A 55015-nucleotide genomic window follows, 5' to 3' on the forward strand; every position below is an offset into this window, starting at 1 on the left:
CGCGCCTCCCCCCGCTGGCCGGGGGGGCGGGCGCCCCCCGGCCCGCGCCGCCCGCGGGGGGGGCCCGGGGGGCCCCCCCGCCCCCCCCGCCGTCGTTCCGTCCGGGTCGTGCGTCGGCGGACCGCGCGTCAGCGGACCGCGCGTCAGCGGTCCGCGCGTCAGCGGTCCGCGCGTCAGCGGTCCGCGCGTCAGCGGTCCGCGCGTCAGCGGTCCGCGTCCAGCGGCTCCAGGTCCTCGTCCTCGTCCTCGTCGAGATCGGTGTCGAGTTCGTCCTCGATCACGTCGTCGTCATCGGCCGTGTCGACGTCGTCGTCGAACACCGCGCTGACGTCGAAACGGCAGATCACCCGCTGCTCGTCGACCTGGTCGAACGGGGCCTCCAGCCACTCGCCGGGATCGGCCGGTTCGTCCGCCGCCGTCACCCACAGCGTCGAGTCGCCCTCCTCCAGGCCGAACTCCTTGTGCCGGGAGGCGATCTCGTCCGGCTCGAACTCGCCGAACAGCAGCCCGAGCGCGCCGTGCACCGTGCCGGAGGCGTGCGGTCCCGTGTCCTCGTCGGCCGCCTCGATCCGCTGGGCCTGGGCCAGCAGCCGCTGCGGCTCCGCCACGGCGTAGTCACGGCGGATCAGCACGCTCAGCGCGTTCGGTTCCTCGGGGCCCGTGTACGGCGGCAGCGCGTCCTCCGCTCCGGGGATCTCGAAGGGCGTGACCTCGTCGTAGCGGTCGTAGAGCAGTTCGTCGTACACCTCTGCGGCCGCGGCCAGCTGGTTGAACGCCTCGTAGACGGCCGGGTCGTCCTCACCCGACCTGCGTTCGACCGCGGCCAGGTGGCGGTCGAGCGCGGTCTTGACCGCCTCGGCGGCGGCGCGTACCTCGGCAGCGGTGGGCTGCGCAGCATCAGACATAGTGCAGACGCTATCCGTACCGGGCCCGTGCCCGCACAATAGATGCGATGCCGGAATACGAATTTGTCGACGTGTACGTGCCGCGCGGGGTCTCCCGCAAGGAGGCGACACGTCTGCTGACGGACCATGCAGAGTACGGACACTGGGAGTTGTACCGCCTGAGCCTGCTGCGCGACGGCAGCCGCAGGGTGCGGTTGCGGCGGCGGATCATCCGCCAGGTACGCGCCACGTGGTGAGGTGACACGGACGGAAGCGGACCCCGCCCGGGCGGGGTCCGCTCCGTGTGTCCGGGTCACGTCGTGCCCGTGGCCCGGCCGGCGTCGTGCCCGGGTTCAGGCCGACGCCCGTGCCCTGCGGTACAGGACCGCGCCGGCCAGCAGCGCTCCGGCGCCGACCGGCAGGACCAGACCCATCGGCAGGTCGCTGCCGGTGTGCGCGAGCTGGGCCGCGGCGTCGGGCCGGGTGACGGACGGGACGCCCGGCCGGCTGACGTGCGAGGAGCCGCCCGGCGCCCCGCCGTCCGCGGTGGGCGGCGTGCCCGGGGTGCCGGGGTGGCCGGACTCGGGGCCGCCCGGCTTGCCGGGGGTGCCGGAGTCGCCCGGGCCACCGGGGTTCCCCGGAGTGCCGGGGCCGCCGGGAGTGCCGGGGCCGCCCGGGGTACCGGGCGTCTCGCCGCCCCCGCCCGGCGGGGTGGTGTGCTGTCCGCCGGAGCCGCCGTTCGCGCAGTCGTTGCCGGTGGTGGCGTTGCCGACCCCGATGACGCCGACGGTGTTGCCGCACACGTTCACCGGCACGTGGACGGGTGCCTGGACGTGGTTGCCGGAGCCGACGCCGGGCGAGTCGGTGGCGTGCCCGCCGGCCTCCGAGCCGCCGTGGCCGCCGTGGCCGCCGTGGCCGCCGGTGTCCCCGTACCCCCCTGACGGGGCGCCGCCGTCCTGGTTGGCGCACGCGTTGCCCACCGACGGGTTGAGGACGCCGACGACGTCGACGGTGTTGCCGCACACGTTGACCGGTGCGTGCACCGGCGCCTGCACCGAGTTCCCGGACAGCACTCCGGGAGATCCCGACGCCGTGCCGTGCGCGCCCGAGGACGCGTGCGCGGAACCCCCCGCGGCGGCGATCACACCGGTCGCGGCCGCCACCGTCATCAGGCCCTTGCGGGTGACCTGTCGCATTTGCTGAATCCCTGCCTTCGACCTTCTCGCCGGAATCCCACCCGATTCGAAATTCCGACATCCCGACGTTTAGACGTGTAGACGTTTCGAAAAAGACCGGTCGGCCCCGGAGCGCATGGCACGCGTTCCGGGGCCGACGGGCTCAAACCCACAAGGGCCGGACCCTAGGGGCGAGGCACAACGTCACTTGTTGATGCAGGTGTTGCCGAAGGCGGGGTTCAGCAGCCCGATCACGTTGACCGTGTTGCCGCAGACGTTCACCGGGATGTGCACGGGCACCTGGACAACATTGCCGGACAGCACGCCCGGGGAGTGCACCGCGGCACCCTGGGCGCCCGAGTCGGCGACGGCAAGGCCCGCGCTCGCGAGAACCAGGCCACCCGTGGCAGCCGCGGCGGCGACGACCTTCTTGATCATTATTCCTCCTCGTTGGCAAATGCGATCCCCATCGCGGATCACATGAGCAGTAACGAGGAGGGAGTAATGAGGCTACGAGCGTATGGTCGCATTCACTCTTTATCGGGCCCTCTCGTACGCGCGCCCGATTACCGTGGTGTTTTCGGTGGCCGAGGCGTGGGACGGGTGGGGTTCAGGACGCGTCGAGGAACCGGTCGAGAACGCGTACGCCGAACTTCAGGCCGTCCACCGGCACCCGCTCGTCCACGCCGTGGAACATGCCCGCGAAGTCCAGCTCCGGCGGCAGCTGCAGCGGGGCGAAGCCGAAGCATCGGATGCCGAGGTCGTCGAAGGACTTGGCGTCGGTGCCGCCGGAGAGCATGTAGGGCACGGCCCGGGCGATCGGGTCCTCGGCGACGAGCGCGCTCTGCATGGCGTCGACGAGCCGGCCGTCGAAGGTGGTCTCCAGCGCCTTGTCGGCGTGCACGTCCTCGCGCTTCACGCGCGGGCCGAGGATGCGGTCGAGGTCGGCGAGGAACTCCTCCTCGTAACCGGGCAGGAAGCGCCCGTCGACGTGCGCGGTGGCCTCGCCCGGGATGACGTTGACCTTGTACCCGGCGCCGAGCATGGTGGGCGCGGCGGAGTTGCGCAGGGTGGTGCCGATCATCCGGGCGATGCCGCCGAGCTTGGCGAGGGTCTCGTCCATGTTCTCGGGGTCGAGCTCGGTGCCGAGCGCGTCGGAGAGCTCGTCGAGGAAGGCGCGTACGGTCTTGGTGACCCGGACCGGCCAGGTGTGCCGGCCGAGCCGGGCGACCGCCTCGCAGAGCTCGGTGATGGCGTTGTCGGTGTTGGTCATCGAGCCGTGCCCGGCCGTGCCCTCGACGGTGAGCCGCATCCAGTGCATGCCCTTCTCGGCCGTCTCGACGAGGTAGAGCCGCAGCTTCTCGTTGACGGTGAAGGAGAACCCGCCGACCTCGCCGATCGCCTCGGTGACCCCCTCGAAGAGCTCGGGGTGCTCCCGGACGAGGTACTTGGCGCCGTAGGTGCCGCCGGCCTCCTCGTCGGCCAGGAAGGCCAGCACGATGTCGCGCGGGGGCTTGCGGCCGCTGCGCAGCCGGTCGCGGACGACCGCCAGGGTCATCGCGTCCATGTCCTTCATGTCGACGGCCCCGCGGCCCCACACGCAGCCGTCGGCGACCTCGCCGGAGAAGGGGTGGTGGGTCCAGTCGGCCGCGTTGGCCGGGACGACGTCGGTGTGGCCGTGGATGAGCAGCGCGGGCCGCGACGGGTCCTCGCCCTCGATGCGGGCCACCGTGGAGGCGCGGCCCCGGTGGGACTCGAAGATCTTCGGTTCGAGTCCCACCTCGGCGAGCTTCTCGGCGACGTACTCGGCCGCCCCGCGCTCGCCGGGACCCGAGTGGTCGCCGTAGTTGCTGGTGTCGATCCGGATCAGCTCGCGGCAGAGGTCCACGACCTCGTCCTCACCGGTGACGCTCCTGGCCGTGCCCGTCTCGCTCACGTGCTTCCTCCCGCTGTCACTGCTGTGGGTCCTCCTCATCCTCCCTCCCTCCGCCGCGCACGCCCAAGACCGGTCCCGGCCCGTCACACGCCGTTCACGCGGAGTGCGGCGGGAGGGGGCGGGGACGGGGTGATCAGCCACCCCGGAAAGCCTGGTAATGTTTACGTCGTCGCCGCGAGGAAAACCCGCGCGACAGACACCTTGTCCGGGTGGCGGAATGGCAGACGCGCTAGCTTGAGGTGCTAGTGCCCTTTATCGGGCGTGGGGGTTCAAGTCCCCCCTCGGACACCGGCTGAGACCCCTGGTTCGCCAGGGGTCTTCTGCGTGTCCGGGGCCGGTCGGGCCCGGGGGGCCGACCGGGCACAATGACGGGCATGACCACGCGTTCCTGCCCGTGCGGGCTGCCCGAGGCGTACGAGGCCTGCTGCGGCCGCTTCCACCGCGGGGCCGCGGCCGCGCCGACCGCGCAGGCGCTGATGCGCTCGCGCTACAGCGCCTTCGTGAAGGGCGACGCCGGGTACCTGCTGCGGACCTGGCACCCGCGGACGCGGCCCGAGCGGCTGGAGCTGGATCCCCGGATGCGGTGGACCGGCCTGGAGGTCCTGGAGACCCGCGACGGGTCGGCCTTCCACTCCACCGGGACCGTGACGTTCCGGGCGTCGTACCGGGGCGGCGCGCTGCACGAGCGGAGCCGGTTCGAGCGGGTCGGCGGGGCGTGGGTGTACGTGGACGGCGACTTCCCGGACGGGGAGTGACGCCGTTCTCCGGCCGCCGACGGTCCCGGGCGGGGACCCCGGCGGCTTCCGCGCCGCCCGTCCCGGCCGGAGGAGCGCCAGCCCCCGGAGCCGGGTGAGCGGCCGCCCGGGCTGCCGCCTCAGGGCGCCAGGATGTCGAGTTCCTGGAGGGCGCCCTCGGCGATCTCTCGGGTGAGTTGCTCCGCGCGGACCGCGTCGCCGGCGCGGACCGCCTCGGCGACCCGGACGTGGAGGGTGACGGCGGCCGGGTCGGGGTCGTCGAACATCACGTCGTGGTGGGTGCGGCCGGCCAGGACCTCGGCGACGACGTCGCCGAGGCGGGCGAACATCTCGTTGCCGGAGGCGTCGAGGATCACGCGGTGGAACGCCACGTCGTGGACGAGGTACTGGTCGAGCCGGTGACCGCGGGAGTTGGCGACCATGCCGAGGGCGCACTCGGTGAGTTCGGCGCACTGCTCGGCGGTGGCGTGCTTCGCCGCCAGGGCCGCGGCGACCGGCTCGACCGCCGAGCGCAGCACCGTGAGGGAACGCAGCTGGCGGGGGCGGTCGGCGCCGGCCAGGCGCCAGCGGATGACCTGCGGGTCGTAGACGTTCCACGCGGACTCGGGGCGGACCGTGACGCCGACGCGGCGGCGGGACTCGACCAGGTGCATGGACTCCAGCACGCGGACCGCTTCGCGCATCACCGACCGTGACACGTCGAAACGCTGCGCGAGTTCGTCGGTGCGCAGGACACTGCCGGGCGGGTACTCGCCCGCGGTGATCTCGGGGCCGAGGGTGTCCAGTACGCGGCCGTGCAGCCCCCGGCCCGGTGTGCTCATGCACTCAGCGTACGGGGTGGATCACCGAGCCAAAAAGTCAGACTTATTTGTCACAGCGTCTTGAATTAGTCGTACCTAATGGGTTTCAGTTGCGTCGACATCACGTGTCGACGAAGACAGCGGACAGTGAGGCAGCGATGAAGACCCCCCATGTCGTCGTGGTCATGGGCGTCGCGGGCACCGGGAAGACCACCATCGGTCCCCTGCTCGCCGCCCGGCTGGGCGTTCCCTACGCCGAGGGCGACGACTTCCACCCGCCGGCCAACATCGCCAAGATGTCGGCCGGGACCCCGCTCACCGACGAGGACCGGCTGCCCTGGCTGGACGCCATCGGTGACTGGGCGCACGGCCGGTCCGGGCTCGGCGGGGTGGTCAGCTGCTCGGCGCTGAAGCGGTCGTACCGCGACCGGCTGCGGGCCGCCGCACCGGGTGTGGTCTTCGTGCACCTCTCGGGTGATCGCGCGCTCATCGAGGACCGGATGTCGCACCGGCAGGGGCACTTCATGCCCACGGCGCTGCTCGACTCCCAGTTCGCCACGCTCCAGCCCCTGGAGCCGGACGAGGCGGGGGTCGCCGTGGACGTCGCGGGCGGCCCGGAGGAGATCACCGAGCGGGCGGCGCACGCCCTGGACTCGCTCCCCGAACCGATCCAGTAGCCCACCGCCGTACGGCTCCGGCGCCGCGTCGGTGACGCGCTCCGGGGCCGGTCCGGCGGGCCCTGCCGGCCCTTCCCCTCCCCTCTCCCCAGTCCCCCTCCCCAGTCCCCGTACCGCAAGGGAACCCCACCACCGTGACCAGACTCAGCGTCGAGATGCTGGCAGCGGACACCGTCGAGCCCATCACCTCGGCCGGTCACGCCCAGCTGGGCGTCGCCGTCCTGGCGGGCATCGCCGTCATCGTCCTGCTCATCACCAAGTTCAAGCTCCACGCCTTCCTGGCGCTGACCATCGGGTCACTGGCCCTCGGCGCGTTCGCCGGGGCACCGCTCGACAAGGTCCTCACCAGCTTCAGCACCGGACTCGGCTCCACCGTCGCGGGCGTCGGCGTGCTGATCGCCCTCGGCGCGATCCTCGGCAAGATGCTCTCCGACTCCGGCGGGGCCGACCAGATCGTCGACACCATCCTGGACCGGGCCGGCGGCCGGTCGATGCCCTGGGCGATGGTGCTGATCGCCTCCGTGATCGGTCTGCCGCTGTTCTTCGAGGTCGGCATCGTGCTGCTGATCCCGGTCGTGCTGATGGTCGCCAAGCGCGGCAACTACTCCCTGATGCGCATCGGCATCCCGGCACTGGCGGGTCTGTCCGTGATGCACGGCCTGGTCCCGCCGCACCCCGGTCCGCTCGTCGCGATCGACGCGGTCCAGGCCGACCTCGGGGTGACGCTGGCGCTCGGCGTCCTCGTCGCGATACCGACGGTGATCATCGCCGGTCCGCTGTTCTCCAAGGTCGCGGCCCGCTGGGTGGACGTCCCGGCGCCCGACCGGATGATCCCGCAGCGCGCCTCCGACGAGCTGGAGCGGCGCCCCGGCTTCGGCGCCACGCTGATCACGGTCCTGCTGCCGGTCATCCTGATGCTCGCCAAGGCCCTGGTCGACATCGTCGTGGACGACCCGGAGAACCCGGTGCAGCGCGTCTTCGACGTCGTCGGCGCCCCGATGATCGCCCTGCTCGCCGCGGTGCTGCTCGGCGTCTTCACGCTGCTGCGGCCCGCCGGGTACGGCAAGGAGCGGATCTCGCCGCTCGTCGAGAAGAGCCTCGGGCCCATCGCGGGCATCCTGCTGATCGTCGGCGCGGGCGGCGGCTTCAAGCAGACGCTCATCGACTCGGGCGTGGGCCGGATGATCCTGGAGATCTCCGAGGACTGGTCGATCCCGGCGCTGCTGCTGGCCTGGCTGATCGCGGTGGCGATCCGGCTGGCGACCGGCTCGGCGACCGTGGCGACCGTCTCGGCGGCCGGTCTGGTGGCCCCGCTGGCGGCCGACATGTCGACCACGCACGCCGCCCTGCTGGTCCTGGCGATCGGCGCCGGCTCGCTGTTCTTCAGCCACGTCAACGACGCCGGCTTCTGGCTGGTCAAGGAGTACTTCGGCCTGAACGTCGGCCAGACCGTCAAGACCTGGTCCGTCATGGAGACGATCATCTCGGTCGTCGCCGGTGCCGTGGTCCTGCTCCTGTCGCTGATCCTCTAGGAGTGCGGGCTCCGAGCGGTCCCCCTCGCCTCACCGGCGGGCGGGACCGTTCGGCGTTTCCCCGGGACGGGCGCTCGGTCTTTCCCCGGCGGCCCCCGGCGTTCGCGGCGGCACTCGGCGTTCCCCGGAGTGGTGGGCGTTCCGGGCGAGGCGGGTGCGCGCCCGGCTCACGGGCGCCACAGCGGGTGCCGCCGCCGTGCCCACCGCGGATCGACCTCCCCGGTGCGCATGCCCCGGCGGGCCTCCGGGTCGCCCAGGGCCATGCCGATGTGCCCGGCGAGGACGACGCCGACCGCCAGGGCCAGCCAGTCGTGGACGAAGGTCGCGCCGGTCCGCCACACCAGCGGGGTGAGGCCGGTGGACCACATCATCAGCCCGGTGCCGAGCATCACCAGGGCGGCGCCGGCGATCCAGGCCGCGTAGACCTTCTGCCCCGCGTTGAACTTGCCCGCCGGGCGGGACTCCGACCGCCGGTCGCGGCGCAGGGCGGCCCGCAGCCAGCGCCGGTCGTGCGGGCCGAAGCGGTTCAGGCGGCCCAGGTCGGCGCGCAGGGCTCGGGAGGCGAGTCCGGCCAGGAGGGGGACGGGCAGGGCGAGACCGCTCCACCGGTGCAGGGTGACCACCAGGGCGCGGCGGCCGGCGAGTTCGGCGAGCTGGGGGACGTACAGGCAGGCCGCGGTCAGGACGCACAGGCCCGTCAGGGCGGCCGTGGTGCGGTGCACCCACCGCTCGGCCCGGGTGAAGCGCCGGACGGGCGGGGCGGCGGGCGGGGCGTCAGCTCGTGGGGGCATCGTCGCGTCCGTTCGAACGGCCCACCCAGGCGTCGGTGTCGTAGCCCCGCCGCTCCCAGTACCCGGGCCGGACGTCCTCGGTGACGGTGATGCCGGAGAGCCACTTGGCGGACTTGTAGAAGTACATGGGCGCCACGTAGAGGCGGGCCGGGCCGCCGTGGGCGTGGCTCAGGTCCGCGTCCCGCATCCGCAGGGCGACCAGGACGTCCGGCCGGCGGGCCTGGTCGAGGGTGAGGCTCTCGGTGTACGTGCCGTCGAAGCAGGTGAAGCGCACCGCCCCGGCCGTCGCGCGCACCCCCGCGGCGTCCAGCAGCCGGGACAGCCGCACCCCTTCGAAGGGGGTGCCGGGGACCCGCCAGCCGGTGACGCACTGGACGTCACGGACCAGGCGGGTCTGCGGCAGGGCCCGCAGGTCGGCCAGCGTGTAGGTGGCGGGGCGGTCGACGAGGCCGGTCACGCGGAGGCGGTAGGCGCGGGCGTCCTCGCGCGGGACGGAGGCGGCGACGGAGTAGTAGCGGAAGCCGCCGCCATTGGGCAGGAGCCCGGTCAGGCCGGTGGGGTCCTTGTCGGCGGCGCCGGCCAGGAAGGACTCCAGGCCGCGTTGCAGGGTGGGCGCGGCGAGCACGCCGAGGGCGCCCAGGCCCAGGGTGCCGAGCAGGACCCGGCGGCCGACGGGGGCGCCGCGCTCCGGCGGGAGCGGCCGTGCGGGGCCGGCGCCGGGATGTCCCGGGTCCGCGTCCGGTCGTTCGGGGGCCGGGCGGGGTCGTTCGGGGTCCGCGCCGGGGAGTCCCGGGTCCGTGCCGGGTCGTTCGGAGGTCACGTCCTCATTCGAGCACCCGCGGCCCGGCCGGGCCAGGGCCGGCGGGTGCCCGTCAGCGTTCCGTAAGCCCTTCTCAGTCGGTGCTGCCGGCCGCCTTCTCCAGCTGGAACGCCTCGTTGCCGAGGCCGATGCGGGCGTGCACCTCGGGCTTGCGGGCCCGCAGGACCAGGCCCTGGACGAGTCCGGCGGCCAGCGCGAGGCCGATGACGCCGGGCAGCAGCCGGCTCAGCGCGGAACCGGAGCCCTCGCCGACCAGCACGTGGAAGTCCCTGACCGTGAAGCCGGCGATCACCAGCAGGGCGAGGCCGGCCAGCGCGGAGGTGACCAGCCGGACGGCCTGGGCGCCCGCGGCGCCGCGGCGCGCGAAGAAGACCACGACCGACAGGGACGCCGCGGCCATCAGGACGATCACGCCGAGGGCGCCGATGTTGCCCAGCCAGGTGAACAGGTGCAGCACGGGCGCGGTCGGGTCCCCGGCCGGCTTGTCGTCGGCCACCGCGAAGGCGACCACGACCAGGGCGGCGACGGCGGTCTGGAGCAGCGAGCCGGTGCCGGGGGCCCCGCTGGTGCCGCTGGTGCGGCCGAACGCGGCGGGCAGCAGGCCCTCCCGGCCCATCGCGAAGGCGTACCGGGCGACGACGTTGTGGAAGCTGAGCAGGGCGGCGAACATGCCGGTCACGAACAGGACGTGCACGACGTCCGTGAAGGTGCCGCCGAGCCGGGACTCGGTGAGGGAGAACAGCAGTCCGGCGCTCTGCTCCCGCGCCGTGCCGACGATCGCGGAGGGGCCGGTGGCCACGGTCAGGGCCCAGCTGCTGAGCGCGAAGAAGACGGCGACCCCGCCGACCGCGAGGAACATCACGCGCGGCACCAGGATGTGGGGGCGGCTGGTCTCCTCGGCGTACACGGGCGCCTGCTCGAAGCCGAGGAAGGCGGCGATGCAGAAGCACAGCGCGGTGCCCACGCCGGCGCCGGTGAGCGTGCCCGGGTCGAAGGCGTGCAGGGACACGCCCTCCGTGCCGGGGTCGGCGACGGCCGCGACGTCGAAGACGACGACGAGGAGGACCTCGATGACCAGCAGCACGCCGAGCACGCGCGCGTTGACGTCGATCTTCAGCCAGCCCAGCGTGCCGACGGCGGCCACCGCGGCCAGCGCCGGTATCCACCAGGCGACCTCCAGGCCGGCGTGGGTGGCCAGCAGTCCGGAGACCTCGAAGCCGAAGATGCCGTAGATGCCCGCCTGGAGGGCGTTGTAGGCGACGAGCGCGACCATGGCCGCGCCCGCGCCGGCGGTGCCGCCGAGGCCGCGGGAGATGTAGGCGTAGAAGGCGCCCGCGTTGTGCACGTGGCGGCTCATCTCGGCGTAGCCGACGCTGAACAGGATGAGGACGACGCCGAGGAGGACGAAGAGCAGCGGCTGGCCGACGATGCCCATCACCGCGTATGTGGTGGGCATGACACCGGCGACCACCATGAGGGGGGCGGTCGCGGCGAGGACGGAGAGCAGCAGGCCCCCCGTCCCGAGGCGGTCGGCGCGCAGGGCGCGCTCCTGCCCCTTGAACGTGCTGATGCCGTCGGCGGCGGGTCTGCTCGTGCGCGAACTGCCCAGGGTCATGGGACGAGGTCCTTCTGTCGGGTCCGGGGGTCAGGCCGTGCCGAGCGCGCTGGCGCGGGCGGCACGGAAGGCGGTGCGGGGATCGCGGTCCGGGTACGACCAGGGCGCCTGGGTGGCGTGGTCGCCGATGCGGTGGAAGAGGGCGGCGGCCTCGGCGCCCCGTCCTTCGCAGACCTTGGCGTGGGCGAGGAAGTTCAGGTCGACCAGGCGGCGCGGGTGGCCTTCGAACTCCCACTCCAGCCACCAGTCGAAGGCGGCCTTCATCACCTGCCGGGCCCGGCGGCCGGTCCAGTGCTCGGAGGCGACCGGGTCGGCGGGCTCGTGGCCGGCGGCGGCCAGGACGCGGTAGCGCTCGGCGTGCGCGATGACGGGCAGGATCGCGAGCGGCGAGTCGGCGGGGGCCTGTTCGGCGGCCCAGTTGGCGAAGTCGTAGACCTCGTGCAGCGGGTCCGCGCCGGCGTCGGCGCGGCGCTCGGCGAGCCGGGCCACCACCAGGTGGTGGGCGTGGTGGTGGTCGGCGTAGCGGGCGCGGACCTCGTCGAAGAGCTGGACCACGTCGGCCTCGTCGCCCAGGGCGCACTCCAGCATGAGCAGACCGAGCCAGGGCGTGGGGTCGGCGGGGACGAGCGCGGCGGCGGCCCGGCAGGCCTCGCGGGCCCGGGGCGGCTTCTCCTTGCCGTGCAGGGCGCGCCGGACCTGAGCGAGGGCGAGGAGCACGGTGGCGTCGGCGGACTCGGGTTCGGCGAGCAGCCACTCCCGGGCCCAGGCGGCGCAGTAGGGTTCGCGGGCCAGTACGGTGACGCGGTGTCCGCGGCGGTCCCAGTCGTCCCCGGTGCGCACCAGCAGCGAGCGGGTGGTCTGCCACCGGCCCTGCGCGAGTGCGGCGCGCGCGTCGACGAGGTCGGCGTCGTCGAGCGCCTCGTCGAAGACCGGAGCCGTACGTCTGCGGCCACGGCCGAGGGGAGGCGGGGGTGGGGACACCGCGGGGACTTCCTCACGCGTTCACTTGTGGCACGGTTCACGGCGCTCGTGGGGGGCGGGTGTGCCGACTGCCATGAACTGATCACACACAGCAAACCCGCAGCCAACGCTCGGCGTCAAGTCGCGCCGGCCCGTTACACGCGTCAACTCCTGTTCACCTTGGGAAAGTTGTGACACAGAGGTCCAGACCGGGCCGACCGGAGGGCGGGGCGGGACCCGCGGGAAGTGCGCGGCTCCGCGCCGCACCGGTCGACCACATCCCCGTCGGCCGACACCCCTTCATCCCTTTTCTCCGGTTGTGGCCCGCATTGTGACGTGCGCCATAGCGCGGTCCGCCCCGCCCCCACACCATGGCAGGACGTACGAACGCGCCGGACCCGGGACGCCCCGGACGACCCGCCCCCTCCGGCCTGACGATCGAGGTACGCAGCGTGTCGCTCCTGGTTCTGGTTCTCGCCGTCGGCGCGGCGTGCTGTCTCGGCTTCGGTTTCGTCCTCCAGCAGCAGGCCGCCCAGCGGGCGCCGCTCGACGACTTCCTCTCGCCGCGGCTGTTCCTCGACCTGATGAAGGTGCCGCGCTGGCTCGGCGGCATCGCGCTGATGGTGGCCGGCATGGCGCTCGGCGCGGTCGCGCTGGGCCAGGGCCGGCTGTCCCTGGTGGAGCCGCTGCTGGCCACGAACCTGCTGTTCGCGCTCGCGCTGTCGCGCCGGCAGACCCGGCAGCCGCTGGGCCGCCAGGGCTGGGCGGGGCTCGGGCTGCTGGCCGGCGGCGTCACCGTGTTCATCGTGGCGGGCGAACCGCGCGGCGGCGGCGCCCCGACCGGCCCGCTGCGCCACTGGCTGATCATCGGCGCCGTGCTCGGACTCGCCCTGCTGCTCACCACCTGCGCCCGGCGCGCCCGGCTGACCTCCGGCCCGATGCTGCTGGCACTGGCCGCCGGACTGCTCTACGGCGTGCAGGACGCGCTGACCCGGGTGAGCGGGGAGCGCTTCGCGCAGGGCGGCTTCGCCGGACTGCTGACCGGCTGGCAGCCGTACGCCGTGCTGCTGCTCGGCGTGACCGGGCTGCTCCTCGTGCAGAGCGCCTTCGAGACGGCGCCCCTGCGCACCTCCCTGCCCGCGCTGACCGCCGCCCAGCCCATCGCCGGGATCGTCTGCGGCGTCGGCTTCCTCGGCGACCGGCTGCGCACCGACGCGGGCGCGCTGACGTGGGAGGCGTGCGGACTGCTGGCGGTGATCGGGGGCATCGTGCTGCTGGGCATGCACCCGGCGATGCCGCAGGGCGCGCCGCGGCGGGAACCCGTGCGGGAACTCCAGCCGCAGTGACGGGTGCCCCGCGGACCGGCTCCGCCGCGCTGCTTGGATGGCCCCATGAACACTGCGGACGGGCCCCTGAGGCCCGCTGACGAGATCCTCGACATCGTCGACGAGCACGACCGGGTCGTCGGCCGGTCCCCGCGCGGCGAGGCCTACGCCCGGGGCCTGCGGCACCGCTGCGTCTTCGTCCGGGCCCGGGACGCCGAGGGCCGCGTCTTCGTGCACCGCCGCACCCCCACCAAACTGGTCTTCCCCTCGCTGTACGACATGTTCGTCGGCGGGGTGGTCGGCGCGGGCGAGTCCTACGACGAGGCCGCCCTGCGCGAGGCCGAGGAGGAGCTCGGCGTCGACGGCCTGCCGCGTCCCGCGTACCTGTTCAAGTTCCTGTACGACGACGGGGCCGGCCGGTCCTGGTGGTCGGCCGTGTACGAGGTCCGCTGCGACCCGCCGGTCGCCCCGCAGGCCGAGGAGGTGGCCTGGCACGGCTTCCTGACGGAGGCCGAGCTGGAGCGGCGGCTGACCGAGTGGGAGTGGGTGCCGGACGGGCTGGCGGCGTACGAACGCCTCCGGGCGTACCGGGGGTGAGCGCGCCGCGGGCCGCGCCCGGTGGCCGGATAGGGTCCTGTCCGTGATCGGATTCGCACGGAACGTCCGGTGGTGGTTCGTGCCGGAGGAGGTCCGGCGGGAGGGGGAGACACCCGACTACCGGTTCTCGCTGGCCAACGAGCGCACCTTCCTGGCCTGGCTGCGCACGGCGCTCGCGCTGATCGGCGGCGGCTTCGCCGTGGACCAGTTCCTGCCGGACCTGCGCTGGGGCTGGCGCGTCGGGCTGGCCCTGGCGCTGCTCGGCGCGGGTGTGCTCTGCGCGCTGCGCGCGGTCGACCACTGGATCCGCTGCGAGCGGGCCATGCGGCGCGGCGAGGACCTGCCGGTGTCCCGCTTCCCGGCGCTGCTCAGCGTGGTCGTCGCGGCCGTGGCGGTCGCGATGGTCGTCGTGGTGCTGGTGGGGTGGGAGGGGTGAGCGGCCCCGCCGCCCCGGCCGTCCCGGAGCGCGACCCCGGTCTCCAGCCCGAGCGGACCCGGCTCGCCTGGCGGCGCACCACCCTGTCGGCCACCGTCTGCGCCGTCCTCGCCGTGAGGACCGCGCTGCACGGCGGCCCCGGCACGGCCGGGATCGTCGCGGCCGCCCTGTGCTGCGCCCTGTGGCTCGGCTTCCTGCGCCTCGCCCATCGCCGCATCCGGGCCCTGGCCGCGACGGCGCGGCCCGCGGCGCTCGCCCCGGGGCGGGCGGCCACGGCGGCCCTGTGCACGGCGGCGACGGCGTTGTGCGGGGCGGTGCTGGTCTTCTAGCGGCCCCTGGAGACCCCCTCCTCCCCCTCCTCCTGGGCCACCGTCACCACGATCTTCCCGCGCGTGCGCCCCCGCTGGCTCAGCCGGTGCGCGTCCGCCGCCCGTTCCAGGGGGAACGTCTCGGAGACGTGCACCCTCACCACGCCCGCCTCCGCCAGTTCCGACAGCCGGCGCAGGTCCTCGGGGTCGGGGCGCACGAAGTAGTAGCGGCCGCCGTAGCGCACCACCTCGGGGTCGGCGATCGACACCAGGCGGCCCTCCGGGGCCAGCAGGTTCGCCGAGGTCTTCAGCGTCTCGCCGCCGACGACGTCGAACACCGCGTCCACGCCCTCGGGCGCCAGCCCCCGCACCCGCTCGGCCAGGCCCTCGCCGTACGCCACCGGCTCCCCGCCGAGGTCCCGCACGAAGTCGTGGTTGCGCTCGCTGGCCGTACCGATCACCCGGGCGCCCAGGTACGCGGCGAGCTGGACGGCGACCGAGCCGACGCCGCCGGCCGCGGCGTGCACCAGGACGGTCTCGCCCCGCCTGACCAGGAGGACTTCGGTGAGCACCTGGAAGGCGGTGAGCCCGACGAGCGGCAGGCCGGCCGCCTCCTCGAAGGACAGGTTCCGCGGCTTGCGGGCGAGCGTGCGCACCGGCGCGGCCACGTACTCGGCGAAGGTGCCCCGGGAGAGGAAGTCCTCGCGGACGTACCCGACGACCTCGTCGCCGACGTCGAACTCCGCGACCGAGAGGCCGGGGCGCACCACCACGCCCGAGACGTCCCAGCCGGGGACCACGGGGAAGACCGGTTCGAGCAGGCCGTCGAGGTGTCCCTGGCGGGCCTTCCAGTCGACGGGGTTGACGGCCGCCGCCCGCACCCGGACGAGGACCGCGTCCGGGCCGACCCGCGGGTCCCGCACCTCCCCGAAGGTGAGCACCTCGGGACCGCCGTACCGTGCGTAACTGATGCCCTTCATGGATCCGACCCTCCGGGGTCCCGGCACGGCGCGCAAGCCGGGCGGACCGAACGACACGGGCGGGCCCGCCGCGCCCGGAGGGGCCCTCGTCCTAGGGTGGCTCCGATCACGTTCGCTCCCGCCACTGGACGGCATACCGACCGGTCGGCATCATAAGCGGGTACCGTTTCGCCTGCCCGAGGAGCGCCGATGAGCCCCGACCACCCGCCCGGACTCGACCTCGACCGGTTGCGCGCCCTGCTCGACCGCGAGCGGCCCGGCCTGGTGCAGGGCCCCCTGTCCGGCCGGCTGATCGAGGGCGGACGGTCCAACCTCACCTACGCGGTCTCCGACGGCACCTCGAAGTGGGTCGTGCGCCGGCCGCCGCTCGGCCACGTGCTGGCCACCGCGCACGACATGAAGCGCGAGCACCGGGTGATCAGCGCGCTGCACCCGACGGCCGTGCCGGTGCCCCGGCCGGTGCTGCTGTGCCAGGACGAGGAGGTGATCGGGGCGCCCTTCTACGTCATGGAGTTCGTCGAGGGCACCCCGTACCGCACCGCCGGCCAGCTCGCCCCGCTCGGCGCCGCGCGCACCCGGGACACCGTGCTGAACCTGGTGGACACGCTGGTCGAGCTGCACGCGGTGGACCCGGCCGCGGTGGGGCTGGAGGACTTCGGCCGCCCGGAGGGCTTCCTCGACCGGCAGCTGCGGCGCTGGGGCAAGCAGCTGGCCGCCTCCCGCAACCGCGAGCTGGCCGGCATCGACGAGCTGCACGCCGCCCTCGGCCGGGAGCTGCCCCGCTCCCCCGCCGCGACCGTGGTGCACGGCGACTACCGGCTCGACAACGTCCTGATCGGCGAGGACGACACGATCAGGGCGATCCTCGACTGGGAGATGTCCACCCTCGGCGACCCGCTCACCGACCTGGGTCTGCTGGTGATGTACAGCATGCCGCTGGGCATGCCGGGCTCCCCCGTCTCCACCACCGCCGAGGCCCCCGGCCACCCGGCGCCCGGCGAGCTGATCGAGCGGTACGCCGCGCGCTCGGGGCGCGACGTCTCCGCGGTCTCCTGGTACACGGCGTTCGCCTGGTTCAAGCTCGCCGTGATCCTGGAGGGCATCCACTACCGCTACACGCTGGGCCAGACCGTCGGTCGCGGTTTCGACCGCATCGGCGACCTCGTCCCCGTCTTCATCGAGCACGGCCTGACCACGCTGCACGAGGGCCTCCAGGAGGGCTGACCCATGGACTTCGCGTTCGACGCGCGCACCGAGGAGCTGCGCGCCAAGCTCCTCTCCTTCATGGACGAGTACGTCTACCCGGCCGAGCAGGTCGCGCACGAGCAGCGCGCCGGGCTGGCCTCGCCCTGGGACACCGTCCCGGTCGTCGAGGAACTGAAGGCCGAGGCTCGCCGGCAGGGGCTGTGGAACCTGTTCCTGCCGGACGCCGAGCACGGCGCCGGGCTCACCAACCTCCAGTACGCGCCGCTCGCCGAGATCATGGGGCGCTCCCCGCAGCTGGCGCCCACCGTGACCAACTGCGCGGCCCCGGACACCGGCAACATGGAGGTGCTCGCGCAGTTCGGCGACGAGCGGCAGAAGAAGCAGTGGCTCCAGCCGCTGCTGGCCGGTGAGATCCGCTCCGCGTTCGCGATGACCGAGCCGGACGTGGCCTCCTCGGACGCCACCAACATCACCACGCACATCGAGCGGGACGGCGACGAGTACGTCGTCACCGGCCGCAAGTGGTACATCTCCGGGGCGATGCACCCCGACTGCGCGATCTTCATCGTGATGGGCAAGACCGACCCGGACGGGCCGGACATCCGCCGCCAGCAGTCCATGGTGCTGGTCCCCCGCGACACCCCGGGCGTCACCGTCAAGCGGGCCATGCAGGTCTTCGGGTACCAGGACGAGTACCACGGCGGCCACGCCGAGGTCGTCTTCGACCACGCGCGCGTGCCGGCGGCGAACCTGATCGGCGAGGAGGGCGGCGGCTTCGCCATCGCCCAGGCCCGGCTCGGCCCCGGCCGCATCCACCACTGCATGCGGCTGATCGGCATGGCCGAGCGGGCGATCGAGCTGATGTGCCGCCGGGCGGTGTCCCGCGAGGCGTTCGGCAAGGCGCTGGCCCAGCAGGGCGTGGTCCACAACTGGATCGCGGACGCCCGGGTCGCCGTCGAGCAGCTGCGGCTGCTGGTGCTGAAGACCGCCTGGATGATGGACACCGTCGGCAACCGGGGCGCGCACACCGAGATCCAGGCCATCAAGATCGCCACGCCCCGCACGGTGGTGGGCATCCTCGACAAGGCGATCCAGCTGTACGGCGCGGGCGGGGTGAGCCAGGACTTCCCGCTGGCCGAGCTGTACGCCGGGGCCCGGACGCTGATGATCGCCGACGGCCCGGACGAGGTGCACCAGCGGTCGCTGGCCCGGCGCGAGCTGAAGAAGTACCTCTAGGCGAGGACGTCCCTCCGGGGACACGGGCGAGGGGCGGTCACCGGGGTGACCGCCCCTCGCCCGTGCCGTTCCGGACCCGTGCCCTCAGGGCCGCAGGGCCCGCAGCAGCAGGTCCGCCAGGTGGTCGGCGACCTCCTGCGGGCTGAGCGGGCCGTCGGGGCGGTACCAGGTGGACAGGTGGTGGACGGAGCCGAAGTGGTAGTCGACCACCAGGTCGGCCGGGGTCGCCGTGGAGAAGACGCCGGCCTTCTGGCCTTCCTCGATCAGCGCGCGGAAGCGCTCGTGGTAGCGCCGGCGCTCGGCGCGCACCTGCTTGTTCTTCTCCGGGCTGAGGTGGTGCATGGACCGGAAGAAGATCGACGCGTCGTCGAGGTTCTCGATGGTGGTCACGACGACGTCCGCCGCCGCGTCCCGCACCCGCTTCTCGACGGGCTCGTCGGCGCCCGCGTAGGCGTCGAGGCGCTCCTGCTGGACGCGCAGCACGCGCGCGTACACCTCGTGCAGGAGGTCGTCCTTGGAGCCGAAGTAGTGGTAGAGGGCCCCCTTGGTGACGCCGGCCGCCTCGACGATCTCCTGCACCGAGGTGCGGTCGTAGCCCCGCTCCGCGAAGAGCCGGGTGGCGGCGGCCAGGAGCCGCTGGGGCACGGGCGTGCCGTCTCCGTCCGTCGTCCTGGGCACTGCCGCCACCTGCCTTTCCGTCCTGCTGCTAGTTGTCGTGGGTGCGGGAACGCAGTTCCCGACGGAGGATCTTGCCACTGGCCGTCTTCGGCAAGTCGGGCAGGATCTCGACCTGCCGAGGGTATTTGTACGCGGCCAGTCTCTCCTTGCAGTACGCCGCGAGGGCGCCGGGGTCGGTCTCGGCGCCCGGACGCAGGCTGATGTAGGCCTTGACGGTCTCGCCGCGGTACCCGTCGGGCACGCCGACGACGGCCGCCTCGCGCACCGCCGGGTGCGTGTACAGCACGTCCTCGACCTCGCGCGGCCACACCTTGAAGCCGGACGCGTTGATCATGTCCTTCTTGCGGTCGACGACGTACAGCCAGCCCTGCTCGTCCATGAAGCCGATGTCGCCGGTGCGCAGTTCGCCGCCGGGGAAGGTCTCGGCGGTGGCGTCGGGGCGGCGCCAGTAACCGGGGACGACCTGCGGGCCGCGCACGACGATCTCGCCCTGCTCGCCGAAGGGCACCTCCTCGCCCTGCTCGTCGAGGATCCGCACGACCGTGTCGGGGCCGGGCACGCCCACGGCGAGCGTCCCGGAGACCGGGTCGACGGGTGCCTCCAGGTGCGGCGGGACGGAGGCGCAGGGGGCGGTGCACTCGGTCAGGCCGTAGCCGTTGCGGATGTACGGCCCGAAGCCCGCGCGGAACTTCTCCACCAGGGCGGGCGGCAGCGGGGCGCCGCCGGAGGAGATCACCCGGAAGGAGGAGAAGTGGTCGCGGGTGACCGACGGGTGGGCGGCCAGCGCCATGAACGCGGTGGACGGGCCGACCGTGTAGTGCGGCCGGTGCTCGGCGAACGCGTCCAGCACCACGCCCGCCTCGAAGCGGTACGTCAGCACCAGCGTGCCGGCGCTGTTCAGGCAGGCGGCGAGCTGGCAGACCATGCCGGTGATGTGGAACAGGGGCGCGAGCGCGTAGTAGACGGGCGCCTCGGGCAGGCCAAGGCCGGTGCGCTGCCGCTCGGCGTTGTACATGATGTTGCCGTGCGTGTTGGTGGCGCCCTTGGGGCTGCCGCTGGTGCCGGAGGTGTAGCTGATCAGGGCCGTGTCGTCCGGGCCCGGCTCGCGGTCCCGCGGCGCGGGCCGGCCCGCCCGGGCGACGGTCGTCAGGTCGTCGGCGCCGTCGGCCGGGGCGAGCCGCTCGAAGCCGAGCACGCGCTCGTCGCCGCGGGTCTGGAAGTCCAGTTCGCAGGCGGTGAGCACGATCCGCACCGGCGAGCCGGCCGCGGTCGCGCGCAGGTACGCCTCCCACGCCCGGTCGGAGCAGATCAGCGCGGCGACCTCGCCGTCCCGCAGGACGTGTTCGACCTCGCCCGACTTGTACATCGGGTTGACGGGGACGACGACCGCGCCCGCCTTCCACGCGCCGAGCAGGGCGAGCACGAACAGCGGGGAGTTCTGGAGCATGACGGCGACCCGGTCGCCCTTCCGCAGGCCGCGTTCGGCGAGGTGGCCGGCGATCGAGTCGCTGAGCGCGTCGGCCTCGCGGTAGTCGAGCCGCCCGTCGAAGTAGGCGAGGCAGGTGCGGTCCGGGGTGTCGGCCGCGGCCCGGCGCAGGGCGTGCACGAGGGAGCGGGGCGGGTCGACGGGCGCCTTCTGGGCGTCGTTCAGCAGGCCGAGCCAGGGCCTGGCCGCGTAGCGGGACCCGGTCATCGCGTCGCCTCCCACTGCCGCTGGACGCGGTTCATGCCCCGGAGCCAGCGGTCGGGTTCCGTGGCCCGGGCCTGGTAGTAGCCGGCGACCTCGGGGTGCGGGAGGATCAGGAAGCGGTCCTCCTCGATGCCCCGGAACAGGGCGTCCGCCACCGCGTCCGGCTCGATCGCGGTCGGCCGCAGCACGAGGTCGCCCGCGCTGCCGCTGGCGGCGAGCATGTCGGTGCGCACGCCCTGCGGGCAGATGGCGTGCACCTTCAGGCCGCGGTGGCGGTAGGTCAGCGACAGCCACTCGGCGAAGGCGTAGGCGCCGTGCTTGGTGACGCTGTAGGGCGCGGCGCCGATCATCGTCAGCAGCCCGGCGGCGGAGACGGTGGAGACGAACCGGCCGCCGCCGCGCTCCAGCCAGTCCGGGAGCAGGGCGTGGGCCGCGCGGACGTGGGCCATGACGTTGACCTCCCAGGAGGCCGTCCAGGCGCGCTCGTCCAGCGGCGCGGAGGGGTCCGGGTCCTCGAAGGCGACGCCCGCGTTGGCGCAGTACACGTCGACCACGCCGCCGAGCGCGTCCCGGGCCTCGCCGACGACCGCGGAGGCGTCGCCCGGGACCGCGGTGCCGCCGATCTCCTCGGCGACCGCCTTGGCCCGGTCGGCGTCCAGGTCGTTGACGACCACCCGGGCTCCCCCGGCGGCGAAGCGGCGGGCCAGCGCGGCCCCGATGCCGCCCCCCGCTCCGGTCACGACCACCCCAGCACCTTGCACGGCTTCCACCATCGGTCTCCTTCGACGCGACGCGACTCGGCTCTGCCGCGTCAGACTAACCGGTCGGTATGTACGGGTGGAAGGGGTGTCCGGAACGCGTCCGCAAGCAGGCCGGTCCGGTTCGTTCCCCGGGCCCCGGCCGCGCGCTAGCGTCGTGGGCACGACACCCGCCGCCGGGATCACGGAGGTCGCCGTATGAAGCTGTCCAGACGGAGCCTGCTGGCCACCACGGCCGCGGCGGCGGTGCCGGCCGCCCCGGCGCAGGCGGCGCCGCGGGGCGGGGGCCGCCGGCTGCGCACCGGCTTCGAGCGCCTCGCCGCCGGCGGGTACGCCCCGCTGCGGGGCCGGCGGGTCGGGATCGTCACCAACCCGACCGGCGTCACCCGGGACGTGCGCCACGTCGTCGACGTCATGCACGCCGACGACCGCGTGGACCTGACGGCCGTCTTCGGGCCCGAGCACGGCTTCCGCGGGACCGCCCAGGCGGGCGGCTCCGAGGGCCGCCACGACGACCCGGCGACCGGGCTGCCCGTCTACGACACCTACCTCAAGAGCGGCCGCCCGCTCGCCGACGTCTTCACCGCGTCCGGCGTGGACACGGTCGTCTTCGACATCCAGGACGTGGGCGCGCGCTTCTACACCTACATCTGGACGCTGTACGACTGCATGGAGGCCGCCCGGCTCGCCGGCAAGCGGTTCGTGGTCCTGGACCGGCCGAACCCGGTGACCGGGCGGGCGGCGCTGGGGCCGGTCCTGCACCGGGAGTTCGCCAGCTTCGTCGGGCGGCAGCCCGTCTCCCAGGCGCACGGGATGACGGTCGCGGAGCTGGCGCGCCTGTTCAACGCGGAGTTCCTGGCCGCGCCGGCGGAGCTGGAGACCGTGCCGATGACGGGCTGGCGGCGGTCGGACTTCTTCGACGCCTCCGGGCTGCCCTGGGTGCCGCCGAGCCCGAACATGCCGACCCCGGACACGGCCCTGGTGTACGCCGGGACCTGTCTGTTCGAGGGCACGAACCTCTCGGAGGGGCGCGGCACGACCCGGCCCTTCGAACTGCTGGGCGCGGAGGGGATCGACGGGCGCTGGGCGGCCGAGGCGGGCGCCCTCGGCCTGGCCGGGGTGCGCTTCCGCGAGGCCTACTTCGCGCCCGTCTCCTCCAAGTTCCAGAGCAGGACCGTCGGGGGCGTGCAGCTCCACGTGCACGACCGGGCGGCGTTCGACCCGGTGCGCACCGGCATCGGGCTGCTCGTGACCGCGAAGCGGGTCTTCGACGGCTTCGCCTGGCGCCCGGACCACTGGATCGACAAGCTGACCGGCTCCGCGCGCGTGCGCACGATGATCGACGCGGGCGCGGACACCGACGAGGTGGTGGCGGGCTGGCGGGAGGAGCTGGCGGCGTTCCGCCGGATGCGGGAGCGGTACCTGCTGTACCGGTGAGCCCGCCCGGGCGGGGTGCGGGCGGCGGGCCGGACGCGCCGGTCCGCCGCCCGCCTCCCCCTACCGGTGCGAGGTGAACTCCACGACCTGCTGGTACGTCGGCCGGTTCTGCCAGCCGACGGGGCCGTGCCCGATGCCGCCGAGCGTCCGGTGGACGATCGAGTCGGCGCACCACTGGTCGCCGGCCGCGCACCGCGCGTCGCCCGGGTACACCTGGGCCGAGGTCCGGCCGGCCGCCTCCTTCAGCGTGCCGAGGAGCACGTCCCGGCAGGCGCCGAGCCGCCCGTCGCCGCAGTACGCCCGGGCCAGCGGCCCCTGCACCCGCTCGCCGAGCACCGCCCGGACGTCCTTGTCGACGTAGCTCCACCAGCCGTACGGGAAGGCGCTCCCGGCGTGGGAGCCGGTCGGGCCGTGGGAGGCCGACGGGGACTCGTCGACCGGCAGGCCGGCGGTGAAGGCGGTGTACAGGCCGCTGCCGAGGCCCGGTTCGAACACGCCCTTCACCAGCAGGGGCCACCAGGCGTCCAGGATCCGGATCGCGTCGGCGTGGGCGTACGTCCGGGACCCGGCGGAGGTCTCCGTGCGCTGGGCGCCCGCCGCCGGCCAGGCCTCCAGCTCGCCGGCGGCCGCCGCGGCGGCGGGGTCGGTGACCGGTGCGCTCCGCACCACCCTGAGCACCTCGGGCAGCACCTCCCGCGCCCGCAGGTCGGTGAGCCCCGCGCCGGCCATCGCCTTCACCAGGGCGGCCCGGGTGACGCCGCCCTCGGCGACCAGCGCGCGCACCCGGTCGTCGAGGAGGTTCCCCCGGTGCACCGAGCCGTCGCCCCAGGACGCGGCGGTGTAGTCCCTGGCCGGCTTGTTGTTCCAGGAGACGCAGTAGTCCTGGTCGACGGAGCGGGGGTGGGCGGAGGGCGGGGTGTACGCGGCCGTGTTGCCCGCCGGGTCCCAGCCGTGCCACTCGTACGCGGGCCGCGCCCACACCGGGAAATCGGCGTCCACGCCGTCGGCGCGCACCGGGTTGTCGCCGCTGTTGCAGTACGCGGTGTGCTCGGCGTCCGCGTAGAACCAGTTGAAGGTGTGGTTGATGTGCTGCACCGCGCGCTGGAAGTCCTGCGGACCCCTCACGTACGCCGGGTCGTTGAGCATCTGGAAGCCGATGATGGAGTCGGCCTCGTGCAGGTAGGAGGAGCGCAGGCCGGTGTGGGCGACCTTCTTGCCGCCGACGGTGGCCCGGTACTCGACGGGCCCGTACGCGGTGCGCCACACCCGCATCGTGTACGCGCCGGCCGCGGTGCCGTCGGCGACGGTCGGCTTCCAGGCGTTCCGGCGCTCGACCCGCTCCATGGGCGTGCAGGTGCCGCGGTACAGGTAGTGGTGGTCGTCCCGGCACAGCTCGACGGCGTAGGTGTCGATGATGTCCTGGCCGGAGGTGGTGGCGCTCCACGCGTAGTCCTGGCCGCGGCCCAGCTCCACGTACATGCTCAGGCCCGCGAAGGAGGCGCCGCGGGCGCTGATCCCGGGGCCCTGGATCTCCTGGAGCAGCAGCAGCTGGGGCGCGAAGTAGCCGGTCTGGGGACCGAAGACGGCGACCGGGTGCCCGCCGGCCGTGTGCCTCCCGCTCACCACGAGGGCGTTGGACATGCCGCGCCGGGCCGGGGTCGCGGCCCGGGCGGCCGCGCGGGCGGAGGCGTCGGTGGCGCCGGTGCCGGCCGCGCTGCCGGTGCGGTCGTACACCAGGGGTTCGCGGGTCACGGAGCCCGGGTCGGGCAGGGCCCGGCCCTGCGGGTCGTCGGGCCGGGTCGCGTACGGGAAGCTGCCGTCGTGGACGGTGAGGACGGCCTCGGGGTCGTTGCGCTCGCGGAAGGACTCCCAGACCCTGGTGCCCTCGGCCACCCCGTACTTCTCCTGGGCGGCCGGCAGCGACAGGGCGTTGGCGACCTCGCCGCCCCCGCCGGAGCCGAACAGCGCGCCGACGACGGAGGCCAGCGCCACGAGGTCGGTGGCCGTGAAGTGCGCGATGGTTCCCGCGTTGGTGACTGAGTCCTTGTGGCCGGTCAGGACGTATTCACCGGGGAAGGAACGGCCGCTGTCGGAGGCGTCGATGTAGGCGTTGACGCCGTCGAGGCAGGCCCGGACGTCGGCGAGGGCCTGCGCGCCGCGCTCGCCGTGGGCGGCGGCCGCGCTGTCGATCTGTGCCTGGAGCTCGGCCTCCGTGTAGGGGGCGGTGCGCCAGAACTGCTGTTCCAGGCCCTGGTTGGCGGGGTCGCCGCCCGCGAAGGAGGTCAGTTGCCCGCGCCCGACGTGACGGAAGACGTCCATCAGCCACAGCCGGTCCTGGGCGGCGGCATAGCCGGCGCCGAACTCCGTGCCGTACCTGGTGGTACCGGTGATGTGCGGAACGCCCGTCTTCTTGTCCCGCACGATCGTCACGTCCGTGCGGCCGGCGGGCCGGACGGTGGAGGCGACCTGGTCGGCGGGGACCCCGAAGGAGGCGTCGTTGAAGAAGGTGCCGATCGTGTCGTCGGTGAGGCGGGGGTGTTCGGCGGCCAGGCGGGCGTACGGGCCGAGCTGGTCGGCGGTGTGCGCGGGCCGGGTGCCGAAGGCCTGGTGGAGGAGGATCTGCGCGAGGGTGGCGTTGCCGTTCTGGCCGGGCGGCAGGATGTCGGAACACCGGCCGCCGCAGTGGTCCTCGGCCACCGCGGCACCGGCCGCGGGCGGCCCGGCGGCCGCCGCCGGGGAGAACGGCGAGAAAAGACCGGCCATCAGGGCGCATACGGACACGGTCTTCAGGAACCCGTGGACTGCGCGGGGAGTTCTCGGTCTGTCGAGGGCGGTGCGTGGGGCGCGCCGTGGCATGGGGGCTCCTCCCGACGGGGGTGGCGGGGACGCTGCCGCCGGTATCCCCGCCCGGAAAGATGAACAAGCGTCACGTTCAGGAGTCACCGCAGAAGGCACACGGACAACGGGGGTCGGTTCGTGGAACCCCGCGACCGGCCGAGGGGAGCCATCGGAAAAAAAGATGGAGCCGATTCGCTTGTCGATACGTCTATTCGGCGACGTCCTTACGACGACGCCGAAGTGACCGGATTACAGGTGCAGGTGTGACGGAGGTGCAGGACGATGGCCGGTTTCCGAAGTCTGGCAAGACAGGTCCGCGATCCGCGGTGCGACCTGGCGCTACGGCGCTATTCGCTGCGCAAGTGCCTTGAACGGTTCGCCCCTTACGGGCACCGGGCGACCTGGGACCACTTGTGCACGCGGGCGGGGTTCGGCCCCGAGGACCGCTCCCCGGACCCGGCGCGGCTCGTGGCCGCACTGGAGGAGCTGGAGGAGGCGCGGGCGGTCTGGCTGGCCTACGAGGTCGAGTTCGCCGAGCGCCGCAAGAAGGAGAAGCACGACGGGCTGCGCAGGCCGGGCAGCGTGGACGACTGGCACCGGATGACCTGGGGCGGCTTCGGCGTGGCGTGGTGCGACGATCCGGCGGTCCATCCCCGTGAACCGCTGGCCGAGGTGCTGCGCCGGCTGATCGCCGCCCTGGAGCGGGAGCCGGGCTCGTGCTGCCCGGTGTGCGCCGGGGAGTCGCTCGTCTGGAGGTACGACCTGGACCACGAGCCGTCGGCGGGTCCGGTCTGCACGGACTGCGGCATCCTGGTGCCGCGTCCCGTGCTCACGCCCGAGGCCCTGGCGGAGTCCCGGCGGGTGAGGATGCTGGTGTCGGCCTGAGCGAGCACGACGGGGGTGCGCCGGGGATGCCGCACCCCCTGCCCCGGACGGGTCGCACGGCCCCGGCCGCCGGCGGGGTCCGGCACCATCGGGACATGGTGCAGGTGTGTCTGAACGGATCCCGGACGGCCGCCGACGGAGCGGCCGTCCCGCTGTCGCCCGGGGCGATGGCCGAGTCGGCGGCCGGGGCCGTCGCGGCCGGGGCCACGGACGTCCACGTCCATCCCAAGACGCCGTGCGGGCAGGACACGTTGTCGCCGCGCGTCCTGGCCGCCGTGCTGCGGGCGGTACGGGCGCGGGTGCCGGTGCCGGTCGGCGTGACCACCGGCGCCTGGGCCGAACCGGACGCCGCGGCCCGGCGGGAGCGCGTCCTCGGCTGGACCGTCCTGCCCGACCACGCCTCGGTCAACTGGCACGAGCCGGGCGCCGAGGAGGTGGCCGCCGCGCTGATCGCGCGCGGAGTGGGCGTCGAGGCCGGCATCTGGTCCGGCACGGACGGGGCGGCGCGGTTCGCCGCCTCACCGCTCGGGCCGAAGGTCCTGCGGGTGCTCGCGGAGGTGACCGACCCGGATCCGGACGGCGCGCCGGACTCGGCGCGGGCGCTGCTGGCCGAGCTGGGCGCGGCGCACGGCCGCCCGGTGCTGCTGCACGGCGAGGACGGCGGCGCGTGGCCGGTGCTGCGGCTCGCGGGACGGCTGGGCCTGGCGACCCGGATCGGCCTGGAGGACACCCTCGTCCTGCCGGACGGACGCCCGGCCGGCTCCAACGCGCGGCTGGTGGCGGCGGGACTGCGGGAGTACGAACGGGCCCGGCGGCGGGCGTGACGCTAACACCCGGAAAACGGTTCGCTCCAGCCCTTTCCCCTGCGGACAGTGGGAGGCGATGAGACACACCTGAGGACCCGAGGAGTCCCGATGTCGACGCTGCGCGTCACCGCCGAAGTGCTGACCGTCCACGCACACCCCGACGCCGACGCCCTGGAGCTGGCCCAGGTGGGCCTGTACCGCGCCGTCGTCGCCAAGGGCGCGTACCGCACCGGCGAGGCCGCCCTCTACATCCCCGAGCAGTCGGTGCTGCCGGCCGCGCTGATCGAGGAGCTGGGGCTGACCGGGCGGCTGGCGGGCACCGGCCGCGACCGGGTCAAGGCGGTGCGGCTGCGCGGCGAGCTGTCCCAGGGGATCGTGTGCCGGCCGAAGGCGCTGGCCGGCGTCGATCTGCTGCGGGCCGCGCGGGACGGCACGGACTTCGCGGAGCGGCTGGGCATCACCAAGTGGGTGCCGCCGGTGCCGCCCACGATGAGCGGCGAGGTGGAGTCCGCTCCCGCGCTGCTGCCGTGGGTCGACATCGAGAACATCCAGCGCCACCCCGGCATCTTCACGCCGGGCGAGCCGGTGGTGCTGACCGAGAAGCTGCACGGCTCGGCCTGCCTGCTGACGTACGTCGCGGACGAGGACCGGGTGTACGTCTCCTCCAAGGGGTTCGGCGCCAAGTCGCTGGCCCTGAAGGAGGATCCGCGCAATCTGTACTGGCGGGCGGTGCGCGGGCACGGCGTCGCCGAGGCCGCGGCGCGGCTCGCCGCACGGCTGGGGGCGCGGCGGGTCGGGATCTTCGGCGAGGTGTACGGCGCCGGGGTCCAGGACCTGACGTACGGCGCGGACGGGCGGCGCGACACCCTGGGGTACGCCGTGTTCGACGTGTCCGCGGAGATCGACGGGCGGGTGCGGTGGCTGGACGCGGCCGAACTGCTCGACGGGGAGCTGCCGTTGGTGCCGCGGCTGTTCACGGGCGGGTACGACGTCGACCGGGTGCTGGAGATCGCCAGCGGCCGGGAGACCGTGTCCGGGCGGGGGCTGCACCTGCGCGAGGGGGTGGTGGTACGGCCCGCCGTGGAGCGGTACAGCGCGGTGACCGGGGGGCGGGCGATCGCCAAGGCGGTGAGTGCGGCGTATCTGACGCGGAAGGGCGGGACCGAGTTCGAGTAGGAGCGCGGGGGCCGTCGGGAGGTCCCCGCCCCGGCGGTACGGCCGCCGGCCGGGGCGTCAGCGGGTGCCGCCCCCGCGGCGCGCCGTGCCGGGTTCCGCCAGCAGGCGGGAGCCCGTCAGGCGTTCGCCGAACACGTCGTCCGGGTTGGACAGCACACAGGTGTCGAGGGACAGGCAGCCGCAGCCGATGCAGTCGGTGAGGTGGTCGCGCAGGCGGTTCAGCCGGGTGATGCGCTCGTCGAGCTCGGCCCGCCAGGCCTCGGAGAGGCGGGTCCAGTCCTCGCGGGTGGGGGTGCGCTCCTCGGGGAGCTCGGCGAGCGCCTCGCGGATCGTCGCCAGCGGGATGCCGACCCGCTGCGCGGCCCGGATGAAGGCGACCCGGCGCAGGGTGTCACGGCTGTAGCGCCGCTGGTTTCCCGCCGTGCGGCGGCTGCCGATCAGGCCCTTGGACTCGTAGAAGTGCAGGGCGGAGACGGCGGCGCCGCTGCGCGCGGCGAGCTGGCCGACCGTGAGCTCGTGGATCTTCTCGGGAATCTGGGGCACCCCTCGAACCCTACCGGCCGTGTCGGCGCCCGGTCCGTTGACAGGGGCCCCCGGCCCGACCATGCTAAGCAGTTGCTTAGACATGCAGGGCATGTGACTTCGTGACGCGAGAGGCCGGGACATGGCAGAGCCGAGGATCTTCACGTCCGTCGACGACCTGAAGGCGGCGGTGGGCGAGCAACTGGGGTACACCGACTGGCTGGAGGTCGACCAGAAGCGGATCGACCTGTTCGCGGAGGCCACCGGCGACCACCAGTGGATCCACGTCGACCCGGAGAAGGCCGCGGCGGGGCCGTTCGGGACCACCATCGCGCACGGGTACCTGACCCTGTCGCTGCTGCCCCTGTTCGGCCCGCAGCTCATCACCGTCGAGGGCGTGAAGATGGGCGTCAACTACGGGACGAACAAGGTGCGTTTCCCCGCCCCCGTCCCGGTCGGCTCCCGGCTGCGCGCCACCGCGCGGATCAGCGGCGTCGAGGAGGTGGCCGGCGGTGTCCAGGTGAGCATCGCCTTCACCGTGGAGCGCGAGGGCGGCGACAAGCCGGTCTGCGTCGCCGAGTCGGTGTCGCGGTACTACGTCTGAGTCAGCTCCCGGCGGAGCGGTGCTCCTTGGCCCCGACCATCCGCAGCACGAGGTCGGCGTAGAGCGCGCCGACCTCGTCGGGGGTCATGGGGCCCTCGACGTTGAACCAGCGGGCGACGTCGATGCAGAGCGAGAGCACGGCGAGGGTGGTGCCGTGCACGTCGAGCACGTCGAACTCACCGGTGCGGATGCCGTCCTCGACGATCCCGCGCACCTCCGCGTTGCACTGCCGGCGCAGGGCGACGATCTCCGCGCGGGCCTCCGGTCCGAGCGAGTCCAGTTCGTACTGGACGACCCGTGCGGTGGTGCGGCCGCCGGCGTGCCAGCGGACGAAGGAGCTCACCGCCTCGGCGAGCCGCTCGGTGGCGCTGCCCTCGGCGCGGGCGGCCGTGCGCAGGATGTCGATGGCCTTCTCGTGGCCGATCCTGCTGATGCGGTGGAGCAGCTCTTCCTTGGTCTTGTAGTGGATGTAGAGCGCGGCCGGGCTCATGCCGGCGCGGCCCGCGATGTCCCGGGTCGTCGTGGCGTGGTAGCCGCGCTCCGCGAAGGCCTCCACGGCGGCGATCAGCAGCCGTCGCGCCGCGTCGGGCGTGACCTCACCCCACGGCTGCGCCTCACCGCCGGCCGTCTTCTCCGCCGTACTCATCGTTCACCCCTCGTCGCTGGCAGGCCTCCACCATACCGCCGAGGGTGAGCGGGCGCTTAGCGTGCCCGCTCAGAGCTTCTCGAAGGGGTCGTGCTCGGCGAGCAGCTTCTCCAGCCGCGCCTGGTCGACCCGGCTCACGATCTGCCCGGCCTCCTGCCGGTCCCGGATCACCTTGGCCAGGGTGAAGGCGGAGGTGACCAGGTACAGGACCGCGATCGCGAGGAAACCGCGCACCCAGGCGTCGGCGTCCAGCCGGAAGATCCCGACGGCGGTGGCGGCCATGGCGACGGAGAACGAGGCGACCGCCTGGCCGTAGAAGGCGGCCGTGCTCTGCTGTTTGACCGGTGCGTCACTCATGGGGACCAGGGTCGGGGAAGCCGGCGGCGGCCGCATCCGCCGACGTACTCAGGACCTACTCAGAAGGCCGAGACCCCCGTCAGCGCCCGGCCGATGACCAGCTTCTGGATCTGGCTGGTGCCCTCGTACAGGGTCATCACGCGGGCGTCGCGCAGCAGCTTGCCCGCCGGGTACTCGTCGATGTAGCCGTAGCCCCCGAAGACCTGCAGGGCGTTGTTCGCGGCGCGGACCGCCGCCTCGGAGGCGAAGAGCTTGGCCTTGGAGGACTCCACGGCGAAGGGCTGCCCGCGGTCGACCAGGTCGGCGACCCGCCAGGTGAGCAGCCGGGCCGCGTCGACGTCCACGGCGATGTCGCTGATCAGTTCCTGGATGAGCTGGTGGTGGGCGATGGTCTTCCCGAACTGTTCGCGCTCCCCCGCGTACCGCACGGCCGCGTCCAGGGCGGCCTGGGCGATGCCGACGCAGCCCGCGGCGACCGACATCCGGCCCTTGGCCAGCGCCGACATGGCGACGGAGAAGCCCTTGCCCTCCTCCCCGAGCATCGTCGAGGCGGGCACCCGCACGTCCTCCAGGACCAGCTCGGCGGTGGCCTGGCCGCGCAGGCCGAGCTTGCCGTGGACGGGGCGCCGGGTCAGGCCGGGGGTGTCGGTCGGCACGAGGAAGGCGGAGACGCCCCGGTGGCCGGGGGCGTCGGTGGAGCGGGCGAAGAGCAGCACGACGTCGGCCCAGGTGCCGTTGGTGATGAACATCTTGGTGCCGTTGACGACGTAGTCGTCGCCGTCGCGCACCGCCCGGGTGGCGAGGCTGCCCGCGTCCGATCCGGTGCCCGGCTCGGTCAGGCCGAAGCAGCCGACCAGTTCGCCGGAGGTCAGCCCCGGCAGCCAGCGCCGCTTGTGCTCCTCGCCGCCCCAGGCGGCGATCGTCTTGGCGACCAGGCCGAGCGAGACGGAGACGATGCCGCGCACGGAGGAGTCGCCCCGGCCCAGTTCCTCCGTCACCAGGCAGTACGCGAGGTGGTCGCCCCCGGAGCCGCCGTACTCCTCGTCGATCGTGAGCCCGAGGAAGCCGACCTCGCCGAGCTTCTTCACGATCGAGCGGTCGACCTCCTCGGCGCGGTCCCAGGCGACGGCGTGCGGGACGACCTCCCGCGCCACGAAGTCCCGGGCGAGCTGCCGCACGGCGGTCTGCTCCTCGCTGAGCTCCAGGTTCATCCGCAACCACCCCACGTGAAAGCCGTACCTTTAAATTAGCACTGCTAGTTTCCGAGTGCAGCCCTACTATGTGCGCCATGGCCCGACCGCGCAAGCCCTTGCTGAGCACCGACCGCATCGTCGAGACGGCCCGCGCGCTCGTGGACGCGGAGGGCCTCGCGGCCGTCTCCACGCGCCGGCTCGCCGCCGAGCTCGGGGTGAGCGGGCCGTCGCTCTACAACCACTTCCGCACCAAGGACGAGATCCTGGAGGCGGTCGCCGACTCGGTGAGCGCGCAGGTCGACCTGTCGATGTTCGAGGACGGCCGGGACTGGCGGACCGCGCTGCACGACTGGGCCGTCTCCTACCGGGCGGCCCTGCGCGACCACCCGAACATCGTCCCGGTGCTGGCCCGCGGCCCCGGCCGCCGCCCGGCCGCGCTGCGCCTCGCGGACGCGGTCTACGGCGCGATGGTCGACGCCGGCTGGCCGCCCGCGCAGGCCACCTCGATCGGCGCGCTGATGCGGTACTTCATCATGGGCTCCGCGCTCGGCTCCTTCGCCGGGGGCTTCGTCGACGACGCGAGCGCGTACGACCCCGCCGACTACCCGCACCTCGGCCAGGCCCACCTGCTGCCCGAACGGCAGGAGAAGATCGACGAGCGGGCCTTCGAGACCGGGCTGGCGGCCCTGCTGGACGGGCTGGCCCGGCAGTACGCGCAGCTGCGGGACACCGTCTAGGACGCTTCGGCCGGCGCCGAAACGTGCGTGCGCCATGCTGGGGTGCATGACCCTCAGGGACCCCAGGTCGGCGCAGCTGGCGCGGCTCGCCGCGCTGATCGCCGACGAGACCCGCGCCGCGTGCCTGCTGGCGCTGCTGGACGGGCGCGCGTGGACGGCGGGCGAGCTGGCCCGGCACGCGGGCGTCGCCGCCTCCACGATCAGCGAGCACCTGGGCAGACTCGTCGCGGGCGGCCTGCTCGCCGAGGAGCGCCAGGGACGGCACCGGTACGTCCGGCTGGCCGGACCCGGGGTCGCCCAGCTGCTGGAGGACCTGGCCGCGCAGGTCGCGCCCGGCGTGGCCGGACGGCCCCGCACCCTGCGGGAGTCGAGCGCCTCCTCGGCGCTGGCCCGCGGCCGGACCTGCTACGACCACCTCGCCGGGCGGCTGGGCACCGCGGTCGCCGACGGGCTGACGGCGCGCGGGCTGCTGCTGCGGGAACCGCGGGGGCGCGGCGGTGGCGAGGGGGCGGGGTCCGGCCCGGCCCTGGCACCCCGCGGGCGGGCCACGGGGTTCGCGCTGACCGACGCCGGGCTGGCGTGGTTCGCGGCGGCCGGCATCGGCCTCGGCCGTCCCGGCCGCCGTCCCCTGGCCCGGGCCTGCCTGGACTGGACCGAGCGCCGGCCGCACCTCGGCGGGGCCGCGGGGGCGGCCCTGTGCCGGCACGCCCTGGACGCGGGATGGTGCGTGCGCGTCGGCTCCGGGCGGGCGGTGCGGGTGACGGCGGCGGGGGAACGCGCGCTGTCCGGGCTGCTCGGGATCGGCGCGGAGGCGCTGTGCTGAGCGGCCGGCGCGGGGCGGCGGTCCGGCCCCGTCCGGAACCCGCGCACCTCCCCGTCCTGTCCGGACCCGCGAGCCTCCCCGCCCCGCCCCTCCTGGCCTCTGGAGCATGATGAACGCCTCCCCGCCCCGCGCCGACCGCCGTGCCCCGCTGCTGGCCGCCGGCGCGGCCACCGTCACCGTCGTGCTGTGGGCCTCCGCCTTCGTCTCGATCCGCAGCGCGGGGGACGCGTACTCACCGGGCGCGCTGGCGCTCGGGCGGCTGCTGTCCGGGGCGCTGGCGCTGGGCGCGCTCTGCCTCCTGCGGAGGGAGGGCCCGCCGCCCCGGTCGGCGTGGCGGGGGATCGGGGTCTCCGGGGTGCTGTGGTTCGGCTCCTACATGGTCGTCCTGAACTGGGGCGAGCAGCAGGTGGACGCCGGTACGGCCGCCCTGGTCGTGAACATCGGCCCGCTCCTCATCGCCCTGCTGGGCGCGCGGCTGCTCGGGGACGCGATGCCGCCGCGGCTGCTGGCGGGGATGGCGGTGTCGTTCGCCGGTGCGGTCACGGTGGGACTGTCGATGTCGGGGGACGGCGGTTCCCCGGTGTTCGGGGTGGTGCTGTGCCTGCTGGCGGCGGTCGCCTACGCGGGCGGGGTCGTCGCGCAGAAGCCGGCGCTGGGCGCGGCGAGCCCCTTGCAGGTGACGACGTACGGGTGCCTGGTCGGGGCGGTGGTGTGCCTGCCGTTCGCCGGGCAGCTGGTCCGCCAGGCCGCCGACGCCCCGGCCTCCGCGACGCTGAACATGGTCTACCTCGGGGTCTTCCCGACCGCGCTGGCCTTCACGACCTGGGCGTACGCCCTGGCCCGGACCACCGCGAGCCGGATGGGCGCGACCACGTACGCGGTTCCGGCGCTGGTCGTCCTCATGTCCTGGCTGGTCCTCGGCGAGGTGCCGGGGCGCTCACGCTGGCGGGCGGGGCGCTGTGCCTGGCGGGTGTCGCGGTGTCCCGATCCCGGGCCGGCCGCGCGGACCGGGCGGCGCGGGCCGCGGCTCCGGGAGCGGTTCCGGAGCCGGGGCCCGCGCGGGCCCCGGACTCAGCCCTCTGACACGCCGGTCCCGGGACCGGCGCCCGGCTCCGCCGGACGGGCCCGGCCGGCGAGGACCTTGATGGAGACCAGGGCGAGGACCGCGAGCCCGACGATGTAGGCGGAGACCGCCATCGACGTGCCCGTGGCCTCCAGCAGCAGCACCATCAGGAAGGGCGCGAGGCCCCCGCCGCCGACGGCCGCGATCTGGTAGCCGAGGGAGGCGCCGGTGTAGCGCATCTCGGGCGTGAACAGCTCGGCGAACAGGGCGGCCTGCGGGCCGTACATGATGCTGAGGAAGCAGCTCGTGACGAAGGTGCCGACCGCCAGCCACAGCAGCGAGCCGGTGTCGATCAGCAGGAACATCGGGACGGCCCACACCGCGAGGCCGGCCGCCCCGAACGCGTAGATGCGGATCCGGCCGATCCGGTCGGACAGGGCGGCGGAGGCCGGGATCAGCACGAGCTGGGTGAGGCTGACGCACAGCGAGACGGTGAGCACCGCGCCGCGTTCCATGCCGAGTTCCCGGGTCGTGTAGTCGAGGACGCCGGTGATGATGATGTAGAAGGTCGCGGTGTTCACGGCGAAGGAGCCGCCGGCCAGCAGGACCGTGCCGAGGTGGCCGCGCAGGATCGTGCGCAGCGGGGAGGTGCGCTCGGTCCGCTCCTTCTCGGCCAGCGCCCGTTCGGCCGCGCGGAACTCGGGGGTCTCCTCGACCCGCGTGTGGATGTACCAGGCGAGGGCCAGCACGAACAGGCCGACCAGGAAGGGCACCCGCCAGCCCCAGGCGGCGAACGCGGAGTCGGTGGTGAGGGCTCCGGCCAGCAGGAAGACGGAGTTGGCGGTCACCACGCCGATGGGGACGCCGAGCTGCACGACGCTGCCGTAGACGCCGCGCTTGCCCTCGGGGGCGTACTCGGTGGCCAGCAGCATCGCGCCGCCCCACTGCGCGCCGACGGCGACGCCCTGGGCGACGCGCAGGAGGACGAGCAGGATCGGGGCGGCGACGCCGATCGTCTCGTAGGTGGGCAGCAGGCCGATGCCGGTGGTGGCCAGGCCCATGAGGGTGAGCGCGAGGACCAGCATCGGCTTGCGGCCGCGCTTGTCGCCGAGCTGGCCGGCGACGATGCCGCCGAGCGGGCGGGCCAGGAAGCCGACGGCGAAGGTGGCGAAGGAGGCGAGGACCCCGGCGGTGGGGCTGCCGGCCGGGAAGTACAGGTCGCCCAGGACGAGGGCGGCGGCGATGCCGAAGACGAAGTAGTCGTACCACTCGACGGCCGAGGCGAGGGCCGCGGCGGTGGCGACGCGGCGGCGGTTGCCGTCGGCGGGGGCGTTCTCGGTGAGCGGTCGAGCGGAAGGTGCCGTGTCCATGTGGTGCACGCTCCGGGAGTGCGGGGGCGGAACCGGGGGGGTGGCTCGGGTTCCGGGAACGTACTGACCGGACGGTATGGACGTCAACGGGTCGCGCGGCACGGATTTTGCCTGTACATGGCACGTGACCGGTCGCGGGCACGCCGACGCCCCGGCCGCCCGCGGGCGGCCGGGGAACGGGTGCGGACGGGCCCTAGAAGAGGACCAGGGCGCGGCCTCCCTTGCCCGCCAGCATGGTGTCGAAGGCGGCCGGGATGCCGTCCAGGGCGATCCGCTCGGTCACCAGGGCACCGAGGTCCAGGCGGCCCGCGCGGACGTGGTCGGCGAGGACGGGCAGGTCGCGCGCGGGGTCGGCGTTGCCGTACACGCAGCCGGACAGGGTCCGGCCCCAGTGGAAGATCTCCAGGGCGTGGAAGGTGACCTGCTGGTCCTTGCCGCCGATGCCGACGACCGTCGTGCGGCCGCCGCGCCGGGTGGACTCCCAGGCGGCGCGGATGGTGGTCGCCCGGCCGACGCACTCGACGGCGACGTCGACGCCCTCCTTGCCGGTCAGCGCGCGGATCCGGCGCGGGGTGGTGTCCGAGGCGACGAGGTACTCGGTGGCCCCGGCGGCCCGGGCGAGCTCCTCCTTCTCCGGGGAGACGTCGACCGCGACGATCGTGGAGGCGCCGGCGATGCGGGCCGACTGGAGGGTGGCCAGGCCCACTCCGCCGACGCCGAAGACGGCCACGCTCTCCCCGGCGCGCACCCGCGCGGAGTGGTGGACGGCGCCGTAGCCGGTCAGGACGGCGCAGCCGAGCAGGGCGGCGTCGGTGAGCGGGATGCCGTCGGGGGCGGGCAGCACGCAGGACGCGGGCACCACGGTCTCCTCGGCGAACGCGGCGACGTTCAGGCCGGGGTGCAGGTCGGTGCCGTCGTCGGCGCGGCGGGCGTGGACGCGCCCGGCGCCGGTGAGCGCGTCGGCGCACAGCCAGACCTCGCCGCGCGCGCAGGCGGGGCACGCGCCGCAGGACGGCGCCCAGTTGAGGACGGCGCCGTCGCCGGGCGAGACGTGGGTGACGCCCTCCCCGACGGCGAGGACCGTGCCGGCGCCCTCGTGGCCGAGGACGGCGGGGACCGGCAGCCTCATGGTGCCGTTGGTCAGGGACAGGTCGGAGTGGCAGACCCCGGCGGCGGCGAGCCGGATGCGGACCTGCCCGGGGCCGGGGTCGGGCAGGTCGATGCCGGTGATCTCCAGCGGGGAGCCGATGGCGGGCAGGACGGCGGCGCGGACGGCCATGACGGAAGCGACTCCCTTAGAACTGGAGGGACTTGGTCTGGAGGTACTCGGACAGGCCGTACGGGCCGAGCTCGCGGCCGACGCCCGACTGCTTGTAGCCGCCGAAGGGCGCGAGGGGGTTGAAGCGGCCGCCGTTGATGTCGACCTGCCCGGTGTCCATGCGGCGGGCGAAGGCCACCGCCTCGGCCTCGTCGCCGGCCCAGACGGCGCCGGAGAGGCCGTAGATGGTGCCGTTGGCGATGCGCAGGGCCTCCTCCTCGTCCGCGTAGCGCAGGATCGACAGGACCGGGCCGAAGATCTCCTCCTGGGCGATGGCCATGTCCGGGGTGACGTCGGCGAAGACGGTCGGGCTGACGAAGTAGCCCGTCTCGCGCGGGGCCTCGGGGCCGCCCGCGACCAGGCGGGCGCCCTCGGCGACGCCCTTCTCGATGTAGCCGAGGACCCGCTGCTGCTGCCGGGCGTTGACCACCGGGCCGATGCGGTCGCCGTACTTGGCGGCGGCCGCGGCGGCCAGCCCGACGGCCTCGTCGTACTGGTCGCGGTGGACCAGCATCCGCGTCCAGGCGTTGCACGACTGGCCGGAGTTGGACATCACGTTGGCGACGCCGACGTTGACCGCCCTGGCCAGGTCGGCGGTCGGGAGGATGACGTTGGCGGACTTGCCGCCCAGTTCCAGCGCGACCCTCTTGACGGCGCCCGCGGCGAGCGCGCCGATGCGCCGGCCGACGGCGGTGGAACCGGTGAAGGAGACCAGGTCGACGTCCGGGTGCTCGGCGAGGGCCTGGCCCGCGACCGGGCCGAGGCCGGTGACCAGGTTGAACACGCCCGCCGGGACCCGGGCCTCGTGCACCGCCTCGGCGAAGAGCCGGGCGACCAGCGGGGTGTCCTCGGCGGGCTTCAGGACGACCGTGCAGCCCGCGGCCAGGGCCGGGGCGACCTTGGCGACGATCTGGTGCAGCGGGTAGTTCCAGGGCGTGATCGCGGCGACCACGCCGGCCGGCTCGTGGAAGACGGTCGAGGTGCCGATCCGCTCCTCGAAGGCGTACGTCGCCGCCAGCTCGGCGTAGGAGCCCGCCACCGCGACCGGCACGGCGGCGTGGACCGCCTGCGAGAACTTCAGGGGCGAGCCGAGCTCGGCGGTGACCGTCTCGGCGATCTCGTCCGCGCGGGCCGCGAGCACGTCCCGCAGGGCGGCCAGGCGGGCGGCGCGCTCGGCGGGCGGGGTCGCGGCCCAGCCCCGCAGGGCGGCCCGGGCGGCCCGTACGGCGGTGTCGACGTCCAGGGCGGTGCCCGCGGGGACCGTGCCGATCACCTGCTCGTCGGCCGGGTTCACGACCTCGATCACGTCCTGGCCGGCGGCGGGGCGCCAGGCGCCGTCGATGTACATGCCGTCGTGTGCCTTCATCGCGCATCCTCCGGGGCGGGGCATCGTCGTCCGACACATAAACTAGCGGCGTTAGTTTTCCGGCGCCATACGTCTCCGGCCATCTCAGCACGGAACCACCCGGACGAGGTGTGCCGCTGCTCACTCCTCCAGATCGGGCAGCCGGTCCGGGGCCGGGCAGATGCGCTCGCCGTACTGGTCGAAGACGAACAGGTGCGCGAGGTCGACCAGCAGCGGCACCTGCATGCCGTGGCGCAGGTCGATGTCCGGCGTGGTGCGGACGATGAGGTCGCCGGGCAGGCGGGGTTCCGCGGACGCGGGCTGCGCAGGTGGGCCGGCCGGGTCGTCGAGCACCACGACGGGACCCGCCCGCAGCGCGCCCGCCCGCTCCCGCAGCCGGCCCAGGACCGTGCCCTCGCGGCGGCGGCGCCGGGGCGTGCGGCCCGGGCGCGGGCGGGGGGCCTCCAGTTCGGGGACGACGGCGGGACGGGAGCCGGTGTCGAAGTGCACGAGGTTCTCGTGGCCCTGGAACTCCACGTGCTCCACCAGGCCGGTGATCAGCACCTCGCCGGGGCGGGCGGAGGCGGCCGGCCCGATGCGGACGGCCTCGGAGCGCAGGCCGACGATGACCTCGCGGCCCTGCTGCACGCGCAGCAACTGGTGGTCCGGGGAGAGGGGTTCGGGCAGCCGCAGGAACTGCTTGCCGAGACCGATGGTCATCGCCCCGTCGAGCGGCGCGCGGACCACGCCGCGCAGCAGGTTGATGCGGGGGGTGCCGATGAACGCGGCGACGAAGACGTTGCGGGGCAGCGCGTACACCGAGCGCGGGGTGCCGACCTGCTGCAGGACGCCGCCGCGCAGCACGGCGACCCGGTCGCCGAGCGACATGGCCTCGGCCTGGTCGTGGGTGACGTAGACCGTGGTGACGCCCAGGTCGCGGGTGAGGTGGGCGATCTCGGCGCGCAGCCGGTTGCGGAGCTTGGCGTCGAGGTTGGACAGCGGCTCGTCCATGAGGAACGCGGAGGGGTGGCGGGCGATGGCCCGGCCCATGGCGACGCGCTGGCGCTCGCCGCCGGAGAGCTGGCCGGGGAAGCGTTCGAGGAGCTCCTCGATGCCGAGCATCCGGGCGGTGGCGTCCACCCGCGGGCGCGGGTCGGCGCCCGGGGCCTCGATGCGCAGCGGGAAGCCGATGTTGTCGCGGCTGGTCATGGTCGGGTAGAGGGCGAAGTTCTGGAAGACCATCGCCATGTCCCGGCCGGAGGGCGGCAGGTCGTTGGCGTGCTCGCCGTCGAGCAGCAGCTCGCCCTCGTCGATCTCCTCCAGCCCGGCGATCATCCTGAGCACGGTGGACTTGCCGCAGCCGGACGGGCCGAGCAGGACGAGGAACTCGCCCGGCGCGATGTCCAGCGACAGCCGGTCCACCACGCGAGGGCCGCGCGGGTAGGTCTTGCTCACGTCGTGCAGGGAGATGGCGCGTGTCATGAGGTGCCCCCGGAGGCTCACTTGTGCGCTGGTGCTCCGCGATGTCGTCGTCCCGTGCGGGTCGTGCGGGGCTGTGGGTCACGGAAGTTAACGGAATGTGTGCGGCCGGGGGAAGAGAGGGGGCGGGATCGGGCGGTCCCGGTCCACCAGATGAGAAAGCGGACGCGGCGATTCAGCCGGGGGGCGCGTCCCGGCCCGCGAGACGGCCGGGCCGCCGGTCCTCCCCGGAGGGGGCCCGGCCGCCTTCCGGCGCGGCCCGCCCCCGGTCCGCCCGCTGTTCCGGCGAGCGCAGGGCGACCCCGGAGGAGAGCAGCAGGAGGCCGCCCAGGAGCACGAACGGCGCCGCCACGCCCGCCACGCCGGCCACCAGGCCGGCGGCCGCGGGGGCGGCGACCTGGCCGAGGCGGTTGCCGGTCAGCCGCAGGGCGAGGGCGGTGGAGCGGGCCCCGTCGGGGGCGGCCTGGACCACCGTCGTCATGGACAGCGGCTGCCCGACGCCGAGGCAGAAGCCGAGGACCGCGAGGACGGCGGCCAGCGCCCACACCGGCAGCGGCAGCGCGATCCCGGCGCACAGCAACGCCGCCAGCAGGCAGGTCACGGTGAGCAGCGCGGTGCGGCCGAGCAGCCGCAGCAGCGGGGTGAGGACCAGGCGGCAGGCGATGGTGGCGGCCGCCCGTAGGCTGAGCAGGACGCCGACGACGGACGGGGCGATGCCCCGGTGCTCGCCGACCACCGGCAGGTACGCGGTGAGGATGTCGGTCGCGGAGAGCACGGAGAGGCTGATGAGGATGCCCGCGGGGACGCCCCGGGCGCGCAGGATGCGGTGCACGGGGACCCGTCCGCCCGCGGCCGTGCGGGAGCCGGGGGCGGTGCGGCGGTGCTCTATGCGCCACAGCGAGGTGAACGCGACCGCCGCGCCCGCGCCGGCGACCAGCAGGGCGAGCGCGCTGGTGCCCGCCATGTCGGGGCCGCCGATCAGCGCGCCGGCCGCCACGGGTCCGACCAGCTGGCCGAGGGAGGCGCCGATGGTGAAGTGCCCGAAGTTGCGGTCCTGTTCGTGCGGCGCGGACTGGCGGGCGACCAGCGACTGGGCGCCGATGACGAAGCTGAGGTGGCCGAGGCCCATCACCCCGCTCCACAGCGCCATCGCCCACAGCGAGCCGGCGACCCCGCTCAGGGCGCAGCCGCCGGAGATCAGGACCACGCCCGCCGGCAGCAGCGGGGCGCAGCGGCCGTGGTCGGTGCGGCGGCCCAGGGGTACCGCGGCGAACAGCGGCAGCAGCGCGTACACGCCCGCGATCACGCCGATCGCCCGTTCGTCCGCGCCCAGCGCGAGGGCCCGGTAGGAGACGGCGGGCCGGGCCATCGACACCGCCCCCTGCGCGAAGCCGAAGGCGATGACGAGGCGGAGCAGCCAGCCGCGGTTCCCACCGGGCCCCATGGTGCGTACCTCCGAGGGGGTCGAGGGCGGCGGACGGGCCGCCGCGGACGTCAGACGATGCCGAACAGGATGCCCGCCGCGAGGATGACCAGGCAGGTCAGGGCGGCGTACTTCACGACGAACCGGGTGTGGTCGCCGAACTCGACCTTCGCCATGCCGACCAGGACGTACACGGCGGGCACGAGCGGGCTGGACATGTGCAGGGGCTGGCCGACGAGGGAGGCGCGGGCCATCTCCAGCGGGGAGACGCCGTGCGCGGCACCGGCCTCGGCGAGGACCGGCAGGACGCCGAAGTAGAAGCCGTCGTTCGACATGAAGTAGGTCAGCGGGAGGCTCAGGACGCCGGTGACCAGGGCCATGTGGGGGCCCATGCCCTCGGGGATGACGTCCACCATCCACTTGGCCATGTGGTCGACCATGCCGGTGCCCTGGAGGACGCCGGTGAAGACGGCGGCGGCGAAGACCATGCCGGAGACGTTCAGGACGTTGTCGGCGTGGGCGGCGAGGCGGGCCTTCTGGTCGGGGATGCGCGGGAAGTTCACGGTGAGCGCGAGCGCGGCGCCGAGCAGGAACAGCACCGGGATCGGCAGCCACTCCAGGATCATGGCGGTGAGCAGGACCACCGTGAGCAGCGCGTTGAACCAGTACAGCTTGGGGCGCAGGGTGTCACGGTGCGGGTCGAGGCCCTGGAAGTCGTCGGCGGCGTCCGCGTCGGAGCCGTCCGCGCCCGCGCCCGGCGTGGCACCGGAGCCGCCCGCGCCCGCCTCGGAGCCCGGACCCGGAGCGCCCGCGGCGACGGCGGCGCCGCCGGAGCCCGTGCCCACGAGGACGGTGCCCTTCTCCTCCACCAGCACCTCGTCCAGCGTCAGCACCCCGAGCCGCCTGCGCTCGCGCAGGCCCAGGACGTAGGACAGGCCGATCACGAAGAGCAGGCCGACGGCGAGGGCCGGGATCATCGGGACGAAGATGTCGCTGGCGTCCAGCTTCAGCGCGGTGGCCGCGCGGGCGGTGGGGCCGCCCCAGGGCAGCGTGTTCATCACGCCGTTGGCCATGGCCGCGACGCCGGTCAGGATGACCAGGCTCATCTTCAGGCGCTTGTAGAGCGGGTACAGCGCGGAGACCGTGATCATGAAGGTGGTCGAGCCGTCGCCGTCCAGCGACACGATCGCGGCGAGCAGGGCCGTCCCGACGACGATGCGCATCGGGTCGGCCCTGCAGAACTTCAGGATGCCCCTGACGATCGGGTCGAAGAGACCGACGTCGATCATCACGCCGAAGTAGACGATCGCGAACATGAGCATCGCCGCGGTGGGGGCGAGGCTGGTCACGCCGTCGATGACGTAGTCGCCGAGGTGGGCGCCCTTGCCGACGAACACGCAGAACAGCGCGGGGATCAGCACGAGCGCCGCGATCGGCGACATCTTCTTCAGCATGATCAGGACCAGGAAGGTCGCGATCATGGCGAAGCCGAGGAGGGTCAGCATGAGTGGATACCTAACGTTCGCCCTTGAACATCCCACCAGGGCCGGCGGTGCGATGGACGTTAGGTCCCGTCGAGCGGCGTTAACAAGACGTTGACATGCGAGCAATAAGAGCAGAACTGCTGGTCACAGCTTTGCTCAGGTCAGCGCGCCGCGCTTTTCGGGCACGGCCGGGGTCACCGCCGCCACCTCGACCGGCACGCCGTTGAGGACCGCGTTGCCCGACAGCGGGTCGAGTCGGCTGCCGTCGAGGAGCTGGTTGACGTTGACGCCGGGGTCGGCCGAGGCGTGGGTCAGACGGGTGCCGGGCCGGTCGTGGCCCCAGCCGTGCGGCAGGCTCACCACGCCCCGGCGGACCGCGTCGGTGACCTCCGCGGGCACGGTCACCTCTCCCCCGGGTCCCTTCACGCGCACCTCCGCGCCGTCGCGCACGCCCAGCCGCCCGGCGTCCTCCGGGTGGAGGTGCAGGGTGCAGCGGTTGGAGCCGCCGGTCAGGGCGGGCACGTTGTGCATCCAGCTGTTGTTGGAGCGCAGGTGGCGGCGGCCGACCAGGACGAGGCCGGCGGGGCGTTCCGCCAGCGCCCGCACCAGCCGGGGCAGGTCGTCGGCGATCGGCCGGGGCAGCAGCTCCACCTTGCCGCTCCTGGTCTTCAGGGGCTGGGGCAGGCGGGGCCGCAGCGGCCCGAGGTCGATGCCGTGCGGGTGCGCGAGCACCTTCTCCAGGGTCAGTCCGTCCGGTCGTGCGCCGAAGCCGTCGCCGTAGGGGCCGAGGCGCAGCATCATGTCCAGCCGCCGCTCGGGGCCGTCGTCGCCGGTGAGCCGGGCGGCGAGCTCGTGCGGGTCGCGGCCGTGGACCGGGGAGTGCGGTTCCTTCACCGCCTTGCCGAGGGTCCGGTCGACGACCGCCCGGTCCACGGCCTCCGGGTCGGCCCCGTGCATGCCGGTGGCCGCGAGGACGAGCCGGGCCAGGATCTCCGTCTCGGCCATCCGGCCGGGCTCCGGCGGGACGGCCGGGCGGGTGTAGCGGACCTGGTGGCGCACGGCGAGGGAGTTGAGGGCGAAGTCGTGGTGCGGGCTCTGCGCGGGCGGGGGCGGGGGCAGGACGACGTGGGCGTGGCGGGAGGTCTCGTTGAGGTACGGGTCGACGCTCACCATGAAGTCCAGCGTGCCGAGCGCCTTGTCGAGGCGGTCGCCGTCGGGCGCGGACAGCACGGGGTTGGCGGCGATCGCGACGAGGGCGCGGATCGGCTCGCCCTCGCCGGTGGCGGTGTCGATCTCCTCGGCGAGCGCGGACAGCGGCAGCTCCCCCTTGGCCTCCGGGTGCCGGCTCACCCGGGAGTGCCAGCGTCCGAGCGCGAAGCCGCGGCCGGGTCCGGCGGGCCGCGGCGTCCTGTCGGTGGCGGACTGCGGGAAGAGCGCGCCGCCGGGCCGGTCGAGGTTGCCGGTGAGGACGTTGAGGACGTCGACGAGCCAGCTGGCGAGGGTGCCGTGCGCGACGGTGCAGCTGCCGATGCGGCCGTAGACGGCGGCGGTGGGGGCGGCGGCGAGCTCACGGGCGAGGGCGCGGATGGTGTCCGCGTCGACGTCGCAGGCCCCGGCGGCCGCCTCGGGCGTGAACTCGCGCAGGGCCTCGGCCAGTTCGCCGGTCCCCTCGACGTGCTCGGCGAGGTGGCCGAGCCGCACCAGGTCCTCGTCGAACAGGACGTGCGCCATCGCCGCGAGCAGCAGGGCGTCCGTGCCGGGCCGGATGGCGACGTGCCGGTCGGCGAGCTTCGCGGTGCGGGTGCGGCGCGGGTCGACGACGGTGAGGGTGCCGCCGCGGGCCTTGAGCGCCTTGAGCCGGCCGGGGAAGTCCGGCGCGGTGCACAGACTGCCGTTGGACTCCAGGGGGTTGGCGCCGATGAGCAGCAGGTGATCGGTGCGGTCGAGGTCGGGCACGGGGATCGCCTGCGCGTCGCCGTACAGCAGCCCGCTGGAGACGTGCTTGGGCATCTGGTCGACCGTGGAGGCGGTGAAGAGGCTGCGGGTGCCGAGGCCGGCGAGCAGGACCGGCGGGTAGAGGGCCCCGGCCACGGTGTGCACGTTGGGGTTGCCGAGGACGACGCCGACGGCGTGCGGGCCGTACCGCTCGACGACGGGCCGGATGCCGGCGGCGACCGCGTCGAAGGCCTCCTCCCAGGTGGCCTCGCGCAGCCTGCCGCCCTCGCGGACCAGCGGGGCGCGCAGCCGGTCGGGGTCGGAGTCGAGGGCCCCGAAGGAGGCGCCCTTGGGGCAGACGAACCCGCGGCTGAAGACGTCGTCGCGGTCGCCGCGGGCGGCGGTGACGCGGGTGCCCTCGATCGTGAGGGTCAGGCCGCAGGTGGCCTCGCACAGGGGGCAGATACGCAGGGCGGTGCGGGACACGGGTCCTCCCGGAGGGCGGCGGCAGCGGTGGCGCACGGAACGACGCCGAGCATACCGACCGGTAGGCATGTGAGGGAGGGGGGCGGGAGGGGTTCGGGAATCCGCGGCGGCCGCGCGGCCCGGATCAGTCCATCACCCGGGCCAGGTACGCCCGGAGCAGCTCCCGCATCTCCTCGATGACCCGCGCGTCCCCGTCCGGTGCCACCCGGAAGGCGAGGTGGACGAGGGTGTCGGCGGTCTCCACGGCGACGAGGAAGGTGCGGCGCAGGTCCTCGTCGGGCTCCCGGCCGAGGTAGCCGGAGAGCAGCCCGGCGATCCGGTCGGCGACCCGCAGGTTGGGCTCGGCACGGCGGGCGCCGACCGGGATCTGGTTGCCGAAGTCGACGAGGCAGAAGCCGGGCGCGGTGCGCTTCATGCCGAGGTACTCGTCGAGCACGGCGTCCAGGGCCGCGCGCCAGCCGGCGTCGCCGAGCGCGCGCAGGCGCTCCGCGACCCGCTCGGAGTAGCGCTCCAGGTTGCGCTGGGCCAGCGCGTCGGCCATCTGCCGCTTGTTGCCGAAGAAGCGGTAGACGGACCCGATGGGCACGCCGGCGCGCTCGGCCACGGCGCGGGTGCTCAGGGCGTCGTAGCCGACCTCGTCGAGGAGGTCGGCGCAGGCGTCGAGGATCCTGGTCAGCCGTTCGGCGCTGCGCCGCTGCACGGGGGCGCGGCGGAGCGAGGTCGCATGGGGCACGGGCTTCATGATGCCTTTCCGGCGCGGTCCGGTGAACCTCCGCCCACGGTACGGAATCGCGGACCCGTCCCCCTCACCGGTCCGCCGCCCCCGGCCCGGAGACCGTGATGTCGGCGGTGCTCTGCACCGGTTCGCCGTCCACCGCCCACGCCGTGCCGTCGTCGGCGTACAGCCGGGCGGTGACCTGATGGGTGCCGCGCGGGACGAGCCGGGCGGGCAGGCGGTACGCGGGGGCGCGGAGTTCGGCGACCGGGCGGCCGTCCAGGTAGAGGCGGGCCAGGCCGCGGCCGGCCACCGCCCGCGGCGCCGCGCCGGCCGGCGAGAAGCGGAAGGCGCGCACGGACAGGCGCACGTCCCACGCGCCGCCGGCGCCGGGCTGGACCTCGACGCGCACCCGGGGCGCGTCCTCCTCGTCCACCTCGCGGTGGGGCCGGTCCCGGGCGTCCGCGTCCCGCAGCGGCCCGCCCGACGGCGAGGCCGGCGGGCCCTCCCCCTGCTCCCGGGCACCGCCCGCGCCGCAGCCCGTGACTCCGCCCAGCAGCAGGACACAGGCCGCGAGCGCGGCGGTGCGGCTCCGCGTCCACGACATGCCCGCGAGCGTAGAACAGGGGTGCGAGAGCGGGAATCCGTCTCAAGTCGGGTTCCCGCTCCTCCGCAGAGAGGAGACAGCGACGAGGAAGGCGACGGACCGCACCGACCCCTTGCGCCCGGGAAACCGCAATCCTACGGTGTCCCATAGGAATCGGTTCTGCGAGGGAGCAGTGACATGAGCGGGGACGCACGGAAGATCGCCGAGGGGCTGACCCACCTCACCGGGTTCGGCAACGAGCACAGCTCCGAGGCCGTCCCGGGCGCCCTGCCCGAGGGCCGCAACGCGCCGCAGCGCGCCCCGCTCGGGCTGTACGCGGAGCAGCTGAGCGGCACGGCCTTCACCGAGCCGCGGGCGCACAACCGCCGTTCGTGGCTGTACCGGATCCGCCCGTCGGCCGCGCACCCCGCGTTCACCCGCGCCGACAACGGGGCGATCCGCACCGCGCCCTTCACCGAGACGGTCCCCGACCCCAACCGGCTGCGCTGGAACCCGCTGCCCGCACCCGCCCCGGGCACCGACTTCCTGGCCGGCCTGTGGACCCTCGGCGGCAACGGCGACGCGACCCAGCGCACCGGCATGGCCGTGCACCTCTACCACGCCGACGCCTCCATGGAGCGCGTGTTCAGCGACGCCGACGGCGAGCTGCTGATCGTCCCCGAGCGCGGCGGCCTGCTGCTGCGCACCGAGTTCGGCCTGCTCCACGTGGAGCCGGGACACATCGCGCTGGTCCCCCGTGGGGTCCGCTTCCGTGTGGAGCTCCTGGACGACATCGCCCGCGGCTACGTGTGCGAGAACTACGGCGCCCCCTTCCGCCTGCCCGACCTCGGCCCCATCGGCGCCAACGGCCTGGCCAACCCCCGTGACTTCCGGGCGCCGGTCGCCGCCTACGAGGACGTCGAGGGCCCGGTGGAGGTGGTCAACAAGTTCTGCGGCACCCTGTGGACGGCCACCTACGACCACTCCCCGCTCGACGTGGTCGCCTGGCACGGCAACTACGTGCCCTACGCCTACGACCTGCGCCGCTTCAACGTCATCGGGACCATCTCCTACGACCACCCCGACCCGTCGATCTTCACCGTGCTGACCTCGCCGAGCGACACCCCGGGCCTGGCGGGCGTCGACTTCGTCGTGTTCGCGCCGCGCTGGCTGGTCGGCGAGGACACCTTCCGGCCGCCGTACTTCCACCGGAACGTGATGAGCGAGTACATGGGCCTGATCGAGGGCGCCTACGACGCCAAGGCCGAGGGGTTCGTGCCGGGCGGCGGCTCGCTGCACAACATGATGTCGGCGCACGGGCCGGACCGGGAGACCTTCGACCGGGCCAGCGCCGCCGAGCTGAGGCCGCAGAAGATCGACGACGGGCTGGCGTTCATGTTCGAGACCCGCTGGCCGGTCACCCTCACCGCGCAGGCGCAGCGCGCGGAGCACCTCCAGCAGGGCTACGACGACGTGTGGCGGGGCCTGGAGCGGCACTTCGACCCCCGGCGCTGACCCCGCCCCACCGGCCCCGCTCCGCGCCCGGCCCCCACCCGTCCCTTGCACCGATCGTTCCCTACCGGTACGGATGACAGCCGTGACCTCCTTCGCCCCGGACTCGATCGTCCTGAACCGCAAGTTGCCGCTCTGGTACCAGGTGTCGCAGTCGCTGCGCGCCTCGATCCTCGGCCGCTCGCCCCGGGACCCGCTGCGCCTGCCCACCGAGGAGCAGCTCGCCGGGCACTACGGCGTGAGCGTGCTGACCATGCGGCAGGCGCTGAAGGAGCTGGAGGACGAGGGGCTGATCACCCGCCACCGGCGGCGCGGCACGTTCATCGAGCCCGGGGTGCGGCGGGGCGCCCCGGTGCGCCTGCTCGGCTCGGTGGACGCCATCGTGGCCCAGCAGTCCGGCATGACGACCGAACTGCTGGACCACGGCCGCGCGCCGGTGCCGGCCGAACTCGCCGAGCACTTCCCGGACCTGGCCGAGGTGGCCACGTACCACCGGCTGCGCAGCGACGAGAGGACCGGCGAGCCGACCAACCACGCCCGCAACTGGATCCGCCCCGAACTGGCCGCCCGCGTCGACCCGGACGACCTGATGCGCTGGCCGATGACCAAGGTGCTGCGGGACGTCGTGGGGGCGGACATCAGCCGCATCACGGACACGGTCCAGGCGCGGCTCGCGGACCCGGAGACGGCCCGGCTGCTGGACGTCCCGCTGCTCAGCCCGATCCTGCACTACACGGGCGTGACGTACGACGGCGACGGCCGGGCCCTGGACGTGGCCGTCATCCACTACCGCGGGGACCGTTTCTCCTTCACGGTGACGCTGGACGCCACCTGACCCGCGGCCCGCGGGCAGGCCGTACCATGCCCAGCGTGACGCACGACGACGCTCCGCCGCTGGCGGACCTCATGCCGTGGTCCGTCGCACCGCCGCGGCTCGGCCGGGGGTGGCCGGCGGCCCCCGACGCGGCGTCCCTGAAGGCCCGTTGGGACGCGCTGGTGAAGGCCGCGGGACCCGACCGGGAGGCGCTGTTCCAGCCGACGCGCGCCCGGACCCTGCACACGGCGGTCGGCCGGCTGCCGGGGCAGGCCGGCGGCACCGAGCGGCTGCTGCGCGCCTCGGGCCCCTGCCCGGAGCCGGTGCGCGTGCTGCACGCCCCCTTCGACGAGCAGTGGCTGCTGCCCGACCACCGGCTGATCGACGCGGCCCGCCCGGAGTTGTGGCGGGTGGCGGACGCGCACCAGGTCTTCGCCGTGGAGACGGCGGCCGCCCCCGGCTCCCCCGGCCCGCTCCTGCTGGCGACCTCCGCGCTGCCGCTGCTGCGCCCCGGCCGCGTCCGCCCCCTGTACCGACGTCCCGGCGGCGCCGAACCCAACCTGGCGCCGGGCCTGCTGGACCACCTGGGCGAGCGGCTGGGCGGACGCCCCGAGCCCCTCGACGTCCTGGCGTGGATCGTGGCCGCGGTCCGCCCCGGTCCCGTCGTCCCGCTCACCGCGGACGCCGGGGCCTGGGCGCGGGGCGTGGCGGTGGGCCGCCGGATGCTGTGGCTGATGCGGCGCGACGGCGAGCGTCCCAAGCTGCCCGGCGGCCGCCGCCCCTACGTCCGCGCCCCGCTGCCCTCCCGGCCCCTGACCCTGGCGTACGACCGGGACGAGGAGGTCCTGTTCCTCGACGAGGGCCGGGTCTCCCCGGTGCCGCCCGGGGCGTGGGACTTCGAGGTGGCCGGGGTCCGGGTGCTGGAGCACTGGTTCGCGGTCCGCACCGCCCCGGCCGAGCCGGGCACGCTCGCCGCGATCCGCCCGGCCACGTGGCCGCAGGCGTGGACGTCGGAACTGCTGGAGCTGGTCACGGTCCTGGCCCTGCTCGCGGAGCTGCGCCCCCGGCAGGAGGAGCTGACGGCACCCGACCCGATCACGGCGGCCGAGCTGCGCGCGGCCGGCGTCCTCCCGGCACCGGACGCGGCCCGCCGGCCCGCCTCGGTCCTGGACGGCCGGGAGGAGGGCCCGGAGGGCCAGTTGGTGCTGCTCTAGCGCATCGCGGTGCCGCACCCGCGTTCGGCGGTACGCCCGCGGTGCCGGGCGGGGAGTACGGGTCGTCCCGGGAGCGCCGCCGGGTGGCGGATCGGGAGAGGGCGGCTTGGCCGGTGGCACGTCCCGTCGCCGGGTCGCGGACCTGGGCCGGGTCGCGGACCTGGGCCGGGTCGCTGGCCAGGCGCGCGGTGCTCCGCGCGGTCTTCGCACCGCTCGTCGCACGCCGGTACGCGCACGGCGAGCGGTGACCGCGCGGCGGACTCGCCCGGTGCCGGAGGCGGACTCGCTCGGTGCCGGAGGCGGTGGGCGGGAAGCCTCCGGTGACTGCCGGGCCGGGGCGGGGCACCGACGGGGGACGGGCCCGCGCCCGGAAGGACACCGGGGCGGCGGCGCTGCGTGCCGTGGGGATGACGGACGACGCGTGCGCAGCGCTGCGCCGGGCCGGTGGCCGTCCGGGCGTGATTCCTACCGGCCGCCGAACAGCGAGCGGCGCAGCCGCCGCAACGGCGCGAAGAGCGAGACGTGGCGCACGCGCGCGGCCCTGCCGCTGTGGTCGCGCACGGGCTCGCGCGCCGTCAGCTCCAGCATCAGCGAGGTCGCCTCCAGCGTCTCGCGCTGCGGGACCGCCGGTCCCGACAGTATCGAGAGGTGCCGGTCGAGCCGCGAACTGCTCGCACTGCTCCCGTAGGTGATCGCAGGGACCCTCGCCCTGCTGCGCACTGTTATCTGCTCCATGTCACTCCCCACCCGTACGAGTCCACCCGGCCCGGGCAGGGTAACCCTATCGCCTGGGTGCGGCACGCGTGTATCGCGGTCACAGGATTCACCTTCCCCGTAAGACGGTTGACGATTACTCTCCGAATCCGAGCGATTTCAGGGCGAGTTGGACAACAGGCTGGCTGGTGGGCCGGGGTGATCCCCCGTCAGGCTCGACGGTTACGGCGAGTGACGTCGACGCGGCGTCGAGGCCGGACGCCACCAAGGGCGTGTCGCCGTCGAAGAGCCCGAGGGAGCGCGGTTGCGCGCCCGGGCGCATGACCCAGAGCTGGTGTACGCGGTCGTCGGGCAGGGCGCCGTACCCGCCGAGGGTGACGACGGCGCGCCCCTCGGATGCGGAAGCGATCACTCCGATCGTGCCGCCCCGGGCGTCCCGTCCGCTGCCCGCGCGGGCGTCCGGAGCGGCCAGAACGTGGGCGATCTCACGTGCCCGGGCCTGCTGGGCGGCCAGTTGGTCCTGCGTCCGGTCGGCCTGGACGGCGAAGAGCGCGGCGACGACCAGGGCCGCGGCGGCCGTCGCCGTGGCGAACGGCGCGAACCGGGGGCGCGCCCGGAGCGCCCGGGCGCGCGCGGGCGGCGGCCGGACGCCCCACACGTGCGGCGGCAGCGTGGACCTGTGCCCACGCGCCGGCGCCGGTTCCTGCGGCATCGTGCGGACGGCGGCCAGGACCCGTTCGCGCAGGGCGGCGGGCGCCGGGGCGGCCGTCGACCAGGCGAGCCGCAGGGCGTCCTCGGACAGCGCCCGCACCTCGGCGGCGCAGCGGTCGCAGCCGCTCAGGTGCTTCTCGAAGCGGACGCGCTCGGCGGGTTCCAGGGCGTCCAGCGCGTAGGGCGCGGCGAGCGAGTGGAGGTCCTCGCGGCGCAGCAGCCGGTCGAGCAGGCTCATGCGGCACCTCCCAGGCAGTCGCGCAGCCGGGTCAGTCCGTCGCGCATCCGGGTCTTGACCGTGCCCAGCGGCAGGGAGAGCCGCTCGGCCACCTCACGGTAGGTGTACCCCTCGTAGTAGGCGAGGGTGACGGACTGGCGTTGCAGGGCGGTGAGGCGGTCCAGGCAGCGGCGCACCCACTCGCGTTCGAGGCCGGCCTCGACCTCCTCGGCGACCTGGTCGAAGGCGGGACGGTGGGCCCGCCGGGCCTCGCGCTCCTCGCGCTCCCCGGCCGCGCGGGCGCTGCGCACCCGGTCGACGGCGCGGCGGTGGGCGAGGGTGAGGACCCAGGACAGCGCGCTGCCCCGGCCGGGGTCGAACCGCGCGGCGGACCGCCACATCTCCAGCAGCACCTCCTGGGCCACCTCCTCGGACTGGGCGGGGTCGCGCACCACGCGCCGCACCAGCCCGTACACCGGTCCGGACACCAGGCCGTAGAGCCGCTCGAACGCCTGGTGGTCACCGCCCGCCACGAGCATCAGCAGCTCGTCCGCCTCCACCGTGTCCCCCTCTCCCGGCCGGCACGCGGCCCGTCCCACCATCCGAGGCATTCCCACCGTCCCTCGCACCCGAGGCAGGCGCGGCGCGCGCCTCCGCAGGGGTGGTACGGATCAGCGGGCCGAAAACGCGGGTCGGGCGGCGGGAAATGCCGTCCGCGGGAAAGTTCGCGGCTCCACCAATCCGGTTGCGCCGCCGCTCCGAATGCCCCGGCGTCAGGCAAGTTGGCACGGAGGACGGACGGCATGACACCTATCTCCAGGACCGGTGCGGGACGCGGTGGCGTCGCCACCCTGATCTGCGGGGCGCTGGCCGCCGGCGGTCTCGCGGCCGCCGGCGCGACCGCGCTGGAACCGGGGGCGGCCGCCGCCTCCAGCCACCGGGAGGCCCCGCTGATCTCGGGAACCCCGCAGTACGACAACACGGACGTGTACGCCTTCGTCAGCCCGGACAAGCCGGACACGACGACCGTCATCGCGAACTGGGCACCGTTGCAGGAACCGGCGGGCGGGCCGAACTTCTTCCCGTTCGCCGAGGACGCCCAGTACGACCTGCACATCGACAACGACGGCGACGCGCAGGGCGACCTGGTGTTCCGCTACACGTTCCGGACGCACGTGAAGAACGGCAGGACGTTCCTCTACAACACCGGTCCGGTCACCAGCCTCGACGACCCCGACCTCAACGTCACGCAGACGTACGACATCGAGCTGCTGAAGCTGGAGGGCCGGCGCCTGGTGTCGCGGACGAGGATCGCCGACGACGTGCCGGTGGCGCCGTCGAACGTCGGCAAGGCGTCCATGCCGGACTACGGCGCGCTGCGCAAGCAGGCGGTCCACCCGCTGGCCGGCGGCGCGACGACGTTCGCCGGGCAGGCCGACGACCCGTTCTTCCTGGACCTGCGCGTCTTCGACCTGCTGTACGGCGGGAACCTGTCCGAGGTCGGCAACGACACCCTCAAGGGCTACAACGTCAACTCGATCGCCCTGCAGGTGCCCCACCACCTGATCACGGAGTCGGCGGACCAGCCGGTCGTCGGCATCTGGTCCACCACCCGGCGCAAGAACGCGCAGGGCCGCTTCACCCAGGTCTCCCGGCTGGGCAACCCGCTCGTCAACGAGGTCGTCAACCCGCTGGAGGACAAGGACACCTTCAACGCCTCCGTGCCCCGCGACGACGCGCAGTTCCTGGAGAACGTCACCGACCCCGAGCTGCCGAAGCTCATCGAGGCCATCTACAAGATCGAGGCGCCCGCCGGGCCGCGCAACGACCTGGTCGACGTCTTCCTCAAGGGCGTCGAGGGCCTCAACCGGCCGCCGCACGTGACCCCGTCCGAGCAGCTGCGCCTCAACACCTCCGTCGAGCCGGCCGCGCGGCCCAAGCGCCTGGGCGTCCTGGACGGCGACAACGCGGGCTTCCCCAACGGCCGCCGCCTCACCGACGACGTCATCGACGCCTCGCTCCAGGTGGTCGAGGGCGAACTGCTCGGCGCGAAGAACGACCTGGGCGACGCGGTCGACGCGAACGACAAGAAGTTCGGCCACTCCTTCCCGTACCTGGCCGACCCGACCGAGGGGTCGCGCGGCCCGCTCGCCCGGGGCGTCGGCGGCGGCAACGACGTGCGCAGCGGGCTCGGCGACGCGCTGCGGCCGGCCGCCGCGGCGGGCTCCGACGACACGGGCCTGATCGCCCTGTCCGCGGGAGCCGGCGCCGGCGGCGTCCTCCTGGCCGGCACCGCCCTGCTGTGGTGGCGCCGCACCCGGGACCGGGCGTACTGACCCGCTCCGCCACCGACCGGCGCGGCCCGCTCCCCGTCCCCCACGGCGGGCCGCGCCCCGACTTCCGTACGAGAAAGCCGAGGAGAGGCATGCCTCCGCGTACGAACGACAGCGCGCCGGAGCGCGCGCCGGGCGAGGAGCCGGCCGGTGCGCCGGAGCACGAGCGGAGCGCGGACGCGCCGCCCGCGCCGGCGCACGGGCGCGGCGACGCCCCGGACACCGCCCGGCGGCCCGCCGGCACCGCCCCCGGCCCGGACACCGGCTCCCCCGACGGGGCCGGGGACCGGCGGGTGGCGGCGGTGCGGCGGGCGGCCGCCGCCGGACGGCGGTGGCGGGCGGCCCGGCTGGCGGGGTGCGCCGCGCTGCTGGCGGTCGCGATGACCGCGGGGGCCGTCGCGGTGGGAGCCGTACGGGACGGCCGTGGCGCCGCGGCCGCCGCCGCGCCCGCGGGCGGTGCCCTGCCGCCCGGCGTCCCGGCCGGGGGCGACGCCGCCGCGGACATCCGCTCGCTCCAGGCCCGGCTGCGCGGGCAGCCGCGGGACTTCCGGGCGTGGGCGGCGCTCGGCCTCGCCGAGGTGGAGCGGGCCCGCACCGACGGCGACCCGTCGCGCTACCCGCGGGCCGAGCGGGCCCTGAAGCGGTCCCTGGCCCTCGCGCCCGGCAACGACCAGGCCCTGGCCGGCCGGGCCGCCCTGGCCGCCGCGCGGCACGACTTCACCGGCGCGCTGCGGTACGCCGACCGGGCGCTGCGGCGCAATCCCTACGGCGAACGCGCCCTGGCGGTCCGCATCGACGCCCTCGTCGAACTGGGCCGGTACGCGGAGGCGGCCGAGGCCGCCGACACCGCCGACGACAGGCGGCCGGGGGTGCCCGTCTTCACGCGGTACGCGTACGTGTGCGAGCTGCGCGGCGACGTCCGGACCGCGCGCCGGGTGCTGGAGCAGGCGCTCGCCGCCGCCGTCGCGCCGCCGGACGTGGCGTACGTCGCGACCGCGCTCGGCGACCTCGCCCGCAACCAGGGCGATCACCCGGCGGCCCTGCGGCACTACGCCCGGGCCCTCGCCGCCGACGAGGACCACCTCCCCGCCCTGGAGGGCCGCGCCCGCGCCC

Annotated in this window: 52 protein-coding genes, 1 tRNA gene and 1 pseudogene (1 of these 54 only partly in view); 24 read left to right on the forward strand and 30 right to left on the reverse strand. The window is 74.4% G+C overall.

Annotation, left to right across the window (positions count from 1 at the left end; all coding sequences use genetic code 11):
• Positions 1-203 precede the first annotated feature (203 nt).
• The gene (locus ACIF8T_RS09430; RefSeq protein WP_400032867.1) at positions 204-905 is read right to left on the reverse strand and encodes a hypothetical protein; all 702 of its coding nucleotides are present in this window, start codon (positions 903-905) and stop codon (positions 204-206) included.
• Positions 906-952: 47 nt separating this feature from the next.
• Here ACIF8T_RS09430 and ACIF8T_RS09435 point away from each other — a divergent pair, with 47 nt between their 5' ends.
• Entirely contained in the window at positions 953-1141 is a 189-nt protein-coding gene (locus ACIF8T_RS09435; RefSeq protein ID WP_125500254.1) for a DUF5703 family protein, read from the forward strand.
• 96 nt (positions 1142-1237) lie between these two features.
• Here the strand turns inward: ACIF8T_RS09435 and ACIF8T_RS09440 are convergent, their stop codons facing one another.
• The 3 genes from ACIF8T_RS09440 to ACIF8T_RS09450 all read right to left on the reverse strand — a co-directional run bounded on the left by ACIF8T_RS09440 (position 1238) and on the right by ACIF8T_RS09450 (position 3995).
• Entirely contained in the window at positions 1238-2080 is an 843-nt protein-coding gene (locus ACIF8T_RS09440) for a chaplin (RefSeq protein ID WP_400032869.1), read from the reverse strand.
• Positions 2081-2263: 183 nt separating this feature from the next.
• Positions 2264-2497 (reverse strand): chaplin ChpH, encoded by a 234-nt coding sequence (chpH, locus tag ACIF8T_RS09445; protein WP_400032871.1) that lies wholly within the window; start codon positions 2495-2497, stop codon positions 2264-2266.
• A 172-nt stretch (positions 2498-2669) separates the two neighbouring features.
• On the reverse strand, positions 2670-3995 hold the full coding sequence (locus tag ACIF8T_RS09450; protein ID WP_400032873.1) for a M20/M25/M40 family metallo-hydrolase: 1326 nt from the start codon (positions 3993-3995) through the stop codon (positions 2670-2672).
• A 203-nt stretch (positions 3996-4198) separates the two neighbouring features.
• Here ACIF8T_RS09450 and ACIF8T_RS09455 point away from each other — a divergent pair.
• Positions 4199-4283: transfer RNA gene (locus ACIF8T_RS09455), tRNA-Leu, on the forward strand.
• 86 nt (positions 4284-4369) lie between these two features.
• The gene (locus ACIF8T_RS09460) at positions 4370-4750 is read left to right on the forward strand and encodes a YchJ family protein (protein WP_400032875.1); all 381 of its coding nucleotides are present in this window, start codon (positions 4370-4372) and stop codon (positions 4748-4750) included.
• 119 nt (positions 4751-4869) lie between these two features.
• Here the strand turns inward: ACIF8T_RS09460 and ACIF8T_RS09465 are convergent, their stop codons facing one another.
• The gene (locus ACIF8T_RS09465) at positions 4870-5571 is read right to left on the reverse strand and encodes a FadR/GntR family transcriptional regulator (protein WP_400032877.1); all 702 of its coding nucleotides are present in this window, start codon (positions 5569-5571) and stop codon (positions 4870-4872) included.
• Positions 5572-5708: 137 nt separating this feature from the next.
• On the opposite strand from ACIF8T_RS09465, the gene ACIF8T_RS09470 reads away from it, so the two are divergent.
• Complete coding sequence (locus ACIF8T_RS09470; protein ID WP_400032879.1) at positions 5709-6227, forward strand: gluconokinase; 519 nt, start codon at positions 5709-5711, stop codon at positions 6225-6227.
• A gap of 134 nt (positions 6228-6361) precedes the next feature.
• On the forward strand, positions 6362-7759 hold the full coding sequence (locus ACIF8T_RS09475) for a GntP family permease (RefSeq protein ID WP_400032881.1): 1398 nt from the start codon (positions 6362-6364) through the stop codon (positions 7757-7759).
• A 167-nt stretch (positions 7760-7926) separates the two neighbouring features.
• Here the strand turns inward: ACIF8T_RS09475 and ACIF8T_RS09480 are convergent, their stop codons facing one another.
• The 4 genes from ACIF8T_RS09480 to ACIF8T_RS09495 all read right to left on the reverse strand — a co-directional run bounded on the left by ACIF8T_RS09480 (position 7927) and on the right by ACIF8T_RS09495 (position 11966).
• On the reverse strand, positions 7927-8550 hold the full coding sequence (locus ACIF8T_RS09480; protein ID WP_400032883.1) for a cytochrome b/b6 domain-containing protein: 624 nt from the start codon (positions 8548-8550) through the stop codon (positions 7927-7929).
• Entirely contained in the window at positions 8534-9370 is an 837-nt protein-coding gene (locus ACIF8T_RS09485) for a molybdopterin-dependent oxidoreductase (RefSeq protein ID WP_400032885.1), read from the reverse strand. The genes ACIF8T_RS09480 and ACIF8T_RS09485 overlap by 17 nt, the downstream gene beginning before the upstream one ends.
• A 73-nt stretch (positions 9371-9443) precedes the next feature.
• The gene (locus tag ACIF8T_RS09490; RefSeq protein WP_400032887.1) at positions 9444-10985 is read right to left on the reverse strand and encodes an APC family permease; all 1542 of its coding nucleotides are present in this window, start codon (positions 10983-10985) and stop codon (positions 9444-9446) included.
• A 30-nt stretch (positions 10986-11015) separates the two neighbouring features.
• Positions 11016-11966, reverse strand: a complete 951-nt coding sequence (locus ACIF8T_RS09495) for a hypothetical protein (RefSeq protein ID WP_400032889.1) — start codon at positions 11964-11966, stop codon at positions 11016-11018.
• A gap of 431 nt (positions 11967-12397) precedes the next feature.
• Here ACIF8T_RS09495 and ACIF8T_RS09500 point away from each other — a divergent pair, with 431 nt between their 5' ends.
• From ACIF8T_RS09500 to ACIF8T_RS09515, 4 genes are all read left to right on the forward strand, one after another.
• Positions 12398-13291: a DMT family transporter gene (locus tag ACIF8T_RS09500; protein WP_400032891.1), complete on the forward strand. Its 894-nt coding sequence runs from the start codon at positions 12398-12400 to the stop codon at positions 13289-13291.
• A gap of 66 nt (positions 13292-13357) precedes the next feature.
• Positions 13358-13867, forward strand: a complete 510-nt coding sequence (locus tag ACIF8T_RS09505; protein ID WP_400033114.1) for an NUDIX hydrolase — start codon at positions 13358-13360, stop codon at positions 13865-13867.
• 43 nt (positions 13868-13910) lie between these two features.
• Entirely contained in the window at positions 13911-14303 is a 393-nt protein-coding gene (locus ACIF8T_RS09510) for a YidH family protein (RefSeq protein WP_400032893.1), read from the forward strand.
• Positions 14300-14632, forward strand: a complete 333-nt coding sequence (locus ACIF8T_RS09515) for a DUF202 domain-containing protein (RefSeq protein ID WP_400032895.1) — start codon at positions 14300-14302, stop codon at positions 14630-14632. The genes ACIF8T_RS09510 and ACIF8T_RS09515 overlap by 4 nt, the downstream gene beginning before the upstream one ends.
• On the opposite strand, the gene ACIF8T_RS09520 is transcribed toward ACIF8T_RS09515, so the two are convergent.
• A complete protein-coding gene (locus ACIF8T_RS09520) occupies positions 14629-15591 on the reverse strand; it encodes an NADP-dependent oxidoreductase (RefSeq protein ID WP_400032897.1) in 963 nt (320 codons plus the stop codon). The two genes, ACIF8T_RS09515 and ACIF8T_RS09520, sit on opposite strands and share 4 nt — an antisense overlap.
• 189 nt (positions 15592-15780) lie before the next feature.
• Here ACIF8T_RS09520 and ACIF8T_RS09525 point away from each other — a divergent pair, with 189 nt between their 5' ends.
• On the forward strand, positions 15781-16815 hold the full coding sequence (locus ACIF8T_RS09525; RefSeq protein ID WP_400032899.1) for a phosphotransferase family protein: 1035 nt from the start codon (positions 15781-15783) through the stop codon (positions 16813-16815).
• Positions 16816-16818: 3 nt separating this feature from the next.
• Positions 16819-18033, forward strand: coding sequence for an acyl-CoA dehydrogenase family protein (locus ACIF8T_RS09530; protein ID WP_400032901.1), 1215 nt, complete (start codon positions 16819-16821; stop codon positions 18031-18033).
• Between the two features lie 84 nt (positions 18034-18117).
• Here the strand turns inward: ACIF8T_RS09530 and ACIF8T_RS09535 are convergent, their stop codons facing one another.
• From ACIF8T_RS09535 to ACIF8T_RS09545, 3 genes are read right to left on the reverse strand one after another with little or no spacing between them, the layout of a single operon-like run.
• Entirely contained in the window at positions 18118-18711 is a 594-nt protein-coding gene (locus ACIF8T_RS09535; protein ID WP_400032902.1) for a TetR/AcrR family transcriptional regulator, read from the reverse strand.
• Positions 18712-18739: 28 nt separating this feature from the next.
• Positions 18740-20404: a class I adenylate-forming enzyme family protein gene (locus tag ACIF8T_RS09540; RefSeq protein ID WP_400032904.1), complete on the reverse strand. Its 1665-nt coding sequence runs from the start codon at positions 20402-20404 to the stop codon at positions 18740-18742.
• Positions 20401-21174, reverse strand: a complete 774-nt coding sequence (locus tag ACIF8T_RS09545; RefSeq protein WP_400032906.1) for an SDR family oxidoreductase — start codon at positions 21172-21174, stop codon at positions 20401-20403. Before ACIF8T_RS09545 ends, ACIF8T_RS09540 begins: the two co-directional genes overlap by 4 nt.
• 183 nt (positions 21175-21357) lie before the next feature.
• Here ACIF8T_RS09545 and ACIF8T_RS09550 point away from each other — a divergent pair, with 183 nt between their 5' ends.
• A complete protein-coding gene (locus ACIF8T_RS09550) occupies positions 21358-22596 on the forward strand; it encodes an exo-beta-N-acetylmuramidase NamZ domain-containing protein (protein ID WP_400032908.1) in 1239 nt (412 codons plus the stop codon).
• Positions 22597-22656: 60 nt separating this feature from the next.
• Here ACIF8T_RS09550 and ACIF8T_RS09555 read toward each other — a convergent pair whose 3' ends face one another.
• Complete coding sequence (locus tag ACIF8T_RS09555) at positions 22657-25452, reverse strand: penicillin acylase family protein (protein ID WP_400032909.1); 2796 nt, start codon at positions 25450-25452, stop codon at positions 22657-22659.
• Positions 25453-25716: 264 nt separating this feature from the next.
• On the opposite strand from ACIF8T_RS09555, the gene ACIF8T_RS09560 reads away from it, so the two are divergent.
• The 3 genes from ACIF8T_RS09560 (at position 25717) to ACIF8T_RS09570 (ending at position 28301) form a co-directional block, all read left to right on the forward strand.
• Positions 25717-26319 (forward strand): hypothetical protein, encoded by a 603-nt coding sequence (locus tag ACIF8T_RS09560; protein ID WP_400032911.1) that lies wholly within the window; start codon positions 25717-25719, stop codon positions 26317-26319.
• 95 nt (positions 26320-26414) lie between these two features.
• Positions 26415-27143 carry a 3-keto-5-aminohexanoate cleavage protein gene (locus tag ACIF8T_RS09565; RefSeq protein ID WP_400032913.1) on the forward strand — a complete coding sequence of 243 codons (729 nt, stop codon included), beginning with the start codon at positions 26415-26417 and terminating at the stop codon, positions 27141-27143.
• 90 nt (positions 27144-27233) lie between these two features.
• Positions 27234-28301, forward strand: coding sequence for an RNA ligase (ATP) (locus tag ACIF8T_RS09570; RefSeq protein WP_400032915.1), 1068 nt, complete (start codon positions 27234-27236; stop codon positions 28299-28301).
• 57 nt (positions 28302-28358) lie between these two features.
• Here ACIF8T_RS09570 and soxR read toward each other — a convergent pair whose 3' ends face one another.
• Positions 28359-28844: a redox-sensitive transcriptional activator SoxR gene (gene soxR, locus ACIF8T_RS09575; RefSeq protein ID WP_400032917.1), complete on the reverse strand. Its 486-nt coding sequence runs from the start codon at positions 28842-28844 to the stop codon at positions 28359-28361.
• Positions 28845-28965: 121 nt separating this feature from the next.
• Here soxR and ACIF8T_RS09580 point away from each other — a divergent pair, with 121 nt between their 5' ends.
• Complete coding sequence (locus tag ACIF8T_RS09580) at positions 28966-29427, forward strand: MaoC family dehydratase (RefSeq protein WP_400032918.1); 462 nt, start codon at positions 28966-28968, stop codon at positions 29425-29427.
• A gap of 1 nt (position 29428) precedes the next feature.
• Here ACIF8T_RS09580 and ACIF8T_RS09585 read toward each other — a convergent pair whose 3' ends face one another.
• The 3 genes from ACIF8T_RS09585 to ACIF8T_RS09595 all read right to left on the reverse strand — a co-directional run bounded on the left by ACIF8T_RS09585 (position 29429) and on the right by ACIF8T_RS09595 (position 31641).
• Complete coding sequence (locus tag ACIF8T_RS09585) at positions 29429-30073, reverse strand: TetR/AcrR family transcriptional regulator (protein WP_400032919.1); 645 nt, start codon at positions 30071-30073, stop codon at positions 29429-29431.
• 69 nt (positions 30074-30142) lie between these two features.
• The gene (locus ACIF8T_RS09590; RefSeq protein WP_400032921.1) at positions 30143-30430 is read right to left on the reverse strand and encodes a YiaA/YiaB family inner membrane protein; all 288 of its coding nucleotides are present in this window, start codon (positions 30428-30430) and stop codon (positions 30143-30145) included.
• Between the two features lie 59 nt (positions 30431-30489).
• Positions 30490-31641 (reverse strand): acyl-CoA dehydrogenase family protein, encoded by a 1152-nt coding sequence (locus ACIF8T_RS09595; RefSeq protein WP_400033116.1) that lies wholly within the window; start codon positions 31639-31641, stop codon positions 30490-30492.
• Between the two features lie 77 nt (positions 31642-31718).
• Between ACIF8T_RS09595 and ACIF8T_RS09600 the strand changes: the two genes are divergently transcribed.
• The 3 genes and pseudogenes from ACIF8T_RS09600 (at position 31719) to ACIF8T_RS09610 (ending at position 34266) form a co-directional block, all read left to right on the forward strand.
• Positions 31719-32360, forward strand: a complete 642-nt coding sequence (locus tag ACIF8T_RS09600; protein WP_400032922.1) for a TetR/AcrR family transcriptional regulator — start codon at positions 31719-31721, stop codon at positions 32358-32360.
• 34 nt (positions 32361-32394) lie between these two features.
• Positions 32395-33183 carry an ArsR/SmtB family transcription factor gene (locus ACIF8T_RS09605; RefSeq protein WP_400032924.1) on the forward strand — a complete coding sequence of 263 codons (789 nt, stop codon included), beginning with the start codon at positions 32395-32397 and terminating at the stop codon, positions 33181-33183.
• A gap of 109 nt (positions 33184-33292) precedes the next feature.
• Positions 33293-34266 (forward strand): annotated as a pseudogene (locus ACIF8T_RS09610) (DMT family transporter).
• Here the strand turns inward: ACIF8T_RS09610 and ACIF8T_RS09615 are convergent.
• From ACIF8T_RS09615 to ACIF8T_RS09655, 9 genes are all read right to left on the reverse strand, one after another.
• On the reverse strand, positions 34255-35616 hold the full coding sequence (locus tag ACIF8T_RS09615; RefSeq protein ID WP_400032926.1) for an MFS transporter: 1362 nt from the start codon (positions 35614-35616) through the stop codon (positions 34255-34257). The pseudogene ACIF8T_RS09610 and the gene ACIF8T_RS09615 overlap by 12 nt on opposite strands.
• Positions 35617-35809: 193 nt before the next feature.
• Positions 35810-36895 (reverse strand): Zn-dependent alcohol dehydrogenase, encoded by a 1086-nt coding sequence (locus ACIF8T_RS09620; protein WP_400032928.1) that lies wholly within the window; start codon positions 36893-36895, stop codon positions 35810-35812.
• Between the two features lie 16 nt (positions 36896-36911).
• On the reverse strand, positions 36912-38300 hold the full coding sequence (locus ACIF8T_RS09625; protein ID WP_400032929.1) for an aldehyde dehydrogenase family protein: 1389 nt from the start codon (positions 38298-38300) through the stop codon (positions 36912-36914).
• A gap of 120 nt (positions 38301-38420) precedes the next feature.
• Positions 38421-39761, reverse strand: coding sequence for an ABC transporter ATP-binding protein (locus ACIF8T_RS09630; RefSeq protein WP_400032931.1), 1341 nt, complete (start codon positions 39759-39761; stop codon positions 38421-38423).
• A gap of 172 nt (positions 39762-39933) precedes the next feature.
• On the reverse strand, positions 39934-41202 hold the full coding sequence (locus tag ACIF8T_RS09635) for an MFS transporter (RefSeq protein WP_400032933.1): 1269 nt from the start codon (positions 41200-41202) through the stop codon (positions 39934-39936).
• A gap of 50 nt (positions 41203-41252) precedes the next feature.
• The gene (locus ACIF8T_RS09640; RefSeq protein ID WP_400032935.1) at positions 41253-42686 is read right to left on the reverse strand and encodes a CitMHS family transporter; all 1434 of its coding nucleotides are present in this window, start codon (positions 42684-42686) and stop codon (positions 41253-41255) included.
• 135 nt (positions 42687-42821) lie between these two features.
• Complete coding sequence (locus ACIF8T_RS09645; protein ID WP_400032937.1) at positions 42822-45086, reverse strand: molybdopterin oxidoreductase family protein; 2265 nt, start codon at positions 45084-45086, stop codon at positions 42822-42824.
• A 124-nt stretch (positions 45087-45210) separates the two neighbouring features.
• Positions 45211-45828, reverse strand: coding sequence for a TetR family transcriptional regulator (locus ACIF8T_RS09650; RefSeq protein ID WP_400032939.1), 618 nt, complete (start codon positions 45826-45828; stop codon positions 45211-45213).
• 64 nt (positions 45829-45892) lie between these two features.
• Positions 45893-46408 carry a hypothetical protein gene (locus ACIF8T_RS09655; protein WP_400032941.1) on the reverse strand — a complete coding sequence of 172 codons (516 nt, stop codon included), beginning with the start codon at positions 46406-46408 and terminating at the stop codon, positions 45893-45895.
• A gap of 177 nt (positions 46409-46585) precedes the next feature.
• Between ACIF8T_RS09655 and hmgA the strand changes: the two genes are divergently transcribed.
• From hmgA to ACIF8T_RS09670, 3 genes are all read left to right on the forward strand, one after another.
• Entirely contained in the window at positions 46586-47902 is a 1317-nt protein-coding gene (gene hmgA, locus ACIF8T_RS09660; protein ID WP_400032943.1) for a homogentisate 1,2-dioxygenase, read from the forward strand.
• Between the two features lie 82 nt (positions 47903-47984).
• Positions 47985-48734: a GntR family transcriptional regulator gene (locus ACIF8T_RS09665; RefSeq protein ID WP_400032945.1), complete on the forward strand. Its 750-nt coding sequence runs from the start codon at positions 47985-47987 to the stop codon at positions 48732-48734.
• A gap of 26 nt (positions 48735-48760) precedes the next feature.
• On the forward strand, positions 48761-49927 hold the full coding sequence (locus ACIF8T_RS09670) for a type ISP restriction/modification enzyme (protein ID WP_400032947.1): 1167 nt from the start codon (positions 48761-48763) through the stop codon (positions 49925-49927).
• 465 nt (positions 49928-50392) lie between these two features.
• Here ACIF8T_RS09670 and ACIF8T_RS09675 read toward each other — a convergent pair whose 3' ends face one another.
• From ACIF8T_RS09675 to ACIF8T_RS09685, 3 genes are all read right to left on the reverse strand, one after another.
• The gene (locus ACIF8T_RS09675; RefSeq protein WP_400032948.1) at positions 50393-50662 is read right to left on the reverse strand and encodes a hypothetical protein; all 270 of its coding nucleotides are present in this window, start codon (positions 50660-50662) and stop codon (positions 50393-50395) included.
• Between the two features lie 115 nt (positions 50663-50777).
• Entirely contained in the window at positions 50778-51590 is an 813-nt protein-coding gene (locus tag ACIF8T_RS09680; RefSeq protein ID WP_400032950.1) for an anti-sigma factor domain-containing protein, read from the reverse strand.
• Positions 51587-52129, reverse strand: coding sequence for a sigma-70 family RNA polymerase sigma factor (locus ACIF8T_RS09685; RefSeq protein WP_400032952.1), 543 nt, complete (start codon positions 52127-52129; stop codon positions 51587-51589). Before ACIF8T_RS09685 ends, ACIF8T_RS09680 begins: the two co-directional genes overlap by 4 nt.
• A gap of 243 nt (positions 52130-52372) precedes the next feature.
• On the opposite strand from ACIF8T_RS09685, the gene ACIF8T_RS09690 reads away from it, so the two are divergent.
• Positions 52373-53905, forward strand: coding sequence for a DUF4331 domain-containing protein (locus tag ACIF8T_RS09690; protein ID WP_400032954.1), 1533 nt, complete (start codon positions 52373-52375; stop codon positions 53903-53905).
• An 89-nt stretch (positions 53906-53994) separates the two neighbouring features.
• Positions 53995-55015, forward strand: the 5' portion of a protein-coding gene (locus tag ACIF8T_RS09695; RefSeq protein ID WP_400032956.1) for a tetratricopeptide repeat protein. Its footprint extends 545 nt past the window's final position; the window shows 1021 of its 1566 coding nt (coding positions 1-1021); the start codon lies at positions 53995-53997; its stop codon lies beyond the right edge, outside the window.

Origin of the sequence: Streptomyces sp. NPDC085946, assembly GCF_044540485.1 — a bacterium.
Classification (GTDB): Bacteria; Actinomycetota; Actinomycetes; order Streptomycetales; family Streptomycetaceae; genus Streptomyces.

Excerpts from the sequence above, each read along its gene's own strand:
- ACIF8T_RS09460 (WP_400032875.1), top strand. The coding sequence starts at position 4,370 with ATGACCACGCGTTCCTGCCCGTGCGGGCTGCCCGAGGCGTACGAGGCC.
- ACIF8T_RS09625 (WP_400032929.1), bottom strand. The coding sequence starts at position 38,300 with ATGAAGGCACACGACGGCATGTACATCGACGGCGCCTGGCGCCCCGCC.
- ACIF8T_RS09630 (WP_400032931.1), bottom strand. The coding sequence starts at position 39,761 with ATGACACGCGCCATCTCCCTGCACGACGTGAGCAAGACCTACCCGCGC.
- ACIF8T_RS09615 (WP_400032926.1), bottom strand. The coding sequence starts at position 35,616 with ATGGACACGGCACCTTCCGCTCGACCGCTCACCGAGAACGCCCCCGCC.
- ACIF8T_RS09600 (WP_400032922.1), top strand. The coding sequence starts at position 31,719 with ATGGCCCGACCGCGCAAGCCCTTGCTGAGCACCGACCGCATCGTCGAG.
- ACIF8T_RS09555 (WP_400032909.1), bottom strand. The coding sequence starts at position 25,452 with ATGCCACGGCGCGCCCCACGCACCGCCCTCGACAGACCGAGAACTCCC.
- ACIF8T_RS09435 (WP_125500254.1), top strand. The coding sequence starts at position 953 with ATGCCGGAATACGAATTTGTCGACGTGTACGTGCCGCGCGGGGTCTCC.
- ACIF8T_RS09640 (WP_400032935.1), bottom strand. The coding sequence starts at position 42,686 with ATGCTGACCCTCCTCGGCTTCGCCATGATCGCGACCTTCCTGGTCCTG.
- ACIF8T_RS09595 (WP_400033116.1), bottom strand. The coding sequence starts at position 31,641 with ATGAACCTGGAGCTCAGCGAGGAGCAGACCGCCGTGCGGCAGCTCGCC.
- chpH (WP_400032871.1), bottom strand. The coding sequence starts at position 2,497 with ATGATCAAGAAGGTCGTCGCCGCCGCGGCTGCCACGGGTGGCCTGGTT.
- ACIF8T_RS09530 (WP_400032901.1), top strand. The coding sequence starts at position 16,819 with ATGGACTTCGCGTTCGACGCGCGCACCGAGGAGCTGCGCGCCAAGCTC.
- ACIF8T_RS09520 (WP_400032897.1), bottom strand. The coding sequence starts at position 15,591 with ATGAAGGGCATCAGTTACGCACGGTACGGCGGTCCCGAGGTGCTCACC.
- ACIF8T_RS09620 (WP_400032928.1), bottom strand. The coding sequence starts at position 36,895 with ATGGCCGTCCGCGCCGCCGTCCTGCCCGCCATCGGCTCCCCGCTGGAG.
- ACIF8T_RS09490 (WP_400032887.1), bottom strand. The coding sequence starts at position 10,985 with ATGACCCTGGGCAGTTCGCGCACGAGCAGACCCGCCGCCGACGGCATC.
- ACIF8T_RS09430 (WP_400032867.1), bottom strand. The coding sequence starts at position 905 with ATGTCTGATGCTGCGCAGCCCACCGCTGCCGAGGTACGCGCCGCCGCC.
- ACIF8T_RS09670 (WP_400032947.1), top strand. The coding sequence starts at position 48,761 with ATGCCCAGCGTGACGCACGACGACGCTCCGCCGCTGGCGGACCTCATG.
- ACIF8T_RS09690 (WP_400032954.1), top strand. The coding sequence starts at position 52,373 with ATGACACCTATCTCCAGGACCGGTGCGGGACGCGGTGGCGTCGCCACC.
- ACIF8T_RS09590 (WP_400032921.1), bottom strand. The coding sequence starts at position 30,430 with ATGAGTGACGCACCGGTCAAACAGCAGAGCACGGCCGCCTTCTACGGC.
- ACIF8T_RS09605 (WP_400032924.1), top strand. The coding sequence starts at position 32,395 with ATGCTGGGGTGCATGACCCTCAGGGACCCCAGGTCGGCGCAGCTGGCG.
- ACIF8T_RS09470 (WP_400032879.1), top strand. The coding sequence starts at position 5,709 with ATGAAGACCCCCCATGTCGTCGTGGTCATGGGCGTCGCGGGCACCGGG.
- hmgA (WP_400032943.1), top strand. The coding sequence starts at position 46,586 with ATGAGCGGGGACGCACGGAAGATCGCCGAGGGGCTGACCCACCTCACC.
- ACIF8T_RS09525 (WP_400032899.1), top strand. The coding sequence starts at position 15,781 with ATGAGCCCCGACCACCCGCCCGGACTCGACCTCGACCGGTTGCGCGCC.
- ACIF8T_RS09540 (WP_400032904.1), bottom strand. The coding sequence starts at position 20,404 with ATGACCGGGTCCCGCTACGCGGCCAGGCCCTGGCTCGGCCTGCTGAAC.
- ACIF8T_RS09465 (WP_400032877.1), bottom strand. The coding sequence starts at position 5,571 with ATGAGCACACCGGGCCGGGGGCTGCACGGCCGCGTACTGGACACCCTC.
- ACIF8T_RS09560 (WP_400032911.1), top strand. The coding sequence starts at position 25,717 with ATGGCCGGTTTCCGAAGTCTGGCAAGACAGGTCCGCGATCCGCGGTGC.
- ACIF8T_RS09585 (WP_400032919.1), bottom strand. The coding sequence starts at position 30,073 with ATGAGTACGGCGGAGAAGACGGCCGGCGGTGAGGCGCAGCCGTGGGGT.
- ACIF8T_RS09440 (WP_400032869.1), bottom strand. The coding sequence starts at position 2,080 with ATGCGACAGGTCACCCGCAAGGGCCTGATGACGGTGGCGGCCGCGACC.
- ACIF8T_RS09650 (WP_400032939.1), bottom strand. The coding sequence starts at position 45,828 with ATGAAGCCCGTGCCCCATGCGACCTCGCTCCGCCGCGCCCCCGTGCAG.
- ACIF8T_RS09480 (WP_400032883.1), bottom strand. The coding sequence starts at position 8,550 with ATGCCCCCACGAGCTGACGCCCCGCCCGCCGCCCCGCCCGTCCGGCGC.
- ACIF8T_RS09680 (WP_400032950.1), bottom strand. The coding sequence starts at position 51,590 with ATGAGCCTGCTCGACCGGCTGCTGCGCCGCGAGGACCTCCACTCGCTC.
- ACIF8T_RS09565 (WP_400032913.1), top strand. The coding sequence starts at position 26,415 with ATGGTGCAGGTGTGTCTGAACGGATCCCGGACGGCCGCCGACGGAGCG.
- ACIF8T_RS09550 (WP_400032908.1), top strand. The coding sequence starts at position 21,358 with ATGAAGCTGTCCAGACGGAGCCTGCTGGCCACCACGGCCGCGGCGGCG.
- ACIF8T_RS09635 (WP_400032933.1), bottom strand. The coding sequence starts at position 41,202 with ATGGGGCCCGGTGGGAACCGCGGCTGGCTGCTCCGCCTCGTCATCGCC.
- ACIF8T_RS09580 (WP_400032918.1), top strand. The coding sequence starts at position 28,966 with ATGGCAGAGCCGAGGATCTTCACGTCCGTCGACGACCTGAAGGCGGCG.
- ACIF8T_RS09570 (WP_400032915.1), top strand. The coding sequence starts at position 27,234 with ATGTCGACGCTGCGCGTCACCGCCGAAGTGCTGACCGTCCACGCACAC.
- ACIF8T_RS09545 (WP_400032906.1), bottom strand. The coding sequence starts at position 21,174 with ATGGTGGAAGCCGTGCAAGGTGCTGGGGTGGTCGTGACCGGAGCGGGG.
- ACIF8T_RS09655 (WP_400032941.1), bottom strand. The coding sequence starts at position 46,408 with ATGTCGTGGACGCGGAGCCGCACCGCCGCGCTCGCGGCCTGTGTCCTG.
- ACIF8T_RS09675 (WP_400032948.1), bottom strand. The coding sequence starts at position 50,662 with ATGGAGCAGATAACAGTGCGCAGCAGGGCGAGGGTCCCTGCGATCACC.